We start from the raw sequence: 57,671 nt of genomic DNA on the forward strand, positions 1-57,671 counted from the left end.
CCCAGTATGGAACGCTCTCCTACCCAACCAGCCACAACGGCTGCTTGTCGCGTTTTCGGTGGCGTGCTTGAGCCCCGCTACATTGTCGGCGCGGAACCACTAGACCAGTGAGCTGTTACGCACTCTTTCAAGGATGGCTGCTTCTAAGCCAACCTCCTGGCTGTCTATGCGACTCCACATCCTTTCCCACTTAGCACGCGCTTAGGGACCTTAAACGACGATCTGGGCTGTTTCCCTTTCGACAACGGAGCTTATCCCCCGCCGACTCACTGCCACGCTCAATATCACAGGTATTCGGAGTTTGGCTGCTATTGGTACCCAATACGGGCCCGCAAGCATCCAGTAGCTCTACCCCCCAGACACACAACGTGACGCTGCACCTAAATGCATTTCGGAGAGAACCAGCTATCACGGAATTTGATTGGCCTTTCACCCCTAACCCCAAGTCATCCCCCCAGTTTTCAACCTAGGTGGGTTCGGTCCTCCACACGGTCTTACCCGCGCTTCAACCTGCTCAGGGCTAGATCATCCCGCTTCGGGTCTAGGACACGCCACTCAACGCGTTTTAACACTCGCTTTCGCTACGCATACACCACACGGCTTATGCTCGCGACGCATCACTAACTCGCAGACTCATTTTTCGATAGGCACGCCATCACCCCATCAAAGAGGCTCTGACGGATTGTAAGCGCACGGTTTCAGAAACTCTTTCACTCCCCTCCCGGGGTACTTTTCACCTTTCCCTCACGGTACTCGTACACTATCGGTCATATAGGAATATTCAGGCTTACCCCACGGTCAGAGCAGATTCACACGAAATTCCACGAGTCTCGTGCTACTCGGGACAAGTCATAGGCAGGCGTTGCACTACCAGCTACGGGGCCATCACCCTCTACGGCAAGGCATTCAATCCTCTTCACCTCACACAACGCTTTATCACTACCCGAACACGCGTCGGCATGCTCACAAACCATCCCACAACACCCAGCACGCAACCCCCGACGAGTATCACACGCACCAGGTTTAGCCATCATCCGCTTTCGCTCGCCACTACTCACGGAATATCTTTTCCTGCAGGTACTAAGATGTTTCACTTCCCTGCGTACCCCCCGCACAAATGCGGTAGTAGCCCATCAAGACTACTGGGTTCCCCCATTCGGACACCCTCGGATCAACGCCCTGTCGGCAGCTCCCCGAGGCTTATCGCAGCCCCACACGTCCTTCATCGGTCCTATATGCCAAGGCATCCACCATACGCCCATACACAGGCAACCACAACAGTCACCCACAAGCAAATCCAGCGACACCAGACAACATCACACAATAATGATCACTAAACAATACAAAAGAAATCACATTACAAGAACACACACCACACCGGGTGTGCGTCTCTCGCGTCCACTATCCAGTTCTCAAACCACCAACCACACACCAACAACCACAAGCCCAAAAAGACCAGGATTATCAGCGTGAGTGTCCACTGACCACAGTCGCAGTCAGGGAACCCAAAAGCATGCTCACACCACTCACACGATCATACGCTTCCACCAGCACACACCAACCAGCAAACAACCTGCCCACTGTCAGTGCACGACCCTCCAACCAAACACAGCAAGAGGGATTTTATTCAAATCTCCGTAGAAAGGAGGTGATCCAGCCGCACCTTCCGGTACGGCTACCTTGTTACGACTTAGTCCCAATCACGAGCCTCACCTTAGACGGCTCCCCCCATTAACATGGTTAGGCCACCGGCTTCGGGTGCTGCCCACTTTCATGACTTGACGGGCGGTGTGTACAAGGCCCGGGAACGCATTCACCGCGGCAATGCTGATCCGCGATTACTAGCGACTCCACCTTCACGGAGCCGAGTTGCAGGCTCCGATCCGAACTGAGACCGGTTTTCAGGGATCCGCTCCGCCTCACAGCATCGCATCCCGCTGTACCGGCCATTGTAGCATGCGTGAAGCCCTGGACGTAAGGGGCATGATGATCTGACGTCATCCCCACCTTCCTCCGAGTTAACCCCGGCGGTCCCCCGTGAGTTCCCACCATAACGTGCTGGCAACACAGGGCGAGGGTTGCGCTCGTTGCGGGACTTAACCCAACATCTCACGACACGAGCTGACGACGACCATGCACCACCTGTGAACCCGCCCCGAAGGGAAACCACATCTCTGCAGTCAACAGGCACATGTCAAGCCCAGGTAAGGTTCTTCGCGTTGCATCGAATTAATCCGCATGCTCCGCCGCTTGTGCGGGCCCCCGTCAATTTCTTTGAGTTTTAGCCTTGCGGCCGTACTCCCCAGGCGGGATGCTTAACGCGTTAGCTCCGACACAGAACCCGTGGAAAGGGCCCCACATCCAGCATCCACCGTTTACAGCGTGGACTACCAGGGTATCTAATCCTGTTCGCTCCCCACGCTTTCGCTCCTCAGCGTCAGTAACAGCCCAGAGACCTGCCTTCGCCATTGGTGTTCTTCCCGATATCTACACATTCCACCGTTACACCGAGAATTCCAGTCTCCCCTACTGCACTCCAGCCTGCCCGTACCCGGCGCCAATCCACGGTTAAGCCATGGACTTTCACACCAGACGCGACAAACCGCCTACGAGCCCTTTACGCCCAATAAATCCGGACAACGCTTGCGCCCTACGTATTACCGCGGCTGCTGGCACGTAGTTAGCCGGCGCTTATTCACCAAGTACACTCACTCACGCTTGCTCCTTGATAAAAGCGGTTTACAACCCGAAGGCCGTCATCCCGCACGCGGCGTCGCTGCATCAGGGTTCCCCCCATTGTGCAATATTCCCCACTGCTGCCTCCCGTAGGAGTCTGGGCCGTATCTCAGTCCCAATGTGGCCGGTCGCCCTCTCAGGCCGGCTACCCGTCGAAGCCTTGGTAGGCCATTACCCCACCAACAAGCTGATAGGACGCGACCCCATCCCATACCGCTCAAACACTTTCCCACAATCACATGCGATCATGTGGAACATTCAGTATTACCACCCGTTTCCAGGAGCTATCCCAAAGTATGAGGCAGGTTAGTCACGCATTACTCACCCGTTCGCCACTCTCACCCAATAGCAAGCTATCAGGATCCCGTTCGACTTGCATGTGTTAAGCACGCCGCCAGCGTTCGTCCTGAGCCAGAATCAAACCCTCCACAAAAAACCTGTAAGAGAGCCCAAAAAAAGACTCAACAAAAAATAAAGAAAAAAACAGTAACCAAAACAAAACGTTCAAAGTCACCAAAACCAAACACCACCAAACAACCAAACAACACAACATCATTCAATCATTCAGCAGCATCAAACTGGCATACAATCAAAGTAGTACAAACACACTCTTGAGTTCTCAAACCACCACACACACCCAACCAAACCAGAACCACAATCCCAGCAGCTGAGCGGCAGCGAGAAGTAAACTTACACCAAAACCAACCCAAACACAAATATCGGCGTGTCGCGCAAATAATCGCCCTTCAAACTCGATAATTTTGAACGCTTAATACCAAAAATGAAAAAGCGGTTGGAAAACATAAAGCAGTAAGAATACAAAAAGTGGCTGGAAACCACAATGCAGTCTCCAACCACCGGCAATCACAATCGCTGTAACGTGTGTTTATGCGTTTATCACGCTTCAACGCTTGTAGGCTTCACCCTACTTTGCATTTTCGCTACTTACGCTTCTACGCCTTCTTGTTCGAAGTAGTAGGTCATAGGCAGCAATTCTTCACCGTCATAGGAAGCAAAGAACTCTTCCACAGTTTCTGGATGATGCAAAGTGCCATTAGCGTTGTAGTTTGGATTGATAGTCTCTACAAACTTGCCGTCCTCTACATGGAATTCAAGCTCTTCAACTGGCAAACCACGCTTATCGGTAATCTTGGCGTCAATCAAGAATGGACGACCAGCCTTAGTGACTTCAACTGCCTTATCGAATGCTGCTGGCAATTCATCTGAAGAAGTAACGGTTACTGCCTCAACACCCATACCGCGAGCAATCATTGCAAAGTCCTGATCTTCCAAGAAGATGCCAGAATGCTGTGGAATGGACAAATCATCCTGCTCGGACTTAATGAAGTTCAAAGAAGCATTTGAAGTAATAACGTTGATTACTGGCAACTGATACTTCTTCTGCGTAATCAAGTCCTGCATCACCATGGAGTACGCACCATCACCAGCAATGTGGAATACCTGGCGATCTGGGAAGCTCAGCTTTGCAGCAAGAGCACCTGGCAAGCCGTAGCCCATGGATGCGAAGAGTGCAGAAATCGTCCACTTGTTCTTTGGAGTCAAGTTCAAGTAACGGAAGGAATTGATGATGTTATCACCGACGTCGATGGAGAAGATAGCGTCCTCTTCTGCAACGCGGTTAATTTCCTTGTATACTGCCTCAAACTCAAGAGGGTTAGATGGGCGATTCATCATCTTGTTGAGGTATTCGCGCCAATTCTTGTTGGAAGCAACGCATGCACGGAAGAATGGTGTTGCAGGAGTTTCTTCAACTTCACCATTGTCAAGCAGCGCAAGTGCCTTATCAACGAATGTTGTTGCGTCAGACCATACGCCGTAATCGAGGAAATGGTGAGAACCGAAACGTCCTGCATCAGCGTCAATCTGCACAAACTTAAATTCGTGAGTACGATAAATCAGGTTTGCAAATGGGAAGTTGGAACCGAGAGCGATCACCAAATCAGCTGTTGCAAATGCTTCATCAGCTGCCTTGGATGCAGCGCGGTTTGCGTATCCCAAGTTTGCTTCGTAGTCATCTGGCACAAGACCCTTAGCAAGACCAGTCAATACCAGCGGAATGCTCAAGCGACGAGAGAGCTCAACAAGCTTTTCGCCACCAGTCTGAATACCGCGACCAACGTGAATGATTGGGCGCTTAGCCTGCTTAATCATATCTACTACAGTGCGTACTTCTTCATCAGTAGCTGCAGGGAGTGGAGCAGGCTTGCGGTCAGTTGGTGAAGAACTGGAGTATGGGGTATCTGGAATCTGTACATAACCGAAGTTGTTCGGAATAACAACAACAGCTACACCCTTGTGCTTGTAGGCTTCACGAACTGCCTTATCAACGACATATGGCAGGCTCTCAGGAGTCATTACTGTACGGTCGTATACTGCGACATCTTCAAACATTGGGTTCTCTGCGAACTCCTGGAAGTAGTCGTAGTTCATGTTGGTTGTTGGCACCTGACCAATCAACGCCACAACTGGGGCATGGTCTTCACGTGCGTCATAGAGACCGGTCAACAAATTGGTTGCGCCTGGACCTGCAGAGCCGAAGCATACCTGCACGCGACCAGTTAACTTAGCATCTGCAGATGCAGCGAGCGCACCAACCTGCTCGTGACGTACCTGAATGAACTTGATGCGATCTTTTTCTGCATCCAAAGCAGCCATAGTGGAATTAAAGGATCCGCCTGGGTATCCGTAAATGTGCTCAACTCCCCAAGATTCCAAAACGCGAAGCATTGCGACGCTTGCTGGCACTGTTGCGCCCTGTGCTGCGGTATCTTCTGCGATACTCATGTCAACCTACTTTCGTGTTAAATGTTCTACCTTTCATCTGCGAAAGGTGCTGATATTATTAGAAACTGTTTTTGAAAAATTTACAAGCCCTAAAGTATTGATAAACATCACATGTGATTTAGCTCTCACGAAATAGGTAAAAACACGTAAATTACAGCTTATACCGGCTCTTCATCCTGCTACACACATCGGGTAATGCGCTACTTCAATGCGCATTATTCACGTACTGTATTGAGTTTATGAATACGCCGATCGTAGGTTAGTAGCCCGTTTAATTCGCCTTCTACATCAGTAAGTTGAGTATAGACAAACCCTGTTAATCCTTGATTTCCGCGCATTTTTGCATGTTGCAATATCTCTTGAACTGCCTGCTGCCTCTCTGGTAAAGATGCATATACCGCATATCCGTAGGCCTCACGTAGCGCACTATGCCCTGCAATGGCACAAGTCAATCCGCCGAATTCTGAAAGCACAAATGCGCGTTGTGTCAAGTGTTTGCTATCAGCAAAATACCCAGTTATCAGGCGGGCAGCGTCTTTATATCTACCCCATATAAAGCGGCACAACTTGGCAAGCTGTTAGTAATCAGAGAATTGTAATCGCCGTCTACTCCACTCCCCCTATTACACAAATCACAATTACTGTTTGCATATGAGCTAGCTTGTCGCAACCCATGCAGTTTTCACCATTTGTTAGACAATATGAGCAAATTTCATTACAATGCAGATAGTTTCAAGACGAAGGAGTGATATGCGCACTATTAGGATCGGCATTGTAGAGGACGACCCAGCATGCGCTCAACTTCTCGTGGACTATTTGAACCGATATCAATCGGAATTCAACCAAGAATTTACAGTTTCCCTGTTTAATGATGGCGAAAAACTGGTTGAACGCTATCAGCCAACATACGATATTCTGCTTATGGATATTGAAATGGCGCATATGAATGGCATTGAGGCCGCACGTCATATTCGCCAACGGGATTCGAGCGTTACTATTATTTTCATTACCGCAGCCCCACAGTATGCTATTAGCGGGTATGAGGTGCAAGCGTTGTCATATATTCTTAAGCCTGTACCTTGGTTTGCGTTTAGCCAAGAAATCAAAAAATCTATTGACGCCATTAGTAAGCGTCAGGACGATTCGATTTTAATTGAGACGGGCGCTGAGCAGATTCGTGTAATGCTCGCCGATATTGTGTATTTTGAGTCAATTCGTCATACGATTATTATCCACACGCTTGAAGGGAAACTGTCAGTTACTGGCACATTAAAAGATTTTGAAGCCAAACTTGCTGACCGTAATTTTTTCCGTTCTAACTCCTGCTATTTGGTAAATTTGCGCCATGTGACTGGGGTGCGTGAGCAAGATAGTGTGATGTCTAATGGTGAAAGTTTGCGTATTTCCAGACCTCGTAAAAAGGACTTTCTTACTGCATTGACGCAGTATATTGGTGGTTCGCGATGATTGATATTTTTGCGTGGCAGCCTATTACAAATGCCTTACCTGATATTCCAAGGCTCTATACAGCAATTTGTGAATGGTGTGCGTGCTTGGTGTATGTTGCTGTGCTCTACCGTAGAGCATCCACGCGCCGTACCATTACGGTATGTGCAGTGAGTTTGCCGACGCTTATTGCCATTCAGTATTTTGATGGGCTGATGCCTCTGTGGTTTTGGATTATTGGCATGCTACTTGCTGTCGCTGGTATGTATGTGATGATTCTGCTTGCTGTGGGCACCGGTAAGCGTGAGGGTTTGTATATTACGGTTCGCGCATTTGTGTTGGCTGAACTTGTGGCATCACTGCACTGGCAGGTTGCTACATTTGTGGGGTTGAGTGCGCATATTCCCGCGAGCAGCTCACTCTCAATTATCGGTTTAGTAGTAATATATGCTGCTTGTTTTGCGCTTGCTTATTTGGCAGAAAGCGATAATTTTAGCCGCACTGCCCCGACGCTTCCTCCTACGGCGACTGCAATTGCTGCTGTGGCTATTACAGTGGTAACGTTTGCTATGAGTAATTTGAGTTTTATTTCTGCAAATACGCCATTTTCTGGTTCTGTCGGTAAAGAGATTTTTTATATTCGCACGTTAGTTGATTTTTGTGGGTTTGCTATTTTGTATGCGCAGCAAGAACAGACTCAGCGACTGGAGGCAAGCACAGAGTTGGCTTCTATCAATGCGCAGCTCACGAGCCAGCATCAGGAGTATTTGCAGTCAAAAGAGAATTTGGAGTCTCTTGGCAGGTTGGCGCATGATTTGAAACATCAGATTGCTGCATTGCGCGCTGAGGTTGATCCTGAACATGCTGCGCAAGGTTTTGAACAGCTTGAACGATCTGTGCAAGAATACAGTGCGCAGCGGCATACGGGTCATCCTGTGCTTGATGTGGTGTTGACGACTAAAGAGCGCACCTGCGCTGATCATGATATTACGTTTACTGCTGTGGCTGATGGTTCTCTCTTGAAGCATATGTCATCTATGGATATTGCGTCTTTATTTGGTAATGCGCTGGATAATGCTATTGAGGCTACTTCTAAATTGTCTGATCCTCAGCAACGCTTGATTAAATTAGCATTGTATGCGCAAAATCAGTTTATTGTGCTTCGCGTGGAAAACTATTTTGATGCCTCGCTCAAGCATAATGCTGATGGTAGTTTGCGCACCACTAAGCGCGATAGTTTGCAACATGGTTTTGGCGTGAAATCAATTCGCCATATTGTGCATAATTACGGCGGCGAGGTCACTATTGAGACTGATCAGCATTGGTTTACGCTCACATGCCTTATTCCAAAGCAAGAGTAAAACTATAAATTATTCCCCTGCCAGAGTTCTTCAATCGGTCTGCTTTTGCGTCCGCTTTCTTCATATTCTCGCTGAGCGTCGCGAGCAACGGCTAGATCAATTCATCTTCAATACGCTCAAATAACGCTTTTTTGAAGGCTTCAGCAAGCGTCATATCATGTATTTTTGCGTAACTCGTTGCTAGATTTTTTCTTCTGTCGTGAGTCGTATTGAAAAGGTCATAATTGTTCCTCCTCTCGCATATATTACATTGCAATACATGCGATAAGAAGGCACCATGATTTTCTCTATTACATCTCTTTAAGGTGGCGCTCATAGGCAAGTATGGCTTGCTCAGCTTTGTCACCAACTAGTGGCTCGATAATGCGTGCAGCTTCATCAAGGTCGATTGACCCTTTCTGAAATGCTAACTCATGGAATGCAAAATTTGACGCTGGTAGGATTCGAGCGATGGGTCGAGCCAATACTGCACATGCTGTGCATCTTGTAGCGAGCCCATGCCATAAAGTGCTACCAAACCAGCAAGTTGATGTTTCCAAATGCGCACCAGTTCCTGCAACCCATCAGTGCCGTATTCAAGCACAGTATGCAGCATTACCCCAGAAACCCCAACAGCTTGAGCACCCAACACTAAGCATTTCATCACATCAAGTGGGTGACGCACACCACCAGAACCAAAATACATGAACTCATGCGATGCGCTATCAGATACAAGTTCCGAAGCAACCTGCTGTGCATTCAGCAAGGACTGCACTGTGGATAATCCTGCATCTTCTAACCATGAAAAATCAACCGACATGGCACGTTCATCGGCTTCGCGTTCACTATCTGCACTAATATTACTTGCAGTATGATTCTCTGCGTCAACAGCACTCACAGCTGCACTACTTGCAGCACTACTAGACTGCTGCTCTGCTCTGCGCAATCGCTCAATTTGCGCAAAATTTGTGCCCCCAGATCCTGCTACATCAATAACATCCACACCGCACTCAAGCGCACGCCGCATCGATGCTATATCCCAACCAAACCCAACTTCTTTGGCAATAACAGGAATATTCCACTGCTCGTGCACTGCTGCGCTAATACGCTCAATGCCTTCACTCCAATGAAAATCACGATCACCTTCCGGCATGACGAGCTCTTGCACAGCATTAATATGCACTTGTAGTGCTGCAGGGTATAGCTCTTGAATGAGCGTGCGCACGACATCAAGCGGGGTAGCAGGGTTTACATTGATGAATACTGGCACGCTTGGCGCAAGCTCACGCGCATGCACAAATCCAGCAAGCGCCTCAGACTCATGCCCCACAATACTTGCAGAACCGAAAGCAAATGCAATGCGCTCACGTTCAGCTACAGCAGCAAGTTGTGCATTGATCTGTGTGGCATGTTCAGTACCGCCGGTCATAGCGTTAATGAAAAACGGTGCCGCGACTGGTATGCCAAACAGTGTAGTTGCTAAAGACTGCTCATCGACGCAAGTTTCAGGAAGTGTTGGTCGCACAAGATGCATAGTATCGAAATCATTGTGGCGATGCTGCCTGAAACTTTGCTCGGCTAGGCGCAGGTGATCTTCTTTGCGCTGGGCACGTAATGCGTTATTAAGCATCGTAAACCTCACTTACATGCAAGTCGAGTGGCACAATGCCCTGAGCTTTCCACATAGCATACACTTGCTCAAGCGAACGGCTGTTCTCCTGCGCCTCGGGCTTACCAAGACTATCGCTTACACCAACATATCCAGCACTACTAGTGCTTTCAGCTTTCCCAGAGCTATCAGCGTTATCAGTTCTGTTAGCGTTACCAGAGTTATATAGGGCAATAAAACAATCACCACCACCTGCGCCCGAGGATTTAGCTGCCATGCCTTGCGCGCAAGCAGCATTAATACCAGCTGCTAGGGTTGGTGTTTCTATAGGGACATCTCGTAATTGCGCTAATTCCAGTAATTGCGAGCGCAGCTGCGCGACAATATCTTGTAGTGCACCCGCACCTTGAGGATGCTCAAGTTCTGCTCGTAACGCATCCACACTTTGCGCAGATTGTTCAAGAAAAGCCTGATATGCTGCTGGTTCAACGGGTCTTGCAGCTCGTGCCACAAGATCTTTGGTAGAAGCAGGGCTTCCAGTCCAACCAACGATAATATGCACTGTGGGATCTACACGAACCGGCTCTATTACTAATAGTGGCCATGCTTGCTGCACTATGGCATACACGTCAATTGTTGCTAATTGCTCTAGGCGCTGCTGTGCTGGCGCATGGGAGTCTAATAACGATTGCAATCCGGTCGCGCGTGCCAACCATGTTCTATCGCAAGAGCGGTAATATACGACGCCACCCATACTGCTGGCAGCGATGTCACCTAAGGAGCCGTTACCTTGCATAGCAAAATGCGCTAATGCCGCTAATTTATACACCACCAGTGCGTCGGCAGTAATGCCATACGCTTGCAATACAGCGCGTACTACCGCCACACATACTGCTGCCGAAGAGCCAAGTCCTAGTTTCCTTCCATCATCAGATTGCAATCGCGAAGCAATCGTCAGTGCTGCTGTAATCGTTTGCTGGGTATAGTGCTGCGCATACGTATCTGCAACCATGGCGGCAGCTTGTGCAAAACTCAACGCATCAGTGTACACCGTTGGGAAAAGACGCCTGGTAGTAGTCGAACGACCACACAAGGCAACAGTATCTGGGAATTGTTCCGAAATAATACGCCATTGCTTGGCACCTGCGCCAACAGTCTTATTACAGTCATTGTTTACATCATTTACATTGTCTACACTATCTGCGCGAACATGCACATAACGATCTACCGCAATCACCAGCGACGGATTGCCCGCATGCACCACAGCATATTCGCCCGCAAGATAGAGTTTTCCAGGAGCTGAGCTGGATGCCAATTGCATACGTTCTCCTTCTATCTGCCGGTCTATCGTTTGCCGACAAAGCATTTTCCTTATATCGACAACGTATTTGCCCGTGCACCACTTGCCTACAAAATACTTACGGGCACACCATTTGCCGACATCGTTATACCAGGACCTACGCCAGTGCTGAGCATAGTTGCATCTGGTACTACTACTGCAAGACGTTCTAATACTGCCGCCTCATGCTCAGGCTGCACTAGTACTTTAACATTAGGACCAGCATCCATGGTGTAGTAGCATTCCACACCTTCTTGGCGAAGCTGATCCACAGCCTGCAATACTTGCAATGTTTGTGGTTCAAAATAAGTAAACCCTGGGCGTGCAGTTAAATTCAGCGCATGCATATCCAGCGCGTTCTGTTGTGCTAATTCACCAAGCGTAGTGAAATCAGAGTCTGCAATCGCTTGCTGCATACGTTCGCAAGCATCAACATTATGCTCTACCCAAACTGGGAAGTATGGCGAAGTCTCTACCACTCTGCGCATACCTGCAGTAGAAGAGATAGCCTTAGGTTTCACATCAATTTGCACAGCAATCATACGAAGTGCAAAACTTGGATGCTCATCAATGGGCACAGCCACAGAAGTGGCGTCATCACTGCCAGCAATCCACCGTGCAAAACCACCATATACAGAGCGAGACGCTGACCCTGAGCCAAGACGTGCCATACGTGATAACTCTTGCATATCCACTTGCAACCCATATGCAGCAGCAAAAGCCCCTGCAAGAGCTGCAAAAGCAGACGAGCTTGAAGCTAAACCCGCACTAGTTGGCACATGATTTTCAGTGGTAATTGCCAAAGAACCACGTACCCCAAAGCGCTGCTGCAAACGCGCAATATATTGCCATACGCGATCAGCAGCTTTACCTTGCACCGGACTGCCGTTCATGGTAAAACGCTTTGGAAGCGCACTATCAAGCACTGTAACTTCAGTTGTGGTATAAAAATCCGCTAATGTGAGTGAAATAGAATCAGTAAAAGGCAACCGCAAAGCTTCATCTTTTTTGCCCCAGTATTTAATTAGAGCAATATTAGTATGTGCTGTTGCTGTGCCTGTGCGTTCCATACTATTAACTGTACTACTGCTTATACTATTGTGCGTATTGCAAGCGTTTTTGTGCATATAGGGAGCGCCGGTAGAACGCGCATCACCATGCCCTATGCCGTCAGTATTCTGATTACCAAGTTGATCTGGAAATAGCACAGCATGTGGCATTAGAGCTCCTCAACCCAAACACCTGAGGCTTTACCACTGAGCGCCTGCGCAACCTGCTGCGCCTGCTCGCGCGTCTGAGTAAGCGCTATCACTACACCACCTAGACCAGAGCCAGACAATTTCGCGCCTAATGCTCCAGCCTCACGTGCAGTATCTACTAACAAATCAATCATTGGCGTAGAGACACCAAAACTTGCGAGAATTTCTTGTGCTTGATTGCAAATATCCCCAAGTTTGAGCACATCTTGCTGTACCCATGCCTGTGCTGCCTGATCAGAAAGCACACCCAAATAATCCAAGCGTTCCCGATTTTGTTCAGAAGCATCACGCTGCTGACGTACCATCGCTACTGCTTCTTTTGTGCTGCCTTCTGCACCAGTGTCAGCAATAACAAGATACGCACCAAGTTTGCCATCAATATGGTTAAAGCCTGTGGCACGATTAAAACTTACCAGCTTCTCGGAGCGCACAGTCGCGAAATCAAGCCCAGATGCCTTACCATGCACAATATCCTCAGCATGGTTACCGAGTACAGTCACGCCATCTTCACTGAGTCCAAGCTGGAAATACTGGTCAAATGCCTTAATAGTAGCTAAAGCTGATGCAGCAGAAGAACCAAGACCACGCGCCATTGGAATACGCGAGTCAAGAGTAAGTCTGCAATGTGTATCCTGCTGACGCTTGACCACTAATTCTTGGAACAGATACATAATGCCGTTGTAAATCTCAGGAGCTTGCTCAAATGGCCCGCAATACCCTTCGGTTTCTAATATTGGTCCCTGCTCATCGTAAGCTACGTGCGCGTGAAGTGTGAGATTCAACATCGGAATGCAAAGAGCATCAGCTCCATATACGACCGCATGCTCACCGATAAGAATAACTTTGGCATGAGCAGTATAGTCGCTGAGCATTGGCTTCTCCCTCTCTTAGCTTGGCTCAAATACATATGTACCGTACTTTGGCGCAAACGCTATGGATTAAAATACTATAGGCACTGGCTTATTATGCGCTTTTTATGCGGGTATAGCGCAATTGTGCACAACATATGCACAACATTCATGCACATATTTCAACATATGAGTACGCCATACTTCGCTTACACATGCGTACGCATACTTACAAAATTGCAACACTTGCATATACATACACACACTTACATGTTACGTACACTTACACAATCGTATGCACTTACACAGTTGCATACACTCCACTTCAAATGTACAAAAGCCCTAGCGACCACGTATGGTTGACGGCTAGAGCTTTTGCTGAAGGAGAGAGAGGAGAAGAATTTACTTCTTGTTTTTTGGCATAATCCAGAACTTCAACAGCGGATAGCTGACAATTACTGCCATCAATGTATTAAAGACTGCATTAAGCGTACTTGCAGCACCACCAAATCCAGCGCTAGTAGCCCATGCACTAATGTAGCTTGGCGCAAAACCAGAGATAATAATGATAATGATGGCAAGCACTACATACTTCCACGCAGCATCTTTGAAGCTGGAATCTGATTTGAATACCCACTTCATTTGTACAAAGAAGTTTACTGTTTGCGCAATAATTTCAGCAATAATGGTTGCCAAGAAGGTGCCCAAACCGCCAGCTGCTACATCATAGTTGTAGAACATGAAATGGAATGGCGAAGTCAATCCCATGGCTTTCACAAATAGTGGAGTCAAGCACCATAGCACAATAAATCGCGATGCTGTAGAAATATTGGATAGCACATTAAAGAGAATGAACTCCCAAATATTTGGGTGAGTAGCAATCCAACGGCGCACTGAACCCATTTTTGCTAATTCCTCTTGAGTAGGGGCTGCTTTTGCTGACTGTGAACCGCTGGCGTGCTGCTGAACTTGTGCCTGTTCAGCAGTTGGTTGTTGTACATCACTCATGATTAAGCTCCTTTGCCGTGCGCTTATTTGCGGATTGGTTGCGGAAGAATCCGGCAATAACTTTGCCTAAACCGCGGAATGTATGCTTATTAGCAATAGCAACAATGCCTTCTACCATGGCTGCATCCACCATGCCTTGAGTCATTTTGCTCATTGCGCGAGGAGGCATATTCAAAATAAAGAGGGTGTTCAAATCTGGCTGACCAGTTTTTTCACGGATTTTGCGTTCACGCTTTATCAACGTTTTTGCTACAGTTCGCGCTACAAAACCGCGTGAATCTACCCAAGACAGGATTGGATCATTGCTACCAAATACTTCTGGTTTGCCAGGAGCTAATACTTCATGACCAAAGAGCACTGCCATTTGCGTGTCAGTAACATTCTTAATATCACCGTGCAAGTAGGCGCCTAATGCTTTATTCGGTGCTTGTGGCTCTACATCGCCGGCAACTGCGTATTCTTGACTTGCTACCATGGTATGCGCATCCGTGCCAAGTGCAATCGTCCACCATCCAGACTCGGTATGCCAAGCGTTGGAAGCAACATCAAAATGGCGGAAGGTATAGCGATCGAATGCGATGTCTACTGTTGTACTGTCATGTGCGGCAAGCTCAACTTTAGCAAAGCCTTTGAGCTCGCGAACTGGGCGTAGTACACCCTGGCTTGGTCCAGATATATACATCTGCACTACAGTAGCGCCGTCAATATCACTGGTATTCGTCACAGTAATATGCGCGCCCTGCTCATCTACATGCAAATCACTGTATGAAAACGTTGCGTAGCTCAATCCGTACCCAAATGGGAAACGTACTGGCACTCCAGCAGTTTCGTAATACCGATAGCCAACAAATGGTCCCTCTCGGTAAATAGCATCGCGTCCAATAGCCGGATACCAGTCGGCACTTGGGCAGTCAGCATACTGCATTCCCCAAGTTTCCGCTAAATGTCCAGAAGGATTAACAACGCCAGTAAGTACACGTGCCGCTGCAGAAGCACCAGCCTGACCTGAAAGCCCGATATAGAGCAACCCTGCAACATGATCAAACCAAGGCAACTCTACAGGAGAACCAGTCACCAGCACGGCAACAACAGGCTTACCCGTAGCACACAAGGCTTCCACGAGTTCGTTTTGCGCATCGGCAATAGCCATAGTAGAGCGGTCAAGCCCCTCAGATTCGCTACGCTCATCAAGACCAACCACAGCCACAATAACATCAACGCTATCGTTTGCAGCCAAGGCTACCGCTTCTTGCTGTAACTGCTTATTTGCAGCGCCATGACGTTCGTATCCTTGAGCAAAACCTGCAACTTCTACGCCGTCAATAGCTTTTAATTCGTCAAGCAAATTCTCTTCACGAGTGGCATTTACTTTAGAAGAGCCAGAGCCTTGGAAGCGAGCGGTTTGTGCCATATCACCAACTACTGCTACGCGCGTTCCAGCAGTAAGTGGCAGCACGCCTTGCTGGTTTTTCAATAAAACACTAGAATGCTCAGCAACAGTACGAGCAACTTCATGATGTTCAGCAATAACGGACTCAGCAAGCAGATCATCACGACCCACGCCTTGAGTTTTTGTGCGCTTAGCTACAAGAGCTACTTCTGCAGCGCGAGCATTCAAATCAGCTTCTGCTAACGTACCTGCTTCAACTGCGCCCACAAGTTCACGTGTGGAAGTGAAGCCAGGAGAAGGCATTTCCAAACTACCACCTGCTTTTACCGCATCAACAGCGGAGTTTGAGCCACCCCAATCAGAGACCACCATGCCATCAAAACCCCACTCATCGCGCAGGATTTCTTGCAACAGGTGACGGTTTTCATGAGCATATACACCGTTAATTTGGTTGTATGACGTCATAATAGACCATGGGTGCGCTTCTCGTACCGCAATTTCAAACGCAGTAAGATAAATTTCACGCATCGTGCGTTCGTCAATAACAGAGTTGCTGGCTTGACGACGCAATTCTTGGCTATTGACCGCAAAATGCTTAGGACATGCGGCAATACCATTTGACTGGATACCTTTGATTAAGCCTGCTGCCATGCGCCCCGCAACTTGAGGATCTTCTGAATAATACTCAAAATTACGTCCGCACAACGGGTTGCGCTTAATATTCATGCCCGGACCTAGCAACACATTCACATCTAAATCATGTGCTTCTTTGCCAAGTGCCTGACCCATTTGCTCAGCCAATTGAGGATCCCAAGAATTTGCCACAGTACCCGCAGTTGGGAAGCAAGTTGCTGGCTTAGAAGCACCAAGACCTAAATGGTCTCCTGAGCCAAGCTGACGGCGTACTCCGTGAGGGCCATCGCTCATAACAAAACTTGGAATATCAGCACGCGCATTGCCTCGCGAATCCCATTCTGAGGCGCCAGAAAGCATCGCTGCTTTCTCTATAGTAGAAAGTTCTTCTAGCTTCATACTGTTCCTTTGCACTACATTGTTGCAAGCTATCTGCTATCTTTAGCTATCTCTTACCTCTAGTCTTACCAGCTCTATATTGGCAATTTGCGCGGTTTTCATAATCTGTCTATTTGCTGGCATAAACGGCAAAATCAACTAAAACAGTGCCGCGTAGCACATGCCTGTATAACGCAGCATAACGGTACTGGCATAAACGGCACCTTATGGCATACACCCTCTGCACATACAGTAAAGGCGCACAGCCATAAACCATGCGCCTTCACCATTTTCAATTATTGTTTAACTATCGCTCTACAGCATTGATGCTGCGAACTGTAAGGTGAAACCAGCAAACTACTTAGCAGCAACTGCAGCTGCTTTTTCTTCCTTGCGGCGCTTCAAGAAGCGTGTAATAGCAAGGGCTTCAAACAGTGCCACAAGTACCGCTGCCAGACCAATGACTACATAAGTAATAGTCTTGTACACTGGGGTTGGCACCTTTGGCTCGCCATCCTGATACATCCAGCTGTTAGCTGCTGTGTAAAGGATATTGTGAGCTGCAGTACGCATTGCCTTTACCGATGTTTTGGACTGATCGGTGACGTGGTTAGTGACCTTAGTAGTTGCCAACATCATATCGCCGCCACCGCGGATAATCTGATCAGCGTTCTGGTAGCCGTAGCCTGCGAAGTAATCAGTCAAGACCATGCCGCGGAAGCCCCATTCATCGCGCAATACATTATTGAGCAATGGTGCATAAGCGCCAGCATAAGTGGTACCAATGTAGTTGAAGGCACTCATCACAGCCTGTGCGCCACCCTGCTTGACAGACATTTCGAATGGCTTCAAGTAGATTTCGCGGATGGACTGTTCGCTTGCCCAAGTGTTGAGCATAACGTTACGGTTGGTTTCCTGATCATTCAAAGCGAAGTGCTTCATGAAGGAGTACACACCGTGGTCGCGAGCGCCAGCAATAGCGTTGGAAGCCATCACGCCAGAGAGCAAACCATCTTCTGAGTAGTACTCGAAGTTACGACCTGCGAATGCAGAGCGATGAATATTCATTGCTGGAGCATACCAACCAGTGACATGCATTTCGTGTGCCATCTGACCAATCATGTCACCAAATTGCTTAGCCAAATCGCGGTTCCAAGTGCAAGCAAAAGTGGTTGCTGCTGGGAAGCCGATAGAGCCAACCTTGGTGAAGTTGTTGTTCAATGAAGCAGGACCATCCACATCAGTGAGCTTGATCTTGCCGATGGAGGTGATAGCAGCATTACCGTAACCGCCATTAGCAATAATATCGTCCATCTCATCGAAGGTAAGCTCGTCAAGGAGCTTATCCCACTGAGGGTCGTCATAGTCTTTGCCTGTCAAATCAGCCAAGCGTACGCCATTCTTAGCGCCAGTGGTTGGCATCTTATCGTCAGACTTATCGAACTTCTTTGGATCGTAGTTATCGTTGTTGATAAATGCTGCCTTAGCTTCCTTAGACATATTCAAGGTTGCTGGCTTTGCAGTAGCCTGATCGTAGTTGGCGAAGTGATCCTTACGGCTCAAGTATGTAACATCACCGCGAGCATCATCAAACTGGTTGGTTGCTACAGTCTTATCGCCATTGTGGGTCTTGCTATCAGAGTTATAGGTGATAGTTTGTGGCACATTCACGGTTGCGCTGGCAATCACATTATGAGAATCAGATTGCAAACTAATCTGGTAATCGCCTTGCTCCAGCACCCATGCCTTGGCATTCTGGTCATCGTAGGAGGCCATAGCATCGTCATTGAACTCAATCTTGATGTCTTGAGATTCACCAGGCTTCAATTCCTTGGTCTTTTCAAAAGCTACCAAGTTCTTGGATGCTTTCTCAATACCACCGTTGGTGTATGGAGGGTTGTAATAGATTTCTACAGCGTCTTTACCAGCCACATCTCCAGTGTTGGTGACCGTGACAGTAGTAGAAACTTTACCGTTATCGTAGCTGACATCACCCATCTTCTGATCAAACTTGGTGTAAGACAGACCATAGCCAAATGGGTAACGCACGGTATCGTTATAGTTAATCAAACCTTCGTTAGCAGCAGTCTCATAGAACTTATAGCCAACATAAATATTGTCGGTGTAGTTGATAAAGGTTGGGCTTGCTGTAATGTCAGTGCCGAACATGTTGTACTTGAATGCCAAGTCCTCAACGTTATCGTACTTGAAGTCGCCAAAGTTATTCCAAGTTGGCGTCTTCTTCAAATCACGCACGAAGGTGTCAGATGTCTTACCGGAAGGATTGACCTTACCTGCCAAAATCTCACCAAGTGCGGAGAAGCCAGTCTGGCCTGCTGGAGGGCACCACACTACGGACTTAATCTGTGGATAGTTGCTGACAAAGTTCAAATCAAATGCGTTAGCACCGTTGTATACCAAGGTTACCTTATTGAAGTTCTTGGTAACCAAATCAACCATATCCTGCTCGGTCTTGCTCAATTGCAGGAAGTGTTCACCATCTTGGAAGTCTGGATAATCCTTGGAATTGTCGGTATATGTAATGCCCTTTGCCTTCATATTAGTTGGCAAATCAGCGCCCTCACCACCAGATCGGGAGATGACAATAACTGCTTCATCAGAGAAAGACTTAGCCTTATCCATGGCGTCTGCTGGATACTGAGCAGCTGGAAGTTCTGGAAGTGTCCAATCCTGCTGGAACATACCAACAACTGGGCGATCTGCACGATACTTGGTGTACAAAGCGCTCAAATCCTTGTTAGTTTCAAGTCCCGCTTCTTTCATGCCGTCGAGCAGAGAAACGGTTGGATACTGATCAGACATAGAACCAGAACCAGTACCGCCATAAATTGGGTTAGTTGAACCCCAGCCAAACACATTGACCTTCTTATTAGCTAAAGGCAAGTTCTGGTCATTATTTTCCAGCAAAGTCACACCTTCGCGCTGGATATTCTTAGCCAGATCGTTTGCCTTCTTCACCGTGGCTTCAGAAAGCATGTACTTTGGTGCAGTTGCATTGCTAATCAGTGTAGACAGTGGACCAGTAACCATCATCACGATGGCAACTACAGCTGCAATAAGGAAAACAATCCATGATTGCGAGTGGATCATCTTGCGATTTGCTTTGCTAGATACAGTCTTCTTGTTGACTGCAAAAGTCACAATAAGCGCGAGCAACAATACTACGCCAATTGTGATTAACTGCGGCATGATGGATTTCACCACCGCAATTACGTCACTCATGTTAATACTGAGCATGACGGTTCCTCCCTTGGATATGACGTCATGTCGAAGTTCTCTCCTTGAACTTCACACACCGAATCCAGCAATATTGAGCACATGTGCATGAGCATCCTTGCACGCGCAATACCACTATTTCCAGTGTTTTCACGTCTGCTGTGAAACATGTATGGTTTTATTATAGGAAAGTTGTTTGTGTTCACTTTTGGGCTTTTACACAACAAATTTGCACTCTCTTACAAGCTAAAACTGCTGTAATTTCAAGGTTTTTATAAGGTTACATTTGCAACTTAATACTGTATGTTGGCATATTGCGCTGGATAACTTGTCAATTTGTAAGCACAATTTGTCATATAGCTTTGTCATATAGCTTTTGTTATTTAACTTTTACACACAGCAGCTTATGCAGTAATTTCTCGCGTATGAGCACATATGAGCAAAGGCATCTCAAAAATGAGCGTATATCGAGTATTTGTTGCGCCGTGCACTATGATGTGTACCGGTAGATAAGCAAAGGAGCTGTAATGCACGCTGTACTTATTGGCGGAACTGGGACTATTAGTACGTCAGTTACACATGAGCTACTCCAGCAAGGCTGGCAAGTAACTTTAATTAACCGCGGTACTGATACCCCAGAATTGCGAGAACTTGTCGAGCTAGGAGCACGCTCACTGGTATGCGATGTAAATGACGAGCCAGAGATGCGCGAACTGCTCACCTCTCACCGTGAATTACAGCACGTGGATTGTGTAGCGGAATTTGTAGCGTTCACTCACGAGCAGGTTGAGCGCGATATTCGTCTTTTTCTTGGTAAAACTTCACAATATATTTTTGTCAGTTCTGCTTCGGCATATGCTAAGCCTGCCCGTTCCTACATCATTAGTGAGGGTACTACATTAGCTAACCCGTATTGGCAGTATTCGCAGCAGAAAATTGAGTGCGAGCGCGTGCTTATGGAAGCCTATCGCAAACTCAGTTTCCCTGTGACTATTGTGCGACCGAGCCATACATATGATCGCCGTTCACTGCCACTTGGTGTGCACGGTGCGCAAGGTTCTTGGCAAGTAGCACAGCGAATGTTAGAAGACAAACCGGTAATTGTGCACGGCGATGGTAGTTCGCTGTGGACACTGACGCATGCACGTGATTTTGCTGTTGGTTTTGTGGGTCTTATGGCAAATACGCATGCCATTGGTGAGGCTGTGCAAATTATGGGCAATGAAACCTTGACATGGGATCAGATTTACTCATGCATTGGTGCGGCTCTTGGCGTAACTCCTCAACTAGTACATGTCAGTTCGCAAATGCTTGCTGCTGCTGGCCCTCAGTATGATTTTACTGGCTCACTTACTGGCGATAAGGCTGTTTCCGTGGTATTTGATACTACAAAATTACAGCGTTTGGTACCACAATTTGCTACTCGCACACGCTTTGATCAAGGTGTTCGCGAATGCGTAGACTATATTTTGAACCATCCTGAGTATCAACAGGCTGATCCTGAATTTGACCGTTGGAGTGATGAGCTGATCGCGCAGTTAGATGTTTTTGTTAATCATATGTCGGCATTTAATGCACAACATCATAACTAGACATAATTAAATACGTATAAACTCACGCAACCGCAGTTCATCAGAGAGGAGTGTATATGGGCAAGATTGCAGTACTCACCGGTGCCGGTATTTCAACAAGTGCTGGTATTCCAGATTTTCGCGGTCCCGATGGCGTGTGGACGAAGCATCCTGAGCAGATGAATGTGTATGACATTATGTCGTTTATGACAGATCAGGAGGCTCGTGAGTATTCGTGGCGCTGGCAAAAAGAATCACCGGTGTGGGGTGCGCGCCCTGGCGTGGCTCATAAAGCACTCGTTATGCTGGAGCAAGCTGGGCTACTAAGTGTGCTTGCTACGCAAAATTTTGATGCCTTGCATGAAAAAGCTGGTAATAGTAGCGATGTAATTGTGAATTTGCATGGCACTATTGGTACAAGTCACTGCATGACATGTCATGCGCAATACGATACTGCTGACATTATGAATAATCTCGATCAGGAGCCTGATCCGCATTGTCATCGTAAACTGCCATTCAAAGGCAATATGCCATGCAATGGTTTGCTGAAAACAGATGTCACATACTTTGGTGAGTCTTTACCTGAGGGCGCGATGGATAAGGCGATGCAGCGTATTAGTGAATCGAGCGCATTGTGGGTGGTTGGCTCCACTCTGGAAGTACATCCTGCTGCGTCATTAGTGCCTTTTGCTGCACAACTTGGCATACCTATTACCATTATGAATATGGGTGCTACTGCCTATGACTCTTTGGCGCAAAAACTGATTCGCGAGCCAATTCAGGATGCTTTGCCAGCCTTGGTAGAGCAAACTATTGCCCAAACTAAGTAGCGCGCATAGCGAGTGGGTGTAGTTATGCATCAAGACCAATATTATTCAGATTATACAGACCGCGCAGAGTACGTGGAGCAGCAAGAGTACAAAATCCAACAAGAGTGCCCAGACTTATCAACAGATGCTCATGACAGTGTGGATATGTCTGTGCCGCCGCGCGTACTGACTTCACCAGTAACCTATCAGGGCGCAGTATTTAACGTTGAAGATCGTTTTATCAAGCTGACAGCGGTTGATGGCTCTGCACTAACTATCCGCCGCCAAGTTATGGTGCATAACCCTTGCGTGGTAATGCTAGTACATGATTGTACGCACGATACCTACCTTGTCGAGCGCGAATACCGAGTAGGACCTCATGCTTATGTATTCGGCTTGCCTGCTGGCATTATGGAAGATGGCGAGCTGCCTCACCGCGCGGCACTGCGTGAGTTACGCGAAGAAACCGGCATTGTGGCAGATACCAGTATGCCTCTTGGAGATTCGATATATATTGATGATGTTGTACAAACCTATTCTTCTGAAGGCATGAGCAATGAAATTGCCAATATTATGGTGATTCATTTGCAACATTGGAGCACTACGACACGCAAGCCAGATACTGATGAGCATGTACATAGTGGGTGGGTCTCTTGGCAGCAGCTCAATGACATCGGCATTGTTTCTTCAAACGCAACGATTGCAATACTGCACGAAAAATTACACAGACTGACAGACGCTGCTCATTACCGTGTCAATGCATATGATTAAATTGTGCAAATCCATTATTTTCTTGCTTATATGCGCATATATGTGATGAGTTATGAGTAAAATAATGGCAGTACTTTGAAGTCAAGCATAAGTGTATTCGTGTTTGCTTGAAGAATTTGCAACGATACGTAACGCTGCACCACATTCTGCCTACAGAATGCATAGGATAGAGCGGATTGTGAGAAAGGGATGATCATGAGCGTTCTCGATAAATTTGAGAAGAAAATTGAAGGCGCTGTCAACGACATCTTCGGGAAGTTCGGATCTAAAGATTTGCAGCCTGTTGACTTATCCAGCGCACTTGAGCGTGAAATCAATGCTCAAGCAATGCCAGTAGATCGCGACCGCACTGTTGCTCCTAACGAATACCGTTTTAAGCTCTCCACGCCGGACTTTGATCGCATCGATCAGTGGGGTTCAGAGACTTTAGCTAATGAACTTGCTGATAACTTAACTAAGTATGCAGAAAGCCAGCATTATGCTTTTGTCGGTCCTGTAGTAGTGATTTTTGAAGAGGATTTAGATCTGCCTCGCGGTGAATACAAGCTCACCAGCGAATCAGTACAAGGTAATGCTGCCCCTGTGACTACTCCAAGTGAGACCAAAGATTGCCCAGTATTAGAAATCAATGGTCGTCAGTACCTGCTTACAGCGGCAAAAACAATTCTTGGTCGTGGCTCGAACTGCGACATTGTTATTGATGATCCTGGTATTTCTCGTAGCCACTTGGAAATTGATATTACTGATACTGGCGTTATTGCACGTGATTTACACTCTACCAATGGCACGTATGTAGAAGGCCATCAAGTGCCAGCAGCCACATTAGTAAACGGTAATACTATTACAATTGGTCGCACTCGTATTTTGTTCTGGGCGTCCTCCGAACCTCAGGATTAAGGCGAAGGCAAGCACGCAATCTGCTTGGAAGAACGATGACAGAGCTGACATTTTCTATTCTTAAATATGGCTTTTTGGCGCTATTATGGCTGTTTGTATGGCTGGCAGTACGCTCATTGCACAATGATGTGATTACTTTGAGCCCGCGCCCATCAAAAAAACACCGTAAACGTGAGCGCCTGGCTCGCCAAGCAGCTCAAGCACCAGCTCCTACCCCTGTGCGCGTGAATGCAAAGCGCAATAGTGCAGCATCAAACTCTACTAGCATGCAAGCTACCGGCCAATCTAACTTAGGTGCTGGCGCGCCTGATATTCCAACACTGCTGGTTATTATTGACGGACCTCTTGCAGGTACTACTGTGCCATTACAAGGCGAGCAGCTTACTCTTGGTAGAGCTCCGAGTAATACTGTGGTGCTTGATGATGAATTTGTCTCTTCGCATCATGCGCGTATTTATTTTGATGAGACAACGCAGCAGTGGGCTATTGAAGATTTGCATAGCACCAACGGCACGGTAGTTGGTGGTAATACTTTGCGCGGAGCAATTGTGCTCCCTGCTCGTGTGCCAGTACGCATTGGTGCTACTACGTTAGAATTGAGGTGATTATGACTGACGATAATCGTTTGACATCAGCACAGTCGCCCCAGTCAGGAGACGTAGCACAATCTGAGACGCAGCCAATCCAACAACCGCGACCGGCGACGCAAACAGCAGCTGAACACCAGCTTGTCATGTATTCAACAACCGTGTCTGATACCGGTTATGTACGACATAATAATCAAGATTCTTCGTTTGCAGGCCATCATTTAGCTGCAGTATGTGACGGTATGGGCGGTCATGCTGGCGGCGATACTGCTTCCACTATTGCTATTCGTTCACTTGCTCATATCGAACTGGATGATGCGTCACGCTCTGTGGAATCTGTTGCTACGATGATGCAGCGTTCTATTTATGCAGCGCATGATGCTATTGTCGGTCAAGCAACGCAGAATCCTAAACTGGCAGGCATGGGTACGACGGTTACCGCAATATCCCTAGTCAAGAATACGTGGATTTTGGCGCATATTGGCGATTCTCGTGCTTATTTGCTACGTGACGGTCGGCTTATTCGCGTCACTAAAGACCATAGCTATGTGCAGCATTTGATCGATACTGGGCGCATTAGCGAGGCTGAGGGCAAGAATCATCCTAAGCGCAATGTGGTTATGCGAGTGCTTGGTGATTTTGATATTGATCCAACGCCTGATATTTCTATTCGTTCTGCTGCCCCTGCTGACCGCTGGTTATTGTGTTCAGACGGCTTGTGCGGGGTGCTTGAAGATGCCACTATTGAAGAGCAGTTACGTGATGTTGCTGACCCTGAGCAATGTGCTCAACTTCTCGTGAGTATGGCGCTACGTGCCGGAAGCACTGATAATGTAACAGCTGTGATTGCTGATGCCGTTACCCCATTAGGCATACATCGTGAATCTGAACAAAATGAGGATAGTGTGCTGCTCCTTGGTGGCGCAGTAGTACAAAGCTTGCAAAGCATTGCAGAAAGTTTGCAAGCTCATGTTATGCAAGCTCCTGAGCTTGTTGAAGCCGCCAATCCAGCACAACGCGCATCACAATTGGCTAAAAGTATTCAGGCAGATACCAATCATGCGGTGCCTATGGTTGCCACCCCTACTGCTGTAGCGGATGCTCACGAGGAGACTGATACGCCAATTACTGGTGAAATTCCAGTAGTGCATAAAAGCGATGGCACCGTCTCGCGCGATCCTCATGATCCTGAGGTGGCTGATGCTATTCGCGATCAGCAGCGCGAAACAGTACGTCAGAAGCGCAAAATTCATTTCAGGGCGCGCACCATTATCGCCGTTATCATGCTTATTGTGGCGATTGGCGCTACGATTGCAGGTGCATTGGGCTGGCGTTGGTCTCAGCAGCAGTATTACGTGGGACAAGCCGATGGCGTGGTGGCTATTTATCAAGGCGTACCAACTGATGTTTTTGGGCTTCGTCTTTCTCATGAGGTTAAGAAAACGACTATTACTGTCAAGAATCTTCCAAGCTCTTGGCAAGAACAGCTTGAAAAGGGCATTATTGCTGACTCTTATGATGATGCTATAGAACATACTGAGCAAATTCGTGATGAAGCCCAGAAAATGCGTAAGAGCCAAAATACTCAGAATAAGTCATCTGATACCAGTGCCTCTGACGGCAGTGGGCAGTTTGGCGGCACAGAACAAAGTGACGATAAGAAAAGCGAATCTGACACCGCAAAGGAGCCGCAGGCATGATTATGCAGCGACTTCGTCAACTTCTGCTTCTGCTTTTCGCAGCAGGTATCGTTTTTCTTGGTATGTTCCAAATGTTTATGCGCCTTGAGAACGCTATGCCTATGCGCTATGTGTTGCTGCTTTCTGTAGCTTTTGCCTTATGCGTAGTATTTTGGTCCGTACTAAGCCATATGCAACCGTTTGCTTCGCAAAGCATTCTACCCTGCGTCGTTTTGCTCACTGGCGTAGGCATTACTATGATTGCGCGCATTGATCATCAAAATGGTGATACCTCATTTGGCACACAGCAGCTGGTTTGGGCATGCATAGCGTTGGCATTATGCACCGTGCTAGTAACGGTACTGCGCGACTACCGTATGCTGCGAAGGTTTGCATATATTTGTATGGTTATTGGCTTAGTTTTGCTGCTTTCTCCTATGGTTCCAGGTCTCGGTATGGAGATGTATGGTGCTCGCATCTGGATTCATATTGGATCTCATTCGCTGCAGCCAGCTGAATTTGCTAAGCTCTTTTTGGCTATTTTCTTTGCCGCGTATTTGTTTGATCATCGTGATCAGCTTGCCGTTGGCGGTAAGCGCATTGGTTCTATGCATTTGCCTCGTTTGCGCGATTTAGGCCCTATTTTGGTCGTGTGGGCAGTGTGCATGGGCGTGCTGGTTATTCAGCATGATTTGGGTACGTCGCTTATGTTTTTCGCCATGTTCGTATCCATGTTGTATGTGGCAACTGGTCGCAAAAGCTGGATTGCATTAGGCGGACTGTTCTTCGTTATTGGCGCGATTGCTGCTTCTACTATTTTTGCTCATGTTGGTAACCGCGTTCATGCGTGGTTGCATGCTTTCGACCCGCAAGTGTATAACGCTATTGGCGGCTCTATGCAGCTGGTGCAGGGTGTATTTGGCTTGGCTACTGGCGGTTTAGTTGGCACGGGTCTGGGTCAGGGGCATCCGACGGTTACCCCGCTGTCGCAGTCTGATTATATTTACACGTCTCTTGGTGAAGAGCTTGGTTTAGTTGGGTTATTTGCTATTCTTGCTCTGTATTTGGTAATTATTACTTCTGGTTTGCTGATTGCATTACGCAATAGTGATGGTTTTGGAAAATTACTTGCTTCCGGCTTAGTCTTTACCATGGCATTCCAAGTATTTACTGTTGTTGGTGGTATTACTTTGGTAATTCCATTAACTGGTTTAACTTTGCCATATATTGCTTCTGGTGGCTCGAGTTTGATTGCTAACTATATGCTGATGGCGTTGCTTTTAGTAGTTTCTAATACTGCTAATAAGCCAGATGCTGATGTACAAAGCGATACATTCCAGTATGCAGCAATGTTAGCATTGCGTGAAAAGGAGAAAGAAAAGGCACAAAAGGCAGCGTTGCAAGCTAAGCACTCTCGTAAGGCACGCAGTCTTGCTATTACGGTACCAGCAGAGCAGCTCTCCCAAGCGACTACTCAAACAACTATTCAGACATCTGATACTCACCGTAATATTGCGTCTACAGATACTGCTGAAATGACTGAATTCCCTTCCACAGCAACTATGCCAATACTTCAAGATGCGGCAGCACAGCCACAGCCAGACCAATCACAGACAGACCAGTCACAGGCAACGGAGACACAGACAATTCAACCACAGGCAGGTCAAGTACAGTCAGCTCAAGAGCAGGCAGGTGATGAACAGTGAACCAGTCACTTCGCCATTTATTTAATGCCGTTATTGCGCTATTTGTGGTATTAGCTATCTCTACTACCGCCATTATGACATTTGCCTCGAACTCATTGAATAGTGACTCCCGCAATATACGTGCACTCTACCATGAGTTTGGTGCTCCTCGTGGACTTATTGTAGCTTCTGACGGTACTGTACTGGCTCGCAGCGACCCCTCTAATGATGCATTCTCGTATCAGCGCGTGTATCCCAATGGTGCTACATATGCTCCTATTACCGGCTTTTTCTCAATTGCTCAGCGTGCAGATCGTGGCATTGAGGCTTCGCGTAATTCGCTGTTAAGCGGTGAGAATGATTCACTATGGCTTTCTAAATTAAAGGCAACTTTTACCGGTGAAGCAGATCAGGGTGCCACTATTGAAACTTCTATTGATGCTAAATTGCAAACGCTTGCGATGCAGTTGCTTGGCGATGGCGGTTATAATGGTGCTATTGTAGCCATGGAGCCTTCCACCGGTCGTATTTTAGCAATGGCAAGCACACCAAGCTATGACCCAAATACCTTGGCAAAGCACTCCACTAAAGAAGCTTCACAAGCATATCAGCAATTAGCTACTGCCGATGGCAATCCTATGCTCAATCATGCCACGAACGAGCTGTATTCGCCAGGTTCTACATTCAAAATTATTACTGCTGCAGCAGCGCTTGAAAGTGGCAAATATCATACAGATTCTGTAGTTCCAGCAGGTGCTACATTTACGCTACCCGGCACGCAAACACAAATTACTAATAGTTCTGTAGCTGCTAATGGTACCAATGGCTCAATGACATTGCAGCAAGCTTTTGTAACTTCTTCTAATACCGCTTTTGCACAAATTGGTATTGCACTCGGCGCTGATGCGATGTCCAAGCAAGCTCAACAGCTTGGTTTTGGTTCTACTATTGTGATTGATGGCTCACCTGCATCTAATAATGCTATTGAAGCCACCGCTTCGAAATTCCCTAGTAACGCATCTCCTGATCGTTTAGGATTAGCTGCGTTTGGTCAGGGTGATGTTACAGAAACGCCGTTGTTGAATGCCATGATCACATCAGCCGTCGCTAATGGAGGTACTATGATGCAGCCAACATTAGTCGACCGTGTGCGTGCTAGTGACTTATCAGTAATTTCGCAAACTTCTCCATCGGTGTTCTCACACCCATTTTCTGAGCAGACGGCACAAAGTCTGAATCAGATGATGCAGGCTATGATTAAAGAAGAGACACCACAACTACAAATTGCCGGTATCAGTGTAGCTGGTAAAACAGGTACAGCACAAATAGGTGACGGGAATTCTTATAATGCTTGGATTACTGGGTTTGCTCCCGCGGATAATCCTAAGATTGTTGTATCAGTAATGGTGCATGATGTGACATCGTATGGATTCCAAGTAGCTGGACCCATGATGCAACGAATAATGCAGGAGGCGCTTAAACAATGAAACTGGTTGAAGGACAGTTAATCAATCGCCGGTACCGGCTTGATCAGCGCCTAGCACAGGGCGGTATGGGTGAAGTCTGGAAAGGCTACGATATCGAATTACAGCGCCCTGTAGCGATTAAGGCTTTGCGCGCTGATGTCAGTGCCGATGCATCTCAATTGCGACGGTTGCGGGCAGAAGCACATAATTCCGCCAATTTAGCACATCCTAATATTGCGGCATTATTTGACTACTATGAGCATGATGGCATCGGCTTTTTGATTATGGAGTTTGTCGATAGTCAATCCCTTGCTGATGTGTATCGTGCTGAGGGAGCAATTCCTCCTACTCGCCTGTTGCCTATTTTGATTCAGACTGCACGCGGGTTGTATGTTGCCCACTCTCATGGGGTGATTCACCGCGATGTGAAACCTGCCAATATTATGGTGAGCAGCACTGGCGAAGTAAAAATTACTGATTTTGGTGTTTCGTATTCCACGAATCAGGCGCAAATCACGCAAGATGGCATGGTTGTGGGTACTGCGCAATATATTTCCCCAGAGCAGGCGCAGGGTGAGCAGGCTACCCCGCAATCTGATATTTATGCGCTTGGTGTGGTCGCGTATGAAGGCTTGTGTGGACATCGCCCGTTCACAGGAGCTACTGCTGTCGATATTGCTGCGGCGCATGTTAATGATCCGGTGCCAAGTTTGCCAGAGAACTTAGATTGGCAGTTACGCGAATTTGTGATGACGATGCTTGCTAAAGATCCGCTGGATCGTCCAAAAGATGCGCTGGTAGTTTCAAGTACTCTGGCAAAAATTGAACGACGTTTGCTTGATCAGGAGGCGCCGGAGCCAATTTCGCAAACGTTGGCAGTCAAGCCGGTTCGCCGTATTATGAGTAAGCCGTATAAGCCTTTGACTTTGCTTTCCGCACGGGATTGGGCACAACGACAAAGCAGCCAGCCAAGTGCAGCGCAGCCAGTTGTGGCTCAGCCCAATATTGCCGAGCCAGCTATAGCACAACCTGACATTGCACAACCTGTTATAGCGCAGCCAAATATTGCACAGCCAGCTGTAGCAGTATCTGAACAACCAATTGCTCACGATGAGGCATCTAATCAATCCGACGCTGAATCTGCCCCATATAGCAAGCCTAATACTCCTAGTGATTTTGGCAATTTAGACAAGAGCAATTCAAACGAATCTGACAATCAGGACGCAGCATGGTTGAGTAATGTTGTTGATGACCAACCTGCTCTTTCAGCAGTAGATATTGCACAGACGGCAGCAGCATACAGCGCGTCTATTCCATCAGTCACACCAATTTTTGATGTCAGTGATGATGCACCAAGCGCTATTAGTGGGCATCACGAAGAACTCCATATTGAAGAAAACGTACAGTCACCGAATTCAGACGGCACAGAGGGAGCAGCACGATGAGCATGTTTATTCCAGCAACACTGGCTGGCGGACGGTACACTGTCGGCAATCTCATTGGACATGGCGGCATGGCAGAAGTCCATGTTGGCACCGACACACGCCTTGGCAGAACAGTTGCTATTAAGATTATGCGTGCCGACCTAGCCAGCGACAGCATTTTTATTAGCCGCTTCCACCGCGAAGCACACGCTGTCGCACAAATGAATAATGCGAATATCGTCTCTATTTACGATTCTGGTGAGGAAACTATTCGAGATGATGCAGGGCGAAATGTTAGCGTGCCGTATCTGGTAATGGAGTATGTACAAGGTCGCACACTACGCGATATTTTGAAAGAGCATGGCGCTTTGAGTGTGCAAGATGCGCAGCAGGTTATGCTTGGCGTGCTGAGCGCTCTTGAGTATTCGCATCGCATGGGTATTATCCACCGTGATATTAAGCCCGGTAATATTATGATTAACGAGCAAGGCATGGTCAAAGTGATGGACTTTGGCATTGCTCGCGCACTTGATGATTCTGCCGCAACGATGACGCAAGCACAGGGCGTGGTTGGTACTGCTCAGTATCTTTCCCCTGAGCAGGCGCGCGGTGAAAACGTGGATATGCGCTCAGATTTGTATTCTGCAGGCTGCGTGCTCTATGAAATGCTTACTGGTCGTCCTCCATTTACTGGTGATTCCGCTGTTGCTATTGCTTATCAGCACGTGACAGAAATTGCTACTCCTCCAAGCGCTATTGTGCCAGGACTGCCACGTATGTGGGATTCTATTTGCGCTAAAGCTATGGCTAAAGATCGCCAGAATCGGTACACAACTGCTACGGAATTCCGCAATGACATTATGACTATGATGCGCGGCGGCACGCCAACTGCAGCACAGTATAATGCATTGCAGGATTTGCCAAAAACTCGCGTGCAGCAGCCTGTTGATGCAGCAGCTACAGCAGCTATGGCTCCTATTACTGGCGTTGATCCTTCCAATCCTTTGGAGCAGTTTGCTGAGGAAGTTCCTGTTGAGCAGCCTCAGGAGTTGAGCCGTTCTGAGCAGCGAAAAGAGGCTGCTAAGAAGAAAAAGCGGAACCGTATTATTATTGCCAGTGTTGTTGCAGTGCTAGCTGTGATCGCGGCTGGTTTGGGTATTTGGTTTGCCAGCCGTGGCGGTATTGAGCCAATGGCAACAGTGCCAACAATTAGCGCAGCTATGAGCAAAGATCAGGCATGTTCTAAGATTGAAGATGCTGGTTTCGTGTGTAAGACTGCAGAAGATAACAATTCCAGCGAAGATCGAGGTACTTTCACCAAGCAGAGCCCTAAAGGTGGCGAGCAAGCAAAGAAGGGTTCTACAGTGACCGTGTGGTTCTCTTCTGGTCCTAAGCGCGTAGCTATTCCTGATTTGAAAGGCGCTACACAAGACGAGGCTCGCAAGAAGCTGGAAGATCTTGGTTTTAAGGTTAATGGCACTGCCAAAGTGGAAAACAGTGGCGATGTAGAAAAGGACATGGTTACACGCACTGATCCTGCAGCATCTACCGAGCAAATTAAGGGATCGACCATTACGATTTATATTTCTTCTGGTATGACAGAAGTCCCCGGCGGTCTTGCTGGTTTGACTCAGGATGAAGCATTACAACGTTTGCATGATGCTGGTTTGACGCCTGTAGTACGTGAGGAATCATCTGATTCTGTAGAAAAAGGCAAAGTAACCCGTGTAGAGCCTGGCGAAGGCACACAGGTGGAGCAGAATGCTCAGGTAACGTTGTATGTTTCTACCGGCGTGGAGCAGTTGAATGTACCATCGGTAGTAGGTTTGACGCTTGGCGAAGCTCGTAATGCGTTGAAGGGCTTTAATGTTCAGGTTGCTGAGGGTTCAAGCAGCGATGATAATGCCGAGGTGACTGCTCAAGATCCACAGAGCGGTCAAGCTGCGAAGGGCTCGACTATTACCCTGACTACTCAGGCGAATAATGATACATTCGGCATTACTGGGCAGAGTCTTGATAAGGCTAAGAAAATCCTTGATAGTAAGTCAGTAAGCTACTCTATTAAGGGACCAAATTCTGGTAATGCTACAGTTAGCCAGGTTATTAAAAATAGCGATGGCAGCTACACGATTGTGACAAGCAACTAAGCTCATCCGAGCCAAATTAAACTAATATGCGTTTGCATGCGTTTGCATAGTTGGTTGCAAGATACAAGTTGCAATATACAAACTGTGCGAACGAATAGTGGCGAGGCGAATCTGCACTGTGGATTCGCCTTAGTTTTTCGGATCGTCATAGGTGCAGCACTTGTGTACGTGCTCGTGTTGCTTAGCGTTCTTGCACTAGCTTAGCATTCCTGTGTTGCTTAGCATTCCTGCACATGATGCATACGCTGTACTGTGCCACTGCGGCGAGGCTTACAGCGCATGAGAGACCGCACTATCAGGCAGGTTATAGCAGCGCCCAGCACCGTGAGCAGTGCAATACGCACCAATATCATGCGCATATCTTGCTGCGCATCTTGCGGGTATGGCGCTTGACTTGGAATAGCTACGCGATGCCCTGAAACAAGCAAGCGATGAGTATTCACACCATATGGTGTACAAGTCAGCAAAGTGATGCGGTCTTGCCCTGGTACTACACGCAAATACTGCTCGCCTTCTGTGGGCAAAATCACCCGAATAGAGTCAATTTGGTATCCCAGTGTAGTACCGAGCACATGGATATAGACATTATCACCTGATTGCAGTTCATCAATTCTGGTGAACATTAAGGCCTCTACCATGCCGCGATGCCCAGAAAGCACGGTATGTGTATTCTTACCACCTACTGGTAGTGAAGTGCCATATAAATGCCCCGCGCCGCGATTGAGCGCATTGGTGCCAGTACCATGATAAATAGGCAGGTTTAAGGAGATTTTTGGTATTTCCACACTGCCCATAATCCCGTCATAAGATTCATTGAGTAGCGACATATAGGCAGCGTCTTTGCTTGAAGCAAGATCTTCATCTGGCTTTGTAGTAGATTGCCCAGCCTGTGAGGTAAAGGGGTCCACATTTTCGCCAATCACTGCTTGTCCTTGCTGGGCAAGTTGAGCATTATAGTCATGGGCAGCTTGTAAGGCAGCACGTACTTGTGCTGTAGGCCAATGAGAAACTTGTTGATTGATCTGCTGGCTGCGCGAAGCTTGCCGGAAGCTATCTATTGTTTGTAGCACAAAGGGATAGCAGATAGCACTGATGCCAATAATAGCGAGCACAACAGTAAGTGCAGTAAATATGCGAGCTTGACGTTGTGCTCTACGTAATGCACGACTTCGTGATTCGGGGTCAGGCTCACTCATAGTTCCTCTTTAGCGTCATATTGTGCAAGAATTGTGGCATGCACTGTGGAGTGTAGTGTGTGTGGTTTGCAATAGGTGCGATTTCGCAACATGCTCGTTTTGCAACATGCTCGTTTTGCAGCATTGGCAGTTATAGCTTCAACAAGGAAAGCATTATATATAAAGAAGTGTTGGCCCATCAGGGTACATGGGCCAACACGATATCAGGTGTAATGGTTGGGGTGAATTACACCTGCTTACTCAGGGGTAAGTATATGAGGTACATCTTTGGGTTACGCCAAGTTATGCACCTTGAGCAATCTGCTTGGCAGCCTTGCGAGCGCGAATCCCGAAGAAGCCTGCTGCACCAAGTACTGCTACACCGAATACGGTGAAGAGTGCGATGCCAGCAGCACCGGTCTTTGGCAGCTCAGTGAAGGACTTCACGTTGTCCACGGTTACTGTGGAGTTGTTAGCTGTTGCGGTGACCAAACCGTTTGCTGCATCGGTGTCGTAGTTGTAGGTGAGCTCGGTCAGCCAGTCATCACCAGAGTTGCTGGTTTCTGCCTTGTTCGTTGTGTCATTAGTGTAGGTTTCGCCAATAGTCACTGTGAATGATGGCAGAGCATTCTGATAATAGCCGTTTGGTGCTGCAATTTCCTTAACCGTGTAGGTACCGGCCTTCAAGCCGTTGAAGGAGATAGTACCTTTATCATCTGTGGCAAATACGCCATCTGCATTCTTGGTAGTCTTATTAAAAGTTGCAGTGGTATCAATTGGGCTGCTGGTTGGCTGTGCTGACACGGTGTCCCAGTCTCCTGCAGTAGCATCATAGGTCAAGTAGTTGGTGCCATCGGAAATAACGAACTGAGCATTCTGCAAAGCCGTCTGATCTACCTTGTACTGCTTCTTAACACCAAGCTTAAAGGAGTAGACGTTAACGTCTGGGCCCTTAACCTTGCTTTTTTCATGCTTCTGGCTGTTGGTGAATTCTACTTCAACACCATTGCAGTTACCGTTAGTATCGCAACCAGTCTTAGGATCTGCTGATGCGTTTGCAGTGTCGGTTACAAAAGCGTCCTTGTTAAGAGTAGCAGTAAGCACTACAGTGATAACGTCGCCGGTCTTCCAAGTGGTATTTGCGCCGTCAGCACCGTTAACAAGCTTTCCGAAGTCGATTGTTGCGCCATTATCAGCAGGGGTTACTGTGTAATCAGTATCGGGAACAAGAGTTGTAGCTCCAATTTTAGCGCTTTCAACCGCAGGATTGCTGAATGGAATCTTGCCACTCTTGTTCTGCTGGAAAGTATCGATAAGCTTCAATACGCGAGCGTTCTCACCAAGAAGAGTAGGATCTTTATCGTAACCAGCATAGTCTGGAATGGTGGTGGTGAGCTCAAACTTTACAGTGTCGCCAATATTGTAAGAAGGAGTGTTATCTGGGGTAGTACCGTTAGTTTCTACTACCTGCTTAGTGACTGGCACAGTAGTATTCTTCAAGGTGATATCACCCTTAATATCGGTGGTTTCACCTTCTGCATTGACAAGACCTTTGTATGTACCAATAGTGGATGGTACCAGCATTGGCACGGACTGTGTAGAAGCTGGGTTTACAGACTTAGTATTGTCCAAAGTATCCAGCACTAAGTATAAACCTGCTGGATCTACCGAAGTGGCGCTACCTGCAGTCAGTGTTACTGGTTTTACGCCGCTAGTAAATGCGCTGCTTGCAGCGAGCGCGTCTGCAAACTTGCGTTCTGCAGCGGTTGCAGTGCTAGTGCCAGCAGTATAGCCCCATGGTGTTGTTGCACTAGAAGTAGTCAGCTTTTCCAAATCCTTGCTGACTGTGCCAGTTGTAGCAGTGTCAACACCCGCAGCCTTCAATGCTGCGACTACAGCGTCAGCCTGAGCTACAGTACCATAGCCGAAAGTATCAATATCCACGTACTGTGCATTGCTGCTAGACGCCTTGTAATCATCGTTGTACGGCGCTACCAAGTATGCCTTATAGGTGTGTGCAGCAGCATCACCGTTGGTGTTAGTAAGGGTAATAGTTCCTGCAGCGTTTGCAGCGTTTGCTGTGCCTAATCCAAGCGCAAAACCGCTCACTGCAATTGCAGCAGCTGCGATTCCTGCTGCCAGCTTCTTCAGCGAAGTAGCCATGTTCTCTCCTAGTTCTATCTACACTACCTGCTTTGGCAGTGTCTATCGCCTTTGTGCACCAACTTGCTGTGCTGCAAAGGCAAAATCTTTTGGGGATTTTGATATGAAATGGTTGTATCTATTTGTATCTGGTATTACATTTCATTTTTCTATAGGTGCATGAGTGTTCCCATGCTGTGTAGTAGTGTTATTTACTCGCGCTCTCTCCTTCCGCCTCGGCGTAAGAAGTAAGCTATTGCCCAGCTAGAGCCTGCGAGCACGCAAATCCCTAAGCCAGCAAGTACTATCCATCGCGGTGTTAAGAACCGTCCGGTCATTGGCATGCCGGTGATATACCGCTCATTTTTGACGTTCAGGCGATTATTTCCTGTACCTACTGCGCCACTGAGCGAGCTATCCCAAGTAACTTCACCTTTGGTCACGCTAAAGTAATATTCACGAGCACTCTTTTTATATCCAGTTGGCGCTTTGGTTTCCGTAAGCGTGTAGTAACCCCACGGTAGCGCTGTCATATAGAAGGAAATTGCTCCAGCGTTAGGGTCACCTGCTTCCAAGCCTTCGTCATCAGTGGCGCGGAATGCACAGTTTGAATCGTCATCAGCCACACAGCTGTACGTATAGTGTTCAGCTCCCTCTGCTTTCGCCGCACTAATCGTATAGGTTACTTTTGGCGTAGTGCGCTTTGCATCAGTTTCACTATACTGCACGAGTTTCCACTCAGCGCCTTCAAGATCATGTCCGTCAGCAAAATCCGTTTTCTGCCAGTTCACGCTGGCTACACTACGCACATTTGGAATACGGTTATTCACTAGCGGCACGCCTGTACTAAAGGAAATCGTTACCGCATCCTGCCGGTCACGGATGGCAAATACGTACTGCTCATCACTTTTATCGTAACCTTGAGGAGCTTGTTTTTCTTGCAACGTATAGTTCGCACTAGTACTCAAACCTTGTACTTTGAGCTGACCAGGGTTGGAATCCAGATCACACAGCACAGTGGCACTTGGCACGCATGCCACATCGCCGTCTACATAATCAGTAACTGTCCAAGACCGTCGCTTTTCACTATCAGTTAGTGTCCATACGGATCCTGCAACAAGTTTCTTTGAAGTATCATCAATTTTCTGCCATGTTACTTCGGTTGGCTTGTTCACAATTGCTGTATTGTTATTCAAAGCAACATCAGCGTTATCCTCATCAAGAGTGAATTCGTATTCGTGAATTGCGCCGCACTTTTGTGCAGTTGCGTCATACGTGCAATCGAGCCAGTAGCCCTTTGGAGCCGCACGCTCAACTATTTTGTACGTGCCAAATACTAAGCCGCGTAACGTAATCACACCTGCTCGCGTATCTTGGTCTACATACGTGCCGCTACCGCAACCATCTGCAGAAGTACAATCCTTGATGCCACCGCTGATCTGTGGAGCACTAGCATAGCTTCCGTCATCATTTTGACGATAGATATCCCATACGGAACCAGCGAGGAGCTTGCCCTGCTCATCAGATTTACTCCACGTTACGCAAGTTGGTTTATCTGGAATGATGCCAGCAGACTGACCTGCAGGAAGATCCGTGAACGTAGTACCGTTATCGGTGCTTTGCTTCCACGTAGCATTACCATCAGTATCCAGCGTAATCTGGTAGATAACGCTGCTGAGCTGATAGCCTTCAGGCGCAGTAGTTTCGCGCAAATAGTATGTGCCCGCAGCCATATTTTTCACTTGGAACTTACCAACGGCCGTGTTGTAATCACACTTGTAGCCATCGCTATTGCAATCGATAGCATCTGTAGTTTCAGCAATGCTACGCACCACACCAGTACCATAATTCACTGCAGCACGCGCTGTATATGGATTGGTGTTGTCAAGGGATACATCACGCAATACATGTTCGTTGGTATCGGAATTGCTGCGTACTGCGCTATCTGATGAAGTAGCAGTGCTACTGCCTGTGCTCATTCCCTTGCGATATGCAATAGTAGCCGTAGATGATGTTGCTACTTGGCATCCAGCAGGTACGCCGGAGGTCGCGTTCACATCGTTATTTTCAGTATTGACGGTATAGACGGTATGTCCATCAAAAGTAAAGTTTCCGTCTGATGACTTTGGATTCCTATACCAATCAGTAAAGCCTTTATCAGAGCTTACTTGTTGCTGGAAGCCATACTGGTAGGTGCTATCGAATTTACCTTCTATTTGCACTACCAAATAGTCAGAGTTGCATGCGCTCGTTTGCATAGGGGCAGTATCTTGCCAACCCTGAGTAGCGTTTTTCGGACCATAATGTACGCGCACTAGCTCGCCGTTAGCACCCCAACCAGCTACTTTTCTAAAGTAGATAGTGGTTAGGTCAGAGACCACATGGATCTCGCTACCTGCAGACTTCCCATTGGCACTAACTTTGACAATAGTTTCGGTAATACCATTGCCGATTACCGTTGCCCGTGACGAGTCACCGGATTGTGGGGTAATGCTCAACTTGTCCGATGTGGTACTCCAAGTGAAGGTTACTTGGTTCGTAATATCGTTACCATCGGCATCAAAAGCCTTTGCCCTATAGTTTACTGTCGAACCTTGCTTAATAGTTACTAACGTCGGGCTGATAGTGACATAATCCACCGCTACATATGTAATAATATTTAGCGTTTGCATAGCGCATACGTCTGGGTTGGTTGCCGAGCAGGCTTGCAGTGTAGCCGTACCATTTTTGAGTGCAATAACAGTACCTTGGGCATCTACTGCTGCATTCTCTGCACCATCAGTAATCTTCCAAACTACCTCTTGGGAAGCATTAGCTGGCGTTACTGTAGCGCTCACGTGGAGCGTGCCATGCACGTCCCAGTTACCTGAGGAGCTGTGCAATGTAATACCTGTAGCCGCATTGGTATAGTCATTTACTTTCCAAGTGCGAGAAGCGTCATCAGGGAATACTGTATCTGTAGAAAGCTCCCAAGCAGAGCCAGCAAGCGGAGTTTGCTGAGTATCTCCATCCTTAATTTTGGTCCAGTTGATTTCTCCGCCTTGTGGAGTGTTCACAATAGCAGAAGCACCATCACCGCTGTTTGCTTGCATGCCAGCAGTAGTACCAGTGGCATAGTTTTCTGCACCATTTTGGACAGTTACTGCTTCTTTGACAACATTCAAATCGCTGCCTGTGGCTGTAGTTGTAACATGGAAGATGCGGTTTGACGCAGTATAGCCATCTGGCGCTTTGATTTCTACAATATAATAGTCTTTATTTGGAGCCAGGTTCATTGTGCGAATTACGCCAACATCTGGGTTCATATCATTTGCGCCATTATCGCTGAAATTAGCAATAATTTTGTCATTCTTGGCTTGAGCATCAGCATAGGTGCCATACATAGCCCAAGTGGAACCATCAAGCTTTTCTCCAGCTGCGTTTGTTTTACTCCATTCCACTACCGAGCACGATGTAGAAGTAGCACCAGTCCATGGCAGACTATGGCGCTCCTGATCCATATCAATAATGGAGGTGGTATTATTAGTGCCGTAGTTTACAAACTGGTTCCCCTGCTTAATTCGTGCACTTGCAGGGTTAAACATAGCATAGTTACCACCGACCCATACACGACCATTGGTAGTGACGTGGCTTGTAAAATTACCATCTTGCACCAGCACACTACCGAGCAGTGCGGCAGATGGGTCGTCAGTAGTTACAGCGTTATTAAATACATCCCAGCTGCTATTGCCATAAACAGTCTTATCAATATCGCCAGATACACCACCTGCTAGAGTCTGTGCACCTTTAATTTCTACGTTGAGTGCATTGTAATTCCACATAATGCTGCTGGCAGCAGTGGTATAGAGGTCACGAATAGTTTTGCCGCTGCCATCTACGGCTTTACGGTTAGCTTCTTCATAAGCACCGCCAACATTATTCTTAGGATTAGCAAGCATATAGCCGTTGGAAATTTCTGTGCCATTCCACCAGAAACGCCAGCCTTGCTGATAATTGATGTTGGTCGCTTGTCCGCCATCATCATCAGTAACATTTATCAAAATAGAAGCATCATCAGGAATGTTCTTAAATGCAAAGTCGGTGCCGTTATATCCTGTGGAGGAAAGCTGGCTTGCTTTCACATTAAATACTTGCAGAGGAGACTTGCCGTCACCAGTGAAAGTTACCAGCTTTTCTAGTCTTTCGGTAAGAGGAATGTTTGCTTTTACTGAGCCATCGTACTTGTAACGCACATAGTCACTTTGTGCTGGAGCCAAATCTGTAGTTACCGTGCCATTCGCTGGTAACTTGCGTAGGGTATCCCCGAGTTTCTGAGCAATCGGGTTGTTGGTGGCATAGTCAGTGCCGTTAACAGTAAACTTGCTTCCTTGTAAATTCGATTGATTCTCTTGTACCGTTTTTCCTGTTAATCCACTTTGATAGGTAGCTTGGTAGATTTCAAGGCTCTTTATACCCGGTTTACCATTATCCCTACTACCGTAGATATCATAATTACCGCCACCAAGTTGGGCGCCATAAGCAGTAACCGCAGTATTACCATTTTTTAGCTGTTGAATACCTGCTTTTTTATAAATCCACTTGTTATCCTCAGGTTTAGATGTAGGGTCTGGTAGGCGCCAGACCATAGCACTGCCGCCAATTGCAACAATGGTGGCATCAGGATCTGCTGGTAGATATTGCGCACCAAAAGCTACAGATCCCATGGTGAAGAAGCCTTTTGAAGGACGGGCACGAAAATCGCCACGCACTAGGGTCAAGCCCTCAGCTTCTGCTGCATATGAACCTGTTGGATCAGGATTACTAGTATCCCAATTAGATGTAGGATCACCAATAATCATATCGCCGCCTACATAGGTAGCAATGCCCGAATCCTTTGCGTTGTTTGTGTATGATGCATTATCGCCAAAAGTAATGTTTTGTGGAGTACATAGTGAGCCTGGTTCAGGGGGTTGTGCAAAACTTTGCTGCGTTGGGAATAGTCCTACTACAGCAGTAGCAATCATCATGCTGACAGCTACAACGATGGCAACAATGTTATTGCCGTTAATATTGTTAGAGCGGCTCGCTAAACCACGCTCACGATAGTGTGAAGCGCTTATCTTACTTGATGTATGTTCCGCATTCTGCGCACACGGCTGTGACTGAATACCCCCCCCATGGGAAAGTATCGTGTTTGCCTATGCGGTTTCGGCGATACATCTGTACCTCTTCCTGTATCCATGATCCTCAAATCGGAGCAGTCTGCTCAATTGGTTTCACACACCTGTACAATTCGAGACTTCCACCATGCAGTCTCTACTTGCACCAATCTGCAATATGGTTTTAACTTCTCTTCTTTATTCTTATGTCTGCACGCATATCCACGTGCTTTTCATATGATTTTTTTCTGTATTGAATTATTGACAACGATGTCATCGTTTATCTCTTGTGTTGTGAGTAACAATATATAATCCACAATGTACAAGAAGAGCTTATCTAATTCGTATTCAATTACCAACTCAAAGATACTGTAATATCAACGTTTTGAGAAAAGGTCTCTTAAGTAAGTCAGTAATTACCACCCTAACAACAACATGGAGTAATGTTAATTTAGTTAATACATTTTCAAAAATAGCAACGTTTGCAACATATTATTGCTGTGCTTAGCTTGCAATCGTATGTATGATTATGCGTATATACATCCACTCGTTATTTCCTCTATCGCCACATCGCTTGAGTAAGCATTACATATTCACACCCACATTAAGCGCGACACGCCCAACACTTATAGAAGCTGGAAGACTTCATCTAATACGTATTCATTGCACTATCAGACACATGCAGCATAAAAACTGAACGATACAAAAATATAGACAGATACGCTAAATCTAAAAAGGGCGCAGCAAAGTCGTTTAACCAAAACGGTATACTGATGCAAACGTTGCGCAAGCAGACTTATCCCATGCTATCTACGCCACATGCTATGCACTAGCGAATGCTATCAGCAACTTTCGGCGCTAACCCAAGAGAAACAGCCACCGCATTACTCTGACCGCAAGCCGCTAAGAAATTAGCAAAAAGTCGGAAACCATCTTTCGTCATCACCGACTCTGGGTGGAATTGCACAGCTGAAAGTGGCAACCCCTTAACTCGCAGCGCTTGCACCGTATGATCCTCAGTATCCACCGCAGTTACCTCAAGCACTGATGGAATCGATTGCGGATTAACAGCAAGTGAATGATAGCGCGTCACAGTCATCGGTGAAGCAATCCCCTCAAACATAGGGTCATCACTAATCTGTACCTGTGAAGTTTTGCCATGCATAATATGCGGTGCGTGCTCCACCGTTGCCCCATACACTTCTGCAAGTGCTTGCAGCCCCAAACACACACCAAACATTGGCTTATGGCGTGCAATGCACAAACGAATCACTTCTTCACTCACCCCAGCCTCACGCGGAGTGCCTGGACCTGGAGAAATCAGCACGCCATCATAGCCGTCAAGAGCGCCCTCGGCATGCACATCAAAAGCATCATTGCGCACAACCGTAGTTCTAGCACCTAAGGTTTGCAAATACCCAACAATGGTGTATACGAAAGAATCATAGTTATCAATAACAAGAATATGTGCACTGTCAACCATATTCACCCCTTACTTTCGGTGCTACTACTAGCCTACTGCAACAAAGTTCGAAGCGACTTGTAAATACGGAATAGTGGACGCTGCCCACGGATACCCCCACTGCAGTAAAGCAGCGAGGCAAGCCATGATAACGATTGCCATCAGCGCAAGTCTGACCACTGCAGGACCCGGCATATGGCGATACCAGGAACCATACAAACTAAACATTGGGCGAGGCTTATGTCCCTCTTTAATAGCGCGCAATGCCGGGAAGCGGTATGCAATAAGAGCTGCCAAAAAGACCACAATAAACGCGATAATCAACGCCAGTACCACGCGATCTAGCGATTGAGCTGCACGAGTTACCGCATTTTGCTTACTGGAGCTAAACTTCACCGCGCCACCCTGCGCACTATCAGCCAATTCCTGAGGTACGCCGTCAGAGACTTTTGCCCAATATTTCAATGTGCCATAGCTAATCCAACGATGTGTGGCTGTGGTATATCGTGGCTCGCAGGTAGTCAACGTAATATATCGATTATCAGGCTGAAGATCTGGATGATTAGGCACCGCCGCCACTACCTGCACTTGGGTCGGGAGCACAATTTCATAGTTAGTGTATTCGTACACATACCAATAGTCTTGCGTGCGCACAATAATCGCATCGCCCTGCTGCAATTCATCAACATGTGCAAGCGGCTCACCATAGCCAGCGCGATGCCCTGCTACAGCAAAATTACCCATTTGCCCGGGCATTTGCGTATCTTGATAATGCCCCACACCATGACGATTAAGCTGATACACATCAGTGCCTTCAACAATATTGCGTTGCCAGCTTTTACCAAATCGCGGCACATAGAGCTGTGCCACTAAATCCCCGTACTGCGCATGTTCAGGCTGCACTGGCACATCACCAGTCTGCGGCTTTGCAATAGAAAACTGCCCATTATCTTGGGTTTTTGGCTCAATCCATTGCACAGCATCTCGCTGCTCGATCTGCGTGGCTTCTGATTGCACCCCGGTCCACCACAATTGCCAAAGAATATATCCACCAACTATTACTGCAAACGTAATCAATAGCTCTGCAATTACACCAAGCACAGTGTTAAATATGCGCCTGCCACGACTACCTCCCTGATACTGCGTCGGAGGTTGATACGAGTAGTTTGCTTGGGCACTATGCCTTGGAACAGCTGTAGTTGGTGTGCTCATGGTACTCCTCATATCGTTTGGCTTTATTCTCGCGCATACACTTTCAGTTATTGTATGCTCTCAACTATTATGTGCTCTCTACTATCCAGTTCACTACCCAGTTTTACTGACTGACCTGCGCATAAGTAAGCGCTTGCAAGGCAGATGATGCAGGGAACTTGAGTTTATCTTTCGTCTCTACTTTCCAGCCTAAACCAATTGATGACACATATTCTTTATATATTTCAACAGATGGCGAATTATCTAGCGACCGTTTCATATCTTCTATCGGGCCTATTGCACTAATAGTATATGGTGGCGCGATACGCTTACCATGCACCGTAACAACCGTGCCCACGCATCGTACTGCAGTATTAGGCAGTACTCTCTGGTCTGCAATCATCATAGATTCAGCGCCCCCTGCCCACAGCGCATTGATGACTCCTTCCAAATCCTGCTGATGCACCACATAATCGTTAATATCTGCGCTGGATCCAGAGTTATCCACACGATTTTGCCAGAGCGGTGAATCATCAAGCGTCACCTGTATACCTGGGCCTTCTACAGCTGGCAATTGCGTGCCTCTACCGGTATCTTCGCTAGTAGTTGCGGTATCAGCATTATCAGTAAGCGTTTTTACCGAATCAATCTGCTTGCTTAATGCATCGATTTGTTTTTGCAATGTTGTAGCTTGGCGAGCGCGCTCATTGAGTAATTGCGAAGTATCAGAAGTAACGGTAGCTGTGCGGTTAATACGCATATTAGTAATTGCTAAATAGCTTACCAAAGCAAAAACGAGCATAACAGACACAGCGCTCAGCGCGGACTTGCGCAATGAGTGCTGCTTAATATGCTTGCCCATACTTACCTCATTCCAGCTGGTACCACTCATGTCACTCGCACGACCAAGTAGCGCTCCCCATACACTACCTGCCATGCTCACACACACCATGTATGCACGTGTACTATGCAGTCGCAACCTACTATACACATGACTATTGCAACTTTACAGAGGAATATGTGCTTTTCTTGTACACGTGATAGTGAGTTTGCTCATGCGGTTGCTGTACACTACACTCGTGTCGTTTCGACGCTTTCCACTCTAGTCATTACTATGATTAGTGGTTGAGATAAAGGAGAATCCTCTTATGGCTGAACAGGATGAGCGCGTGCTCGATGAAACTGAGGTGGAAAACGCCGAGCAGAGCGCAGCAGCAGAGTCAGATGCTGATACCACGTCTGATGCAAACAAGACTAGCGATGCAAACAAAAACACTTCTGCAAGCGAAAACAATGACGAGTTCGCTCGCACTATGGATCGTGTAGAAGCTGCATTAAGCGAAGTTGCTGATAAAGATACCATGACTCCTCAAATGCGCAAGATGTTTGCACGCCAGCAGGAAAGCACTAAGCGCGTAGAAGAGTCTATTAAGGGCACCAAGTCCAATCCTCGTTGGTTTGTGCCAGTGCTGTGCGCATTGTTGATTATCGGTTTGGTATGGGTTGTTGTGTATTACTTGTCAGGCAAGTACCCAATTCCAGGCATCAATGATTGGAATCTAGCTATCGGCTTTGGCATTATGCTTGTTGGCTTCTTGATGACTATGTGGTGGCATTGATACTTATCTGTTGTATTGCAATACCGTCGCACTGTTAATGACATTGTATGGAAGCACAGTATAGTAAACAACGCAGTATGGTAAGCAACGCTGTATAGCAGGTACATCATACAGAAATACGCTGTATTACCAATAATTGAGGGAGCAGTTATTACTGCTCCCTTTTGCATACTATTGCATACTATTTGTGCATATCGCCATGTCTACACATGACCTAATACAACATGGCAAATGACCATACCAAAGCTGCCACTATCACCACTGCTAATGCGATACCGTATATCCATGCTCGTTTGGCAAACGAATACTGACGCAGCTGCGGAATACCAGAGGTTAGCAGCCAAACATACAACCCACCAAATATGAAGCCACCAACATGCGCTTGCCATGCAATATTGGGCACAATAATGGGTAGCGCGAAGTTGATCGCCATGAGCACAATCATGCTGGAAATATCTTGACCAAGCCGCCTGTAGACCACCAGTAATGCTGCAAATAAGCCAAAAATCGCACCTGATGCACCATAAGCTCCTGAAAGCCAAGACGCTTGTGTATTCATAATTCTGCCAAGCAATACCAAGAATGTGTTGCCACCTATGCCGGAGAGCATATACAGTGCAAGGAATTGCCAATGCCCCATCATGCGTTCAAGCACCGGCCCCACACTCCACAATGCCAGCATGTTAAAGAGGATGTGGAAAATACCAGGCTGATGCAAAAACATTGATGTAACCAGTATCCAGGGACGGTACGGCACTAATAGCGGTACAAGGGTGCCGTTGCTGGCAATAATGCTAAAGAGCTGCGGGAACAGGAATCGCGTGATGATTTCGAGAGCCCACACCACTATGCAAATGAGCACTAAACACTCGGTAATAATTGGACCATTATTACGCCATTGATTGGCAAATACGCGCTTATTGGTGAGGTCGCGCAAACTCGGTGAACCTGGGAAAAGCCAATTACTCATGCCACTAGCTTACGAAAGGTTGCCTATTTCATTACATGCTTAAGTTTTGCACTTTTTGTTTCTCAATACATCTAATGTGCTCAAAATTTGAGTGTGCTACGCTGGATTTGCCTTATACAGAGGCGAATAAGTGAGTGGCAGTGAATTAGGAGGAAGCAGATATGCATTGGGTTGGTATTGGTCTTGTTATTGTCGCTATCGTAGGATGCGTGGGATTTGGAGTGCACCATCATCTGGATGCAAAAGCTCAGAAACTCTCTAAAGGCAGCGAGGAGGAGCGACGTCTAGCCGGCGAATTGCGCGATATTTCTTCGCAGATTGATCAGGGACGGTATTTGTACCACTGATGGATGCCTTTATACCTTTATGCCTTTATAGCATATACTCATTCAGCGTTTGCATTGAATTGACGATATCCAAATTGAATTGATTCTGCCAATAAGTATGTAGAGTAGGTATGCGCTCGGATTTATACTACCTTATCTACACTTTCTGCGTTTATCTGTAGCTGCCTGCACTTATCCACTTTCTGCAACACGCTCTTGAAAGTTCTGTGGAACTCACGTAATCCCCACAACACAAGGTTTACAATGGTACGAGGACGGTCTGAATGGCCAGACCACACCTTTTGGGAAAGGAGCCAGCATGGAGCAAAAGTCGTCGAGCGGTTGGAAGTTCTTCGCGCTGCTGTTTGGTGCACTACTTGCAGGTCTTGCCGCACTATATATTTACAAGCAGCAGAATCCAGAATATGATCCTTGGGAAGAGCCTTGGGAGAATAGCTCATCTCCAGTTGATTTGGGCATTGCTAAGAAAGCAGCTGTTCAAGAGACAGAAGATGACGAGGACGAAGCAGAAGAATCTGCCGAATAATCCACATCTGTTTATCAACGTTGAAGCCGTGTAGTGTTTGCTGCACGGCTTTTGCATATTTATGCACGTATTAGCCCTGATTTGAACTCCGCACCGTGAAATAGTGCATAATTATGCAATATAGATATTATTCACGTATTTTCCACGTCTACTATCCACTTTTACACGACTTGTCCTCAAGTTATCAACATGGTTATCCACACCGGTGGAAAAGTCTAGTGGATAACACCACTATATTTTCTAGTTACTGCTATCTATAGCCACTATATTCAGTTGTTTATGCACTATTGCAATGCGTTATGCATGACCTGCTATAGTATGTGTATAGTTGCTTTTACACACATTATTTCCACTACTTATACCCTGTTTTCCTCAAGTTATTAACATAGTTATCCACATTGGTGGAAAACTTATAGCTTCGCGGATACACATAATGCCTATGCACATCAGTACATAGGCATATGCGTTATGGAGCAACACACTCCACTATGGCGTTATAAGAGCACTAACAAAACTCCCTAGGGTGCTCCGAAGTGCTCCCTACAGCACCTTTATTAGGCAAGTGGACCAGTGTGCCAAATGCGCTCCAAATAGTCCTCAATAGAACGATCAGAGCTGAAGTAGCCGCTATTAGCCACATTCAAAATAGCGCGACGGTTCCATTCCATCTGATCCTGATACAGATCTTCAATCTCAGACTGAATATCAGCATACGTACTGAAATCAGCCAAAGTCATGAAGTAATCCTTGGTCAACCAGTCAGCAACCAGTGGAGCATACGTATTACGATCGCCATTGGAGAAGGTGCCGTTAGAAACCATGTCAATAGCCTGCTTCAAACGAGGATCAGCCTCATAATATGCAGCTGGGCTATATCCCTTAGCATACAGCGCTTCTACCTCATCAACAGTCATGCCGAAGAGGAAGAAGTTTTCTGCACCTACGCGCTCACGAATCTCAACGTTAGCGCCATCCAAAGTACCTACTGTTAATGCGCCGTTCAAAGCAAACTTCATATTACCGGTACCGGAAGCTTCCTTACCAGCCTGAGAAATCTGCTCATCCAACTCGGTTGCAGGAATCAAATGCTGAGCCAAACGAATATTGTAATTTTCTGGGAAGTGTACAGCCAACTTGCCCTGTACGTCTGGATCATTGTTGATAACGCGAGCAACATTGTTAATCAACTGAATAGTCAGCTTTGCCATGTAGTAGCCAGGAGCTGCCTTTGCACCAAAGAAAATAGTGCGAGGCAATACGTCATCTGCAGAAACAGTGCCATTCTTAATCGCAGCATAGCGAGAAATTACAGCCAGAATCTTCAATGACTGACGCTTGTACTCGTGCAAACGCTTGACCATGGTGTTGAACATAGTGTCAGGGTTTACCTCAAAACCGTAGTGTTCCTTAGCAAAGTTGGCAAATGCTACCTTGTTATCGCGCTTGACCTGAGCAAACTTGCGTACAAACTCATCATCCTGTGCCAAAGGAGCAAGACCCTGCAACAGCTCCAAATCGCTCAACCAGCGATCGGTGCCCAAGCCTTCGGTAATCAATGCAGAAAGGCGTGGGTTGGCAAGGCGCATGAAACGGCGAGGGGTAACACCGTTTGTCACATTGGTGAACTTATCTGGGTAGTGCTCAGAGAAGTCACGCAGTGTCATATCCTTCAACAGCTGAGAATGCAACTCAGCCACGCCATTGACATGAGAGCCGCCAACGGTTGCCAAGTATGCCATACGAACCTGAGGATTGTCACCTGCAGTTACAATGCGCATACGATCAATCTGAGCATCATCACTGCCGGATTCCTTCAATTCATCAACAAAACGATCATTGATACCGCGAATAATTTCCATATGGCGAGGCAGCAAATCACCAATTAAACCAGCTGACCACACTTCCAAAGCCTCTGGCAGCAAGGTGTGGCAAGTGTAGTTGAAAGTGCGGGTGGTGATAGACCAAGCAGTATCCCAATCGTAGTCGTACTCATCCATCAGCACGCGCATCAATTCTGGGATACCAATCACAGGATGCGTATCATTGAGCTGGAAGCAGATCTTATCTGGGAATGTTGTCAGATCTGGCTTGCTTTCACCTGGGTAGAATACGCGAATCGCATCTGCAATAGAAGCAGCAACAAAGAAGTACTGCTGTTCAAGACGCAAACGCTTACCCTGTGGTGTGGAATCTTCTGGGTACAGAATCTTAGTAATATTTTCAGCTTCAACCTGTGGCACGACTGCACCCATGTAATCAGAACGGTTGAATGCTGCTAAATCAAACTCGTCGAAGGAACGTGCAGTCCACAAACGCAGTGTGTTTACACGACCTGACTTGTAGCCTGGAACCATGTAATCTACTGGCACTGCACGTACTGCCCAATCTGGCTTCCACACGCGCTTGCCATCAACCTCTTCTACGCTACCGCCAAAGTTCACAGTCTGGGAACGATTGTAGTCGATATGACCCCATGGCTCATCATTGTTAATCCAGTAATCTGGACGCTCAACCTGACGACCTTCTTCATCAAATTCTTGACGGAAAATACCATACTTGTACTGGATGCCGTAGCCGAATGCTGGAACGCCAATAGACGCAAGCGAATCAATAAAGCATGCAGCCAAACGACCCAAACCACCATTACCAAGGCCTGGCTCTACTTCTGCATCAATAACAGCATTTGGCTCATGTCCGAGGGCACGAACTGCATCATCAAAAGTCTCTAACATACCGAGGTTAAGCAATGCATTACGCAATTGCTTACCCATCAAAAACTCAGCAGAGAGGTAGCCAACAGCCTTGGTAGAGCCTTGTACCATGTCACGCTGAGTGGTCATCCATGAATCCATCAGGTGCTTACGTACTGCAAGGGATGCTGCAACATAAATATCGGCATCGGTGGCAAGGTCTGTTGTGACCCCTTGTGTGTATGTGAGTTGCTCTTTGATCTCATCGGTGAACTGCTCAACACTGACAGGAGTGTGTGGAGCTGTCTGTTCGGTCATAGCAATACTCTTTCTCTTGGGAATTCCAATAAACAGTCCCCAATTTAGACAGGGAACTCCGCATTCCATTATGCGCTATTCCCACGTCAATTGCGAACGTTTGCAATAACAATACCAGATACGTGTACAATTGTACAAATGGCAGTGCTACTTAACAAGGATATCCCACATAGCAAACGTTGCTGGCAAGAATGGAAAGAGACAGCCTCTACATCTCCTGATCAGCTCGACCAGCTCCCGCGCAGCACATGGGCTATGGCAGTGCGGTACACGTTGTGGCTGTTAGAACGCAAAGCTCCGGGTCCTGGCGTAGAAGTGCGCGTAGCACCTTGGGGTGCTGTGAAAATTCTTGAAGGACCTGCATCAGACCCACATAATCTCACACCACCAGATGTTATTGAACTCGAACCGCGCGTCTGGCTTGAGCTTGCTGCTGGTATAACAACTTGGCAAGCAGAACGTGAAAAAGGCAATATTACAGCCGTTGGCGAGCGCGATGATTTAAGCGAACTTTTGCCATTAGCAGACTAGTTACTGGTCCTGAGTAGCAGTTTTTTAGGCGAGAATGCAGAAGGAGAACCAGTAAATGGTCTAGGGTATGCATTGAAGAGCCGTTTTTGTATAAGCAGAACCAGCTACTAGTCCAGAACATACAGACACAGCATATATACATACAGACGTAGCACACATAAGAGCTACATACGAAAATATCCGCTCAGACACACAAGCTATTACACATGTAACTGAAACTTGCGCATATGAGCGGATATATCACGAATTAATTACTCAGATTGCTCTGAAATACCGTTACTCTTCCGAAGCCTTATGAATATGCTCTAACGCAGACTTGCGCAATGCACTTGGCATAGGCATAGGAATTTTTCGAGGAGTAGAAGTAGACGCTGCTGGTGCTGACTCTGCCTTTTTTGCAGCTTCTGCAGCCCACTGCGCGTATTCGTCAAGCTCATCAGTTGAGACTTGGTCAGCTACCGATTCCACACCCTCATCTTGGTGAGTATCAACCGTAGCAAATGGATCAGCAGCTGATGGCGTTACCTCATCTTGACTGGAGAGCTCTTTTGCTAACTCATCATAGTCAGTATCCGTAGTGAGGTACTTGAGTTTACGAGCAATGCGCGTCTGCTTTGCCTTCTGACGTCCGCGGCCCATCTGACCCCCTTCGCCAGCTTATATGCCCACTGGCAACATGTGTCCTATTTCATCACAATAGAGAGTACCACTACTTAGGGTATGTCGCCTCACACTTTTACGATGAGAGCATTATTTTTCAAAAAATTTCAACATATGGATTGGTGTGCTATGGCGGAAGAACAGCAGCTAACCGCAGCAGGTAATGAAATCAGCGCGAGCTTCCTTGCGGCGCGTCGTCGCAGTGAAAACACGATGGCTGCTCTTGAAAAAGACCCAAGTAAATTTACAATGCTCACCGGCGATCGCCCTACTGGAAGATTGCATTTAGGACATTATTTTGGCTCTATCCGTGAGCGTGTCGCCATGCAAAACCGCGGCGTGAATACCAACATCATTATTGCGGATTATCAAGTAATTACTGACCGTGATACTACAGAGCATATTCAAGACAATGTGCTCAATTTGGTACTTGATTACTTGGCTGCTGGCATTGATCCTGAGCGAACGATGATATTCACACATTCTGCAGTTCCTCAGGAAAATCAGCTTATGCTGCCATTCTTGTCTTTGGTTACTGAAGCTGAATTACACCGCAATCCAACAGTAAAAGCAGAAATGGAAGCAAGTGGACATGCGCTTACTGGCTTGCTGTTGACATACCCTGTGCATCAGGCATGTGACATTCTGTTCTGCAAGGCAAATGTGGTTCCAATTGGTAAAGATAACCTTCCACATATTGAGATTACTCGTACTATTGCACGTCGCTTTAACGAACGATATGCCAAAAAGGACCCTGTATTCCCAGAACCAGCCGCCATTCTCTCCGAAGCGGCAGAAATTCCTGGACTTGATGGACGCAAAATGAGCAAGTCCTACGGTAACTCCATTATGCTTGGCGCAACTGCGGAAGAAACAGCAAAACTGATTCGCAAGAGCAAAACTGATGGCGAGCGCCGCATTACCTTCGATCCAGTACATCGCCCTGAGGTATCTGCACTGCTTACCACTGCAGGATTAGTCACCGACCGCAATCCAGAAGATATTGCCGCTGAAATTGGTGATGCTGGTGCTGGCGCTCTCAAGCAGTACGTCACACAGTCAGTGAATGAATTCTTAGCACCACACCGCGAACGCCGCGCAGAACTGGCACAAGATATGGATACTATTCGCGATATTTTGCATGACGGCAATAAGCGTGCACGCGAAATTGCTGAACAGACACTTGATGAAGTGCGCGAAGCTATGGGAATGAAGTACTGATGTTTGAAGCAACTACACACTACACACCAGCAGCAGACCGCTACGATACGATGACCTTTAATCGCTGTGGCAATAGTGGTCTGCTACTACCTGCAGTCAGCCTCGGTTTTTGGCATAATTTTGGTGATCACACACCAATAGAAACCATGAAAAACCTGATGTTTACTGCGTTTGATCATGGTATTACTCATTTTGATTTGGCAAATAACTATGGTCCAGAGCCAGGGTCTGCTGAACGCCATGCCGGCATGATTTTACGCCAGCATTTTGCAGCACACCGCGATGAACTGATTATCAGCACGAAAGCTGGATATGAAATGTGGCAAGGTCCTTATGGCGATTGGGGTAGCCGCAAATATTTGCTGGCTTCGCTCGATCAAAGTTTGCAGCGGCTTGGTCTTCCGTACGTCGATATTTTTTATCACCATCGCATGGATCCTCATACTCCGTTAGAGGAGACTATGGGAGCATTGGCGCAAGCTGTACACAGCGGTAAGGCGCTATATGTTGGATTGTCAAATTATGACGGCGACACCCTACGTCAAGCTACTGCGATATTAGATGAATTGCATGTGCCATTTGTGATTAACCAAAATCGCTACAATATGATGGATCGTGCAGTAGAGAGCAATGGATTGAAGCAAACAGCACATGAGCTGGGTAAGGGGTTGATTACTTTTAGTCCGCTTGCACAGGGGCTACTCACCGACCGCTACTTACACGGCATTCCTGCAGATAGTCGCATATCAACAGACGGTAGATTCTTGCACAAACAGCAGCTAACCGACGAGTTGCTGCACACTATCCGCGAGCTTAATAGTATTGCTCAGCAGCGTGGGCAAAGTCTTGCACAAATGGCGTTGGCTTGGCTACTGCATGACGGCATGGTAACTTCTGTGCTTATTGGTGCGTCTAAACCAGAGCAAATTCTTGATAATATCGCGGCGCTGAGCAATACCACTTTTACTCAAGAAGAGCTTACACGTATTGATGCGCTTACTGCGCAGTGAATTCGTAGGTTAGCTTTATGGAGAGAACAGCCTTGTAGAAAGGCTGACAGTGTATAAGGCTGATCCCGTTAGTGAGTTAGCTTCACAAACGCGCTTATTTGGCATCCGTATGCTCAATTGTTCTCCGTTATGCCCGTGTTTACTTGGTGGACACGGGCTTTCGCATATTCCAGCGGCTATTGCAATAGCAGTGCACAACTATCAGGAAGTAGTTATTGCAGTAAGTTATTGCAGTTATGCAGCAATTTCAGGTACACGCAGTTACATGCAGCTATATGTCATAGCGCCAGTTTTTATCTGTTACTACTCGCGCCATAGCAAGCCCAATTGGTAGGCAAACAATTACCATAAACGCTCTAAATGCCCAATCCAAAGCAAGTTGAGTATCAAACTGCCCTAAATAGAACATGGCGCGGTACATATACAAACCCGGAACCATAATCACAATCGAAGGAACAGTTAAACAAATTCGTGGATATCCCAAATGCGGGGCTAACCAACCACGCCGCACAGCAATACGCCAACCAGCTGCCAGCAATCCGGCAAGAAATGCACCAAGAAAAGCCGCTGCTTCTGCAGGGACACCTGCATCGGAAATTTCCAAGCGCAACGTATCAGTAATTGCGCCAATAACCGCGGCAACCAAACACATACGTTGTGGGGAATTAAATAATACAGAGAAGCCCCACACGCCGACGCCTGCAAAGAAGAATCGCAGTACTGCATTTATCCACGGATTTAACCCCAATGGTTCAAAACCTTGTGGATTAAGATGCACCATGCGCGCCACAGCCCAACCTGCTAACGTTGCCATCAAAATAATAGAAAGCGCATACGTGAGACGCTGTATACCAGACGGGAAATCAATCTTGGCAATATCCAAGCCGCCCGTCACCAGAGGAAAACCAGGAATAACAAACAGCATTGCACCGATATATGCCGTATCATGCGCTAAAGCGATTGGATCGACAAGACCAATAATGCGCAGCGTGCCAGTACAAGCAAGAGCTGCGACTGCCACTGCCATAAACGTAACAAAAAACTGATTAAGATGATGTGCAAATAATTTGCGACGTAACCAGTGACCAAGGCCTGCACCTACAAAAGCACCAGTCATATCATAAGGACCGCCACCAAGGAGAAAAACGAAGGCCGCACAAGCACAAGCCGCAGCAAAACCAGCAAACACAGGCGAATACAATGGTTTGCGATGTTCAATCATATCGAGGCGCTCATGAGCTTGGCGCACGGTAATTGGCTTAAAATCAGGGTGTGAAGGCAGTTTCGCGTCCGCTCCAACATGGTCGAAATGTGCAGCATACTTACCTTTTGGCGGTTGATGTACTTTGCGCGACACCGCGGAGGAAGCAACAGTGCCAGTACAAGCAGAAGAAGCTGGAGAAGCCAGAGAAGCTGGAGAATCAGCGTCTTTAGAAGACACTGCCATAGCTTGGGCAATAGGATCACGCTTATCAATTTCACGTTGCCTTGCAATCTCATCAAGGCGTTCCTGAGGAGTAGTCGCCTGCGTCTGTTGTACAGGAATATGCGCAACTGGCTGGCTAGGCTTATCAGACTGCTCACCAAGCAGTTCTTGCTCCTGCCCTGACATTTGCTTGGCAATTTGTGCACTCAATTGGGAAGCATCTTTCACATCATCGCATAAATACTCCACAAGCTGATCAGAGACCACTGCCCCATGCGAATGATACACAGCAGAATGCCCCAAATTAACGCTTAACCAATCAGCAAAATGTTCAAGTAACCAAATTCGCTCAGTATTGACACCAGTTGTCGGCAAATCAACTACTTCTGTAATACGGTTCTGCCCGTCAGTACAAGAGGCTTCAATATCCGTCAAATTTACATCTGAGCGCACATGCACACCCAGCGGATATGCCACGCGATGCATCATTTCACGCACACGGAAACTACCTGTACCAGCTGCCAAATCCAGCATACCTACGCGCACAATCACGCTTGCTTTTGCCGCAATACCCGCGTCAATAATTGGTTTATCAAAATCCCGCTCAATGTCTTCCATATCAAGAGGAATGGCATGCGAGTGAAATTTTGTTACCTGCCCTGCACCAGCAGGTTCATTATTGCGAGTTGCTGCCTTATGTAATGCAGACTGCATTTTGGAACGTATTGTCGAGACAAAACTTGGTATAGGCACGAGCACTAACCTAGCGCACCGTGCGAACGAAATGTTCACCAAATGAACGGCCGACCCTCACCTGACCTTGCAAAGGTTTACAATAAATCTTGCGTCTGTACCGGCTTTGGGTTTGGAACGGTCGGCATCAATAACTGCGGAGGAGCCGCAGAACGCCGATAGACGAACAACCGGAACATGGCTAAGGAGGTCTCATGGCAGACGAACCAACAGGAATTGTCGCAGCCGATTCTGGCATTGTTGACACTGGCACTGGAACGCATGTTCCAGAAGAGCATGAATTGCCTGAAGTTTTGCGCAATAATATGGATCTGTTTTTGCGGTTATTGCGCACTGTTCTTGAAGAATATGACGCTTCACTCGTTGGGCAGTTTGATACTTTACTTGAGTATGCCAATGAAGCAACAGGCGAAGAATACAGTGAATACGGCTTAGATTATGGCGATGCTGATCCAGAGCACGCAGGTTTTGAAAAAGCAGTACAACTTATTGATGATATTTCATTAGAAAATGCCACACTGCTTGCCCGCGCATTCGCAGCATATTTCCATTTAGCAAACTTAAGTGAAGAGAACTATCGTGTGGATGTATTGCGTTCACGCGAACATGATGTTCCTATTCACGCAGCCACCGACCCTATTAACGAAATGACAGGCGCATACAAGCGTATTTTTGAAGAGGTCGGTCCTGCAAAAGCCAAGGAACTACTGAATAAGCTTGAGTTCCACCCTGTATTTACTGCCCACCCAACTGAGGCACGCCGCAAGGCAGTTGAAGGCAAAATCCGTCGTATTGCAGGGTTGCTTGCAGAGCGTCCAACATTAGGCGGCTCTGATTTGGCTGAAAATGAGCGCATGATGCTCAATGAAATTGACGCGCTCTTCCGCACTTCCCCAATTGCAGTACGCAAGCCAACGCCTGTAGAAGAAGCCGATACTATTATCGACATCTTTGACAATACCCTCTTTACTACAGTGCCAAAGGTGTATCGCAGATTTGATGACTGGATGCTTGGTGAGGAAGCCGGCAAAGTGGAGCCTGCCTGCCCAGCATTCTTCCATCCAGGAAGTTGGATTGGTTCTGACCGTGATGGCAACCCAAATGTGACTGCAAAAGTAAGCCGCCAGGTAGCACGCAAATTCTCCGACCATGTTATTGGCGCACTGCGTGATGCCACATTTGAAGTCGGTCGTAATTTAACGCTGGAATCTAAGGAAACTCAGCCAAGTGACGAATTGCGCACCTTGTGGAGTCACCAGCGTGAAATGAGCGAGCGCTTAACGGACAAGGCTTCTGTAATTTCTCGCAAAGAGCCACATCGTGCTGTGATGCTGGTGATTGCTGATCGTTTGCAGGCAACTATTGACCGCGATGCTGATTTAATGTACCCATCATGCGAGCGCTTTATCGAAGATCTGAAAATTGTGC

38 protein-coding genes, 2 rRNA genes and 1 pseudogene (1 of these 41 running past the window's edge) are annotated in these 57,671 nt (G+C 47.0%); 19 read left to right on the plus strand and 22 right to left on the minus strand.

From position 1 onward, the window contains the following. The 4 genes from IEU85_RS08260 to IEU85_RS08275 all read right to left on the minus strand — a co-directional run. Positions 1-1,274, minus strand: a 23S ribosomal RNA gene (locus IEU85_RS08260); the annotation flags it as partial. Positions 1,275-1,641: 367 nt separating this feature from the next. Beyond that, positions 1,642-3,169, minus strand: a 16S ribosomal RNA gene (locus tag IEU85_RS08265). Between the two features lie 512 nt (positions 3,170-3,681). Beyond that, entirely contained in the window at positions 3,682-5,541 is a 1,860-nt protein-coding gene (gene spxB, locus IEU85_RS08270; RefSeq protein WP_188355792.1) for a pyruvate oxidase, read from the minus strand. Positions 5,542-5,756: 215 nt separating this feature from the next. After that, positions 5,757-6,032: a hypothetical protein gene (locus tag IEU85_RS08275; protein ID WP_188355793.1), complete on the minus strand. Its 276-nt coding sequence runs from the start codon at positions 6,030-6,032 to the stop codon at positions 5,757-5,759. A 259-nt stretch (positions 6,033-6,291) separates the two neighbouring features. Here IEU85_RS08275 and IEU85_RS08280 point away from each other — a divergent pair, with 259 nt between their 5' ends. Both IEU85_RS08280 and IEU85_RS08285 read left to right on the plus strand, forming a co-directional pair. After that, complete coding sequence (locus tag IEU85_RS08280) at positions 6,292-7,008, plus strand: LytR/AlgR family response regulator transcription factor (RefSeq protein ID WP_188355794.1); 717 nt, start codon at positions 6,292-6,294, stop codon at positions 7,006-7,008. Continuing rightward, positions 7,005-8,348: an ATP-binding protein gene (locus IEU85_RS08285; RefSeq protein ID WP_188355795.1), complete on the plus strand. Its 1,344-nt coding sequence runs from the start codon at positions 7,005-7,007 to the stop codon at positions 8,346-8,348. The genes IEU85_RS08280 and IEU85_RS08285 overlap by 4 nt, the downstream gene beginning before the upstream one ends. A gap of 91 nt (positions 8,349-8,439) precedes the next feature. On the opposite strand, the gene IEU85_RS08910 is transcribed toward IEU85_RS08285, so the two are convergent. The 8 genes from IEU85_RS08910 to IEU85_RS08320 all read right to left on the minus strand — a co-directional run bounded on the left by IEU85_RS08910 (position 8,440) and on the right by IEU85_RS08320 (position 20,049). Further along, positions 8,440-8,664: a DUF6290 family protein gene (locus IEU85_RS08910; protein WP_371866660.1), complete on the minus strand. Its 225-nt coding sequence runs from the start codon at positions 8,662-8,664 to the stop codon at positions 8,440-8,442. 90 nt (positions 8,665-8,754) lie between these two features. Then, positions 8,755-9,957, minus strand: a complete 1,203-nt coding sequence (locus IEU85_RS08290) for an alpha-hydroxy-acid oxidizing protein (protein ID WP_188355796.1) — start codon at positions 9,955-9,957, stop codon at positions 8,755-8,757. Then, positions 9,950-11,257, minus strand: coding sequence for a phosphomevalonate kinase (locus IEU85_RS08295; RefSeq protein WP_188355797.1), 1,308 nt, complete (start codon positions 11,255-11,257; stop codon positions 9,950-9,952). The genes IEU85_RS08290 and IEU85_RS08295 overlap by 8 nt, the downstream gene beginning before the upstream one ends. Positions 11,258-11,343: 86 nt before the next feature. Then, positions 11,344-12,495: a diphosphomevalonate decarboxylase gene (mvaD, locus tag IEU85_RS08300; protein WP_229714842.1), complete on the minus strand. Its 1,152-nt coding sequence runs from the start codon at positions 12,493-12,495 to the stop codon at positions 11,344-11,346. After that, positions 12,495-13,406: a mevalonate kinase gene (gene mvk / locus IEU85_RS08305; protein WP_188355798.1), complete on the minus strand. Its 912-nt coding sequence runs from the start codon at positions 13,404-13,406 to the stop codon at positions 12,495-12,497. The genes mvaD and mvk overlap by 1 nt, the downstream gene beginning before the upstream one ends. Before the next feature lie 378 nt (positions 13,407-13,784). After that, entirely contained in the window at positions 13,785-14,285 is a 501-nt protein-coding gene (locus IEU85_RS08310; protein WP_188355838.1) for a GtrA family protein, read from the minus strand. Between the two features lie 97 nt (positions 14,286-14,382). Beyond that, positions 14,383-16,812: a glycoside hydrolase family 3 C-terminal domain-containing protein gene (locus IEU85_RS08315; RefSeq protein ID WP_188355799.1), complete on the minus strand. Its 2,430-nt coding sequence runs from the start codon at positions 16,810-16,812 to the stop codon at positions 14,383-14,385. 336 nt (positions 16,813-17,148) lie between these two features. Then, the gene (locus IEU85_RS08320) at positions 17,149-20,049 is read right to left on the minus strand and encodes a glycoside hydrolase family 3 protein (RefSeq protein WP_188355800.1); all 2,901 of its coding nucleotides are present in this window, start codon (positions 20,047-20,049) and stop codon (positions 17,149-17,151) included. Positions 20,050-20,555: 506 nt separating this feature from the next. On the opposite strand from IEU85_RS08320, the gene IEU85_RS08325 reads away from it, so the two are divergent. The 10 genes and pseudogenes from IEU85_RS08325 (at position 20,556) to pknB (ending at position 33,064) form a co-directional block, all read left to right on the plus strand. Continuing rightward, positions 20,556-21,620 carry an NAD-dependent epimerase/dehydratase family protein gene (locus IEU85_RS08325; protein WP_188355801.1) on the plus strand — a complete coding sequence of 355 codons (1,065 nt, stop codon included), beginning with the start codon at positions 20,556-20,558 and terminating at the stop codon, positions 21,618-21,620. A gap of 56 nt (positions 21,621-21,676) precedes the next feature. Beyond that, positions 21,677-22,429: an SIR2 family NAD-dependent protein deacylase gene (locus IEU85_RS08330; protein ID WP_188355802.1), complete on the plus strand. Its 753-nt coding sequence runs from the start codon at positions 21,677-21,679 to the stop codon at positions 22,427-22,429. A 24-nt stretch (positions 22,430-22,453) separates the two neighbouring features. Further along, positions 22,454-23,179, plus strand: coding sequence for an NUDIX hydrolase (locus IEU85_RS08335; protein ID WP_188355803.1), 726 nt, complete (start codon positions 22,454-22,456; stop codon positions 23,177-23,179). Positions 23,180-23,374: 195 nt separating this feature from the next. Further along, entirely contained in the window at positions 23,375-24,076 is a 702-nt protein-coding gene (locus IEU85_RS08340; protein WP_188355804.1) for an FHA domain-containing protein, read from the plus strand. Between the two features lie 35 nt (positions 24,077-24,111). Further along, complete coding sequence (locus IEU85_RS08345; RefSeq protein ID WP_188355805.1) at positions 24,112-24,681, plus strand: FHA domain-containing protein FhaB/FipA; 570 nt, start codon at positions 24,112-24,114, stop codon at positions 24,679-24,681. 2 nt (positions 24,682-24,683) lie between these two features. After that, the gene (locus IEU85_RS08350) at positions 24,684-26,363 is read left to right on the plus strand and encodes a PP2C family protein-serine/threonine phosphatase (protein ID WP_308469307.1); all 1,680 of its coding nucleotides are present in this window, start codon (positions 24,684-24,686) and stop codon (positions 26,361-26,363) included. After that, positions 26,360-28,048 (plus strand): FtsW/RodA/SpoVE family cell cycle protein, encoded by a 1,689-nt coding sequence (locus IEU85_RS08355; RefSeq protein WP_188355806.1) that lies wholly within the window; start codon positions 26,360-26,362, stop codon positions 28,046-28,048. Before IEU85_RS08350 ends, IEU85_RS08355 begins: the two co-directional genes overlap by 4 nt. Continuing rightward, complete coding sequence (locus tag IEU85_RS08360; protein ID WP_188355807.1) at positions 28,045-29,514, plus strand: peptidoglycan D,D-transpeptidase FtsI family protein; 1,470 nt, start codon at positions 28,045-28,047, stop codon at positions 29,512-29,514. The genes IEU85_RS08355 and IEU85_RS08360 overlap by 4 nt, the downstream gene beginning before the upstream one ends. After that, positions 29,511-30,342 (plus strand): annotated as a pseudogene (locus IEU85_RS08365) (serine/threonine-protein kinase); the annotation flags it as partial. The gene IEU85_RS08360 and the pseudogene IEU85_RS08365, both read left to right, overlap by 4 nt. 592 nt (positions 30,343-30,934) lie before the next feature. After that, the gene (pknB, locus tag IEU85_RS08370; RefSeq protein ID WP_188355808.1) at positions 30,935-33,064 is read left to right on the plus strand and encodes a Stk1 family PASTA domain-containing Ser/Thr kinase; all 2,130 of its coding nucleotides are present in this window, start codon (positions 30,935-30,937) and stop codon (positions 33,062-33,064) included. A gap of 218 nt (positions 33,065-33,282) precedes the next feature. Here the strand turns inward: pknB and IEU85_RS08375 are convergent, their stop codons facing one another. The 6 genes from IEU85_RS08375 to IEU85_RS08400 all read right to left on the minus strand — a co-directional run bounded on the left by IEU85_RS08375 (position 33,283) and on the right by IEU85_RS08400 (position 45,034). Further along, positions 33,283-34,260, minus strand: coding sequence for a class C sortase (locus IEU85_RS08375; protein WP_188355809.1), 978 nt, complete (start codon positions 34,258-34,260; stop codon positions 33,283-33,285). Between the two features lie 282 nt (positions 34,261-34,542). Next, on the minus strand, positions 34,543-36,402 hold the full coding sequence (locus tag IEU85_RS08380; RefSeq protein WP_188355810.1) for a SpaA isopeptide-forming pilin-related protein: 1,860 nt from the start codon (positions 36,400-36,402) through the stop codon (positions 34,543-34,545). Between the two features lie 191 nt (positions 36,403-36,593). Beyond that, a complete protein-coding gene (locus tag IEU85_RS08385) occupies positions 36,594-41,387 on the minus strand; it encodes a SpaA isopeptide-forming pilin-related protein (protein WP_188355811.1) in 4,794 nt (1,597 codons plus the stop codon). Positions 41,388-42,348: 961 nt separating this feature from the next. Beyond that, positions 42,349-43,002: an anthranilate synthase component II gene (locus IEU85_RS08390; protein ID WP_188355812.1), complete on the minus strand. Its 654-nt coding sequence runs from the start codon at positions 43,000-43,002 to the stop codon at positions 42,349-42,351. A 27-nt stretch (positions 43,003-43,029) separates the two neighbouring features. Continuing rightward, positions 43,030-44,193, minus strand: coding sequence for a class E sortase (locus tag IEU85_RS08395; RefSeq protein ID WP_188355813.1), 1,164 nt, complete (start codon positions 44,191-44,193; stop codon positions 43,030-43,032). Positions 44,194-44,296: 103 nt separating this feature from the next. Next, a complete protein-coding gene (locus IEU85_RS08400) occupies positions 44,297-45,034 on the minus strand; it encodes a DUF881 domain-containing protein (protein ID WP_188355840.1) in 738 nt (245 codons plus the stop codon). Positions 45,035-45,320: 286 nt separating this feature from the next. Here IEU85_RS08400 and crgA point away from each other — a divergent pair, with 286 nt between their 5' ends. Further along, a complete protein-coding gene (gene crgA, locus IEU85_RS08405; RefSeq protein WP_188355814.1) occupies positions 45,321-45,791 on the plus strand; it encodes a cell division protein CrgA in 471 nt (156 codons plus the stop codon). 214 nt (positions 45,792-46,005) lie between these two features. On the opposite strand, the gene IEU85_RS08410 is transcribed toward crgA, so the two are convergent. Further along, on the minus strand, positions 46,006-46,761 hold the full coding sequence (locus IEU85_RS08410) for a rhomboid family intramembrane serine protease (RefSeq protein ID WP_188355815.1): 756 nt from the start codon (positions 46,759-46,761) through the stop codon (positions 46,006-46,008). A gap of 161 nt (positions 46,762-46,922) precedes the next feature. Between IEU85_RS08410 and IEU85_RS08415 the strand changes: the two genes are divergently transcribed. Beyond that, the gene (locus IEU85_RS08415) at positions 46,923-47,108 is read left to right on the plus strand and encodes a hypothetical protein (protein WP_188355816.1); all 186 of its coding nucleotides are present in this window, start codon (positions 46,923-46,925) and stop codon (positions 47,106-47,108) included. 298 nt (positions 47,109-47,406) lie between these two features. Continuing rightward, a complete protein-coding gene (locus tag IEU85_RS08420; RefSeq protein ID WP_188355817.1) occupies positions 47,407-47,634 on the plus strand; it encodes a hypothetical protein in 228 nt (75 codons plus the stop codon). A gap of 554 nt (positions 47,635-48,188) precedes the next feature. On the opposite strand, the gene IEU85_RS08425 is transcribed toward IEU85_RS08420, so the two are convergent. Then, positions 48,189-50,642 carry a glycogen/starch/alpha-glucan phosphorylase gene (locus IEU85_RS08425; RefSeq protein WP_188355818.1) on the minus strand — a complete coding sequence of 818 codons (2,454 nt, stop codon included), beginning with the start codon at positions 50,640-50,642 and terminating at the stop codon, positions 48,189-48,191. Between the two features lie 138 nt (positions 50,643-50,780). Between IEU85_RS08425 and IEU85_RS08430 the strand changes: the two genes are divergently transcribed. After that, positions 50,781-51,173, plus strand: coding sequence for a sterol carrier family protein (locus IEU85_RS08430; RefSeq protein WP_188355819.1), 393 nt, complete (start codon positions 50,781-50,783; stop codon positions 51,171-51,173). Positions 51,174-51,449: 276 nt separating this feature from the next. Here the strand turns inward: IEU85_RS08430 and IEU85_RS08435 are convergent, their stop codons facing one another. Beyond that, positions 51,450-51,812: a DUF3073 domain-containing protein gene (locus tag IEU85_RS08435; RefSeq protein WP_188355820.1), complete on the minus strand. Its 363-nt coding sequence runs from the start codon at positions 51,810-51,812 to the stop codon at positions 51,450-51,452. Positions 51,813-51,962: 150 nt separating this feature from the next. On the opposite strand from IEU85_RS08435, the gene trpS reads away from it, so the two are divergent. Beyond that, positions 51,963-53,054: a tryptophan--tRNA ligase gene (gene trpS, locus IEU85_RS08440; protein WP_188355821.1), complete on the plus strand. Its 1,092-nt coding sequence runs from the start codon at positions 51,963-51,965 to the stop codon at positions 53,052-53,054. Further along, positions 53,054-54,064: an aldo/keto reductase gene (locus IEU85_RS08445; protein ID WP_188355822.1), complete on the plus strand. Its 1,011-nt coding sequence runs from the start codon at positions 53,054-53,056 to the stop codon at positions 54,062-54,064. The genes trpS and IEU85_RS08445 overlap by 1 nt, the downstream gene beginning before the upstream one ends. A gap of 271 nt (positions 54,065-54,335) precedes the next feature. Here the strand turns inward: IEU85_RS08445 and IEU85_RS08450 are convergent, their stop codons facing one another. Further along, positions 54,336-56,204, minus strand: coding sequence for a threonine/serine exporter family protein (locus IEU85_RS08450; RefSeq protein WP_229714843.1), 1,869 nt, complete (start codon positions 56,202-56,204; stop codon positions 54,336-54,338). Between the two features lie 233 nt (positions 56,205-56,437). Between IEU85_RS08450 and IEU85_RS08455 the strand changes: the two genes are divergently transcribed. After that, positions 56,438-57,671: the start of a phosphoenolpyruvate carboxylase gene (locus IEU85_RS08455; RefSeq protein WP_188355823.1), read on the plus strand. The gene runs 1,532 nt beyond the window's last position; the window shows 1,234 of its 2,766 coding nt (coding positions 1-1,234); its start codon is at positions 56,438-56,440; its stop codon lies off the right edge, out of view.

The organism is Galliscardovia ingluviei (genome assembly GCF_014635685.1).
In the GTDB taxonomy this organism is placed as follows: Bacteria; Actinomycetota; Actinomycetes; order Actinomycetales; family Bifidobacteriaceae; genus Galliscardovia; species Galliscardovia ingluviei.

Coding starts and splice junctions, on each gene's coding strand:
- IEU85_RS08430 (WP_188355819.1), top strand. CDS start 50,781: ATGGCAGTGCTACTTAACAAGGATATCCCACATAGCAAACGTTGCTGG.
- IEU85_RS08335 (WP_188355803.1), top strand. CDS start 22,454: ATGCATCAAGACCAATATTATTCAGATTATACAGACCGCGCAGAGTAC.
- IEU85_RS08295 (WP_188355797.1), bottom strand. CDS start 11,257: ATGCAATTGGCATCCAGCTCAGCTCCTGGAAAACTCTATCTTGCGGGC.
- IEU85_RS08280 (WP_188355794.1), top strand. CDS start 6,292: ATGCGCACTATTAGGATCGGCATTGTAGAGGACGACCCAGCATGCGCT.
- IEU85_RS08435 (WP_188355820.1), bottom strand. CDS start 51,812: ATGGGCCGCGGACGTCAGAAGGCAAAGCAGACGCGCATTGCTCGTAAA.
- crgA (WP_188355814.1), top strand. CDS start 45,321: ATGGCTGAACAGGATGAGCGCGTGCTCGATGAAACTGAGGTGGAAAAC.
- IEU85_RS08315 (WP_188355799.1), bottom strand. CDS start 16,812: ATGAAGCTAGAAGAACTTTCTACTATAGAGAAAGCAGCGATGCTTTCT.
- mvaD (WP_229714842.1), bottom strand. CDS start 12,495: ATGCCACATGCTGTGCTATTTCCAGATCAACTTGGTAATCAGAATACT.
- IEU85_RS08425 (WP_188355818.1), bottom strand. CDS start 50,642: ATGACCGAACAGACAGCTCCACACACTCCTGTCAGTGTTGAGCAGTTC.
- IEU85_RS08415 (WP_188355816.1), top strand. CDS start 46,923: ATGCATTGGGTTGGTATTGGTCTTGTTATTGTCGCTATCGTAGGATGC.
- IEU85_RS08310 (WP_188355838.1), bottom strand. CDS start 14,285: ATGGGTTCAGTGCGCCGTTGGATTGCTACTCACCCAAATATTTGGGAG.
- spxB (WP_188355792.1), bottom strand. CDS start 5,541: ATGAGTATCGCAGAAGATACCGCAGCACAGGGCGCAACAGTGCCAGCA.
- IEU85_RS08290 (WP_188355796.1), bottom strand. CDS start 9,957: ATGCTTAATAACGCATTACGTGCCCAGCGCAAAGAAGATCACCTGCGC.
- IEU85_RS08395 (WP_188355813.1), bottom strand. CDS start 44,193: ATGAGCACACCAACTACAGCTGTTCCAAGGCATAGTGCCCAAGCAAAC.
- IEU85_RS08345 (WP_188355805.1), top strand. CDS start 24,112: ATGACAGAGCTGACATTTTCTATTCTTAAATATGGCTTTTTGGCGCTA.
- IEU85_RS08400 (WP_188355840.1), bottom strand. CDS start 45,034: ATGGGCAAGCATATTAAGCAGCACTCATTGCGCAAGTCCGCGCTGAGC.
- IEU85_RS08355 (WP_188355806.1), top strand. CDS start 26,360: ATGATTATGCAGCGACTTCGTCAACTTCTGCTTCTGCTTTTCGCAGCA.
- IEU85_RS08385 (WP_188355811.1), bottom strand. CDS start 41,387: ATGATGATTGCTACTGCTGTAGTAGGACTATTCCCAACGCAGCAAAGT.
- trpS (WP_188355821.1), top strand. CDS start 51,963: ATGGCGGAAGAACAGCAGCTAACCGCAGCAGGTAATGAAATCAGCGCG.
- IEU85_RS08375 (WP_188355809.1), bottom strand. CDS start 34,260: ATGAGTGAGCCTGACCCCGAATCACGAAGTCGTGCATTACGTAGAGCA.
- IEU85_RS08350 (WP_308469307.1), top strand. CDS start 24,684: ATGACTGACGATAATCGTTTGACATCAGCACAGTCGCCCCAGTCAGGA.
- IEU85_RS08410 (WP_188355815.1), bottom strand. CDS start 46,761: ATGAGTAATTGGCTTTTCCCAGGTTCACCGAGTTTGCGCGACCTCACC.
- IEU85_RS08910 (WP_371866660.1), bottom strand. CDS start 8,664: ATGAGCGCCACCTTAAAGAGATGTAATAGAGAAAATCATGGTGCCTTC.
- IEU85_RS08325 (WP_188355801.1), top strand. CDS start 20,556: ATGCACGCTGTACTTATTGGCGGAACTGGGACTATTAGTACGTCAGTT.
- IEU85_RS08285 (WP_188355795.1), top strand. CDS start 7,005: ATGATTGATATTTTTGCGTGGCAGCCTATTACAAATGCCTTACCTGAT.
- IEU85_RS08340 (WP_188355804.1), top strand. CDS start 23,375: ATGAGCGTTCTCGATAAATTTGAGAAGAAAATTGAAGGCGCTGTCAAC.
- IEU85_RS08420 (WP_188355817.1), top strand. CDS start 47,407: ATGGAGCAAAAGTCGTCGAGCGGTTGGAAGTTCTTCGCGCTGCTGTTT.
- mvk (WP_188355798.1), bottom strand. CDS start 13,406: ATGCTCAGCGACTATACTGCTCATGCCAAAGTTATTCTTATCGGTGAG.
- IEU85_RS08330 (WP_188355802.1), top strand. CDS start 21,677: ATGGGCAAGATTGCAGTACTCACCGGTGCCGGTATTTCAACAAGTGCT.
- IEU85_RS08320 (WP_188355800.1), bottom strand. CDS start 20,049: ATGCTCAGTATTAACATGAGTGACGTAATTGCGGTGGTGAAATCCATC.
- IEU85_RS08445 (WP_188355822.1), top strand. CDS start 53,054: ATGTTTGAAGCAACTACACACTACACACCAGCAGCAGACCGCTACGAT.
- IEU85_RS08450 (WP_229714843.1), bottom strand. CDS start 56,204: ATGCAGTCTGCATTACATAAGGCAGCAACTCGCAATAATGAACCTGCT.
- IEU85_RS08390 (WP_188355812.1), bottom strand. CDS start 43,002: ATGGTTGACAGTGCACATATTCTTGTTATTGATAACTATGATTCTTTC.
- pknB (WP_188355808.1), top strand. CDS start 30,935: ATGAGCATGTTTATTCCAGCAACACTGGCTGGCGGACGGTACACTGTC.
- IEU85_RS08380 (WP_188355810.1), bottom strand. CDS start 36,402: ATGGCTACTTCGCTGAAGAAGCTGGCAGCAGGAATCGCAGCTGCTGCA.